At 74.1% G+C, this 56193-nt stretch carries 49 protein-coding genes and 1 pseudogene (2 of these 50 running past the window's edge); 25 read left to right on the top strand and 25 right to left on the bottom strand.

What is annotated here, in order from left to right:
* The 3 genes from ACMCNO_RS17070 to ACMCNO_RS17080 form a co-directional block, all read right to left on the bottom strand.
* Positions 1 to 689: the 5' portion of a PfkB family carbohydrate kinase gene (locus ACMCNO_RS17070; protein ID WP_412750433.1), read on the bottom strand. The gene continues 229 nt to the left of window position 1, outside the view; 689 of the gene's 918 nt are visible here — the first part of the coding sequence; its start codon is at positions 687 to 689; its stop codon lies off the left edge, out of view.
* Positions 686 to 841: a hypothetical protein gene (locus ACMCNO_RS17075; RefSeq protein WP_412750434.1), complete on the bottom strand. Its 156-nt coding sequence runs from the start codon at positions 839 to 841 to the stop codon at positions 686 to 688. The genes ACMCNO_RS17070 and ACMCNO_RS17075 overlap by 4 nt, the downstream gene beginning before the upstream one ends.
* 204 nt (positions 842 to 1045) lie before the next feature.
* On the bottom strand, positions 1046 to 1837 hold the full coding sequence (locus ACMCNO_RS17080; RefSeq protein WP_412750435.1) for an LLM class F420-dependent oxidoreductase: 792 nt from the start codon (positions 1835 to 1837) through the stop codon (positions 1046 to 1048).
* 92 nt (positions 1838 to 1929) lie between these two features.
* Here ACMCNO_RS17080 and ACMCNO_RS17085 point away from each other — a divergent pair, with 92 nt between their 5' ends.
* Entirely contained in the window at positions 1930 to 2952 is a 1023-nt protein-coding gene (locus tag ACMCNO_RS17085; RefSeq protein WP_412750436.1) for an alpha/beta hydrolase family protein, read from the top strand.
* Here ACMCNO_RS17085 and ACMCNO_RS17090 read toward each other — a convergent pair.
* Positions 2949 to 3986 carry a LacI family DNA-binding transcriptional regulator gene (locus ACMCNO_RS17090; protein ID WP_412750437.1) on the bottom strand — a complete coding sequence of 346 codons (1038 nt, stop codon included), beginning with the start codon at positions 3984 to 3986 and terminating at the stop codon, positions 2949 to 2951. The two genes, ACMCNO_RS17085 and ACMCNO_RS17090, sit on opposite strands and share 4 nt — an antisense overlap.
* A gap of 284 nt (positions 3987 to 4270) precedes the next feature.
* On the opposite strand from ACMCNO_RS17090, the gene ACMCNO_RS17095 reads away from it, so the two are divergent.
* Positions 4271 to 6034: a LamG-like jellyroll fold domain-containing protein gene (locus tag ACMCNO_RS17095; protein WP_412750438.1), complete on the top strand. Its 1764-nt coding sequence runs from the start codon at positions 4271 to 4273 to the stop codon at positions 6032 to 6034.
* Positions 6035 to 6300: 266 nt separating this feature from the next.
* On the opposite strand, the gene folP is transcribed toward ACMCNO_RS17095, so the two are convergent.
* Positions 6301 to 7101 carry a dihydropteroate synthase gene (gene folP, locus ACMCNO_RS17100; RefSeq protein WP_412753726.1) on the bottom strand — a complete coding sequence of 267 codons (801 nt, stop codon included), beginning with the start codon at positions 7099 to 7101 and terminating at the stop codon, positions 6301 to 6303.
* Positions 7102 to 7483: 382 nt separating this feature from the next.
* Here folP and ACMCNO_RS17105 point away from each other — a divergent pair, with 382 nt between their 5' ends.
* From ACMCNO_RS17105 to ACMCNO_RS17115, 3 genes are all read left to right on the top strand, one after another.
* Positions 7484 to 9082, top strand: coding sequence for an ABC transporter transmembrane domain-containing protein (locus tag ACMCNO_RS17105; protein ID WP_412753727.1), 1599 nt, complete (start codon positions 7484 to 7486; stop codon positions 9080 to 9082).
* Positions 9083 to 9243: 161 nt separating this feature from the next.
* Complete coding sequence (locus ACMCNO_RS17110; protein ID WP_412753728.1) at positions 9244 to 10941, top strand: ABC transporter ATP-binding protein; 1698 nt, start codon at positions 9244 to 9246, stop codon at positions 10939 to 10941.
* A 111-nt stretch (positions 10942 to 11052) separates the two neighbouring features.
* Positions 11053 to 12015: a glycosyltransferase family 9 protein gene (locus tag ACMCNO_RS17115; RefSeq protein ID WP_412750439.1), complete on the top strand. Its 963-nt coding sequence runs from the start codon at positions 11053 to 11055 to the stop codon at positions 12013 to 12015.
* Positions 12016 to 12038: 23 nt separating this feature from the next.
* Here ACMCNO_RS17115 and ACMCNO_RS17120 read toward each other — a convergent pair whose 3' ends face one another.
* Positions 12039 to 13259, bottom strand: coding sequence for an MFS transporter (locus ACMCNO_RS17120; RefSeq protein ID WP_412750440.1), 1221 nt, complete (start codon positions 13257 to 13259; stop codon positions 12039 to 12041).
* Positions 13260 to 13300: 41 nt separating this feature from the next.
* Between ACMCNO_RS17120 and ACMCNO_RS17125 the strand changes: the two genes are divergently transcribed.
* On the top strand, positions 13301 to 13771 hold the full coding sequence (locus ACMCNO_RS17125) for a MerR family transcriptional regulator (protein ID WP_412750441.1): 471 nt from the start codon (positions 13301 to 13303) through the stop codon (positions 13769 to 13771).
* A 61-nt stretch (positions 13772 to 13832) separates the two neighbouring features.
* Here ACMCNO_RS17125 and cydC read toward each other — a convergent pair whose 3' ends face one another.
* Genes cydC through ACMCNO_RS17140 form a run of 3 tightly spaced genes read right to left on the bottom strand, consistent with a single transcriptional unit; the run spans position 13833 to position 19810 of the window.
* Positions 13833 to 17369, bottom strand: coding sequence for a thiol reductant ABC exporter subunit CydC (cydC, locus tag ACMCNO_RS17130; RefSeq protein ID WP_412750442.1), 3537 nt, complete (start codon positions 17367 to 17369; stop codon positions 13833 to 13835).
* Positions 17366 to 18346 (bottom strand): cytochrome d ubiquinol oxidase subunit II, encoded by a 981-nt coding sequence (gene cydB, locus ACMCNO_RS17135; protein WP_412750443.1) that lies wholly within the window; start codon positions 18344 to 18346, stop codon positions 17366 to 17368. The genes cydC and cydB overlap by 4 nt, the downstream gene beginning before the upstream one ends.
* A gap of 9 nt (positions 18347 to 18355) precedes the next feature.
* Positions 18356 to 19810, bottom strand: a complete 1455-nt coding sequence (locus ACMCNO_RS17140; RefSeq protein WP_412750444.1) for a cytochrome ubiquinol oxidase subunit I — start codon at positions 19808 to 19810, stop codon at positions 18356 to 18358.
* A 79-nt stretch (positions 19811 to 19889) separates the two neighbouring features.
* On the opposite strand from ACMCNO_RS17140, the gene ACMCNO_RS17145 reads away from it, so the two are divergent.
* The 3 genes from ACMCNO_RS17145 (at position 19890) to ACMCNO_RS17155 (ending at position 22513) form a co-directional block, all read left to right on the top strand.
* On the top strand, positions 19890 to 20258 hold the full coding sequence (locus ACMCNO_RS17145; protein WP_412750445.1) for a BlaI/MecI/CopY family transcriptional regulator: 369 nt from the start codon (positions 19890 to 19892) through the stop codon (positions 20256 to 20258).
* Positions 20255 to 21211, top strand: a complete 957-nt coding sequence (locus ACMCNO_RS17150) for a M56 family metallopeptidase (RefSeq protein WP_412750446.1) — start codon at positions 20255 to 20257, stop codon at positions 21209 to 21211. The genes ACMCNO_RS17145 and ACMCNO_RS17150 overlap by 4 nt, the downstream gene beginning before the upstream one ends.
* Before the next feature lie 282 nt (positions 21212 to 21493).
* On the top strand, positions 21494 to 22513 hold the full coding sequence (locus ACMCNO_RS17155) for an NlpC/P60 family protein (protein WP_412750447.1): 1020 nt from the start codon (positions 21494 to 21496) through the stop codon (positions 22511 to 22513).
* A 63-nt stretch (positions 22514 to 22576) separates the two neighbouring features.
* Here ACMCNO_RS17155 and ACMCNO_RS17160 read toward each other — a convergent pair whose 3' ends face one another.
* From ACMCNO_RS17160 to ACMCNO_RS17180, 5 genes are all read right to left on the bottom strand, one after another.
* Positions 22577 to 24022, bottom strand: coding sequence for a M1 family metallopeptidase (locus tag ACMCNO_RS17160; RefSeq protein ID WP_412750448.1), 1446 nt, complete (start codon positions 24020 to 24022; stop codon positions 22577 to 22579).
* 64 nt (positions 24023 to 24086) lie between these two features.
* Entirely contained in the window at positions 24087 to 25358 is a 1272-nt protein-coding gene (locus ACMCNO_RS17165; protein WP_412750449.1) for a diguanylate cyclase domain-containing protein, read from the bottom strand.
* 299 nt (positions 25359 to 25657) lie between these two features.
* Positions 25658 to 26239, bottom strand: coding sequence for a hypothetical protein (locus tag ACMCNO_RS17170; protein WP_412750450.1), 582 nt, complete (start codon positions 26237 to 26239; stop codon positions 25658 to 25660).
* Between the two features lie 203 nt (positions 26240 to 26442).
* Positions 26443 to 27183 carry a GntR family transcriptional regulator gene (locus tag ACMCNO_RS17175; RefSeq protein ID WP_412753729.1) on the bottom strand — a complete coding sequence of 247 codons (741 nt, stop codon included), beginning with the start codon at positions 27181 to 27183 and terminating at the stop codon, positions 26443 to 26445.
* A 158-nt stretch (positions 27184 to 27341) separates the two neighbouring features.
* The gene (locus ACMCNO_RS17180) at positions 27342 to 28475 is read right to left on the bottom strand and encodes a LolA family protein (RefSeq protein WP_412750451.1); all 1134 of its coding nucleotides are present in this window, start codon (positions 28473 to 28475) and stop codon (positions 27342 to 27344) included.
* Between the two features lie 105 nt (positions 28476 to 28580).
* Between ACMCNO_RS17180 and ACMCNO_RS17185 the strand changes: the two genes are divergently transcribed.
* Genes ACMCNO_RS17185 through ACMCNO_RS17195 form a run of 3 tightly spaced genes read left to right on the top strand, consistent with a single transcriptional unit; the run spans position 28581 to position 31057 of the window.
* Positions 28581 to 29255 carry a response regulator transcription factor gene (locus ACMCNO_RS17185; protein WP_130512952.1) on the top strand — a complete coding sequence of 225 codons (675 nt, stop codon included), beginning with the start codon at positions 28581 to 28583 and terminating at the stop codon, positions 29253 to 29255.
* Positions 29256 to 29299: 44 nt separating this feature from the next.
* The gene (locus ACMCNO_RS17190; RefSeq protein ID WP_412753730.1) at positions 29300 to 30628 is read left to right on the top strand and encodes a sensor histidine kinase; all 1329 of its coding nucleotides are present in this window, start codon (positions 29300 to 29302) and stop codon (positions 30626 to 30628) included.
* A 39-nt stretch (positions 30629 to 30667) separates the two neighbouring features.
* Complete coding sequence (locus ACMCNO_RS17195) at positions 30668 to 31057, top strand: DUF1992 domain-containing protein (RefSeq protein ID WP_412750452.1); 390 nt, start codon at positions 30668 to 30670, stop codon at positions 31055 to 31057.
* A 59-nt stretch (positions 31058 to 31116) separates the two neighbouring features.
* On the opposite strand, the gene ACMCNO_RS17200 is transcribed toward ACMCNO_RS17195, so the two are convergent.
* Together ACMCNO_RS17200 and ACMCNO_RS17205 are read right to left on the bottom strand one after the other, a co-directional pair.
* Positions 31117 to 32784: a DUF6114 domain-containing protein gene (locus tag ACMCNO_RS17200; RefSeq protein ID WP_412750453.1), complete on the bottom strand. Its 1668-nt coding sequence runs from the start codon at positions 32782 to 32784 to the stop codon at positions 31117 to 31119.
* A gap of 78 nt (positions 32785 to 32862) precedes the next feature.
* Positions 32863 to 33504: a DUF6230 family protein gene (locus ACMCNO_RS17205; RefSeq protein WP_412750454.1), complete on the bottom strand. Its 642-nt coding sequence runs from the start codon at positions 33502 to 33504 to the stop codon at positions 32863 to 32865.
* Positions 33505 to 34179: 675 nt separating this feature from the next.
* Here ACMCNO_RS17205 and ACMCNO_RS17210 point away from each other — a divergent pair.
* The 3 genes from ACMCNO_RS17210 to ACMCNO_RS17220 all read left to right on the top strand — a co-directional run bounded on the left by ACMCNO_RS17210 (position 34180) and on the right by ACMCNO_RS17220 (position 36890).
* Entirely contained in the window at positions 34180 to 34362 is a 183-nt protein-coding gene (locus ACMCNO_RS17210) for a hypothetical protein (protein ID WP_412750455.1), read from the top strand.
* On the top strand, positions 34359 to 35081 hold the full coding sequence (locus ACMCNO_RS17215) for an SGNH/GDSL hydrolase family protein (RefSeq protein WP_412750456.1): 723 nt from the start codon (positions 34359 to 34361) through the stop codon (positions 35079 to 35081). The genes ACMCNO_RS17210 and ACMCNO_RS17215 overlap by 4 nt, the downstream gene beginning before the upstream one ends.
* 177 nt (positions 35082 to 35258) lie before the next feature.
* Positions 35259 to 36890 carry a methyl-accepting chemotaxis protein gene (locus ACMCNO_RS17220; protein WP_412750457.1) on the top strand — a complete coding sequence of 544 codons (1632 nt, stop codon included), beginning with the start codon at positions 35259 to 35261 and terminating at the stop codon, positions 36888 to 36890.
* Here ACMCNO_RS17220 and ACMCNO_RS17225 read toward each other — a convergent pair.
* Together ACMCNO_RS17225 and ACMCNO_RS17230 are read right to left on the bottom strand one after the other, a co-directional pair.
* Entirely contained in the window at positions 36792 to 37235 is a 444-nt protein-coding gene (locus tag ACMCNO_RS17225; protein WP_412753731.1) for a MarR family transcriptional regulator, read from the bottom strand. The genes ACMCNO_RS17220 and ACMCNO_RS17225 overlap by 99 nt on opposite strands.
* Before the next feature lie 124 nt (positions 37236 to 37359).
* Entirely contained in the window at positions 37360 to 37566 is a 207-nt protein-coding gene (locus tag ACMCNO_RS17230; RefSeq protein WP_412753926.1) for a hypothetical protein, read from the bottom strand.
* On the opposite strand from ACMCNO_RS17230, the gene ACMCNO_RS17235 reads away from it, so the two are divergent.
* Both ACMCNO_RS17235 and ACMCNO_RS17240 read left to right on the top strand, forming a co-directional pair.
* On the top strand, positions 37520 to 37786 hold the full coding sequence (locus ACMCNO_RS17235) for a hypothetical protein (RefSeq protein WP_412753732.1): 267 nt from the start codon (positions 37520 to 37522) through the stop codon (positions 37784 to 37786). The two genes, ACMCNO_RS17230 and ACMCNO_RS17235, sit on opposite strands and share 47 nt — an antisense overlap.
* Positions 37684 to 39048, top strand: a complete 1365-nt coding sequence (locus ACMCNO_RS17240) for a methyl-accepting chemotaxis protein (RefSeq protein ID WP_412750458.1) — start codon at positions 37684 to 37686, stop codon at positions 39046 to 39048. Before ACMCNO_RS17235 ends, ACMCNO_RS17240 begins: the two co-directional genes overlap by 103 nt.
* Before the next feature lie 94 nt (positions 39049 to 39142).
* On the opposite strand, the gene ppdK is transcribed toward ACMCNO_RS17240, so the two are convergent.
* Positions 39143 to 41818 carry a pyruvate, phosphate dikinase gene (gene ppdK, locus ACMCNO_RS17245; RefSeq protein ID WP_412750459.1) on the bottom strand — a complete coding sequence of 892 codons (2676 nt, stop codon included), beginning with the start codon at positions 41816 to 41818 and terminating at the stop codon, positions 39143 to 39145.
* Between the two features lie 201 nt (positions 41819 to 42019).
* Between ppdK and ACMCNO_RS17250 the strand changes: the two genes are divergently transcribed.
* Positions 42020 to 42682: an SRPBCC family protein gene (locus ACMCNO_RS17250; RefSeq protein WP_412750460.1), complete on the top strand. Its 663-nt coding sequence runs from the start codon at positions 42020 to 42022 to the stop codon at positions 42680 to 42682.
* 15 nt (positions 42683 to 42697) lie between these two features.
* Here ACMCNO_RS17250 and ACMCNO_RS17255 read toward each other — a convergent pair whose 3' ends face one another.
* Positions 42698 to 42955: an SHOCT domain-containing protein gene (locus tag ACMCNO_RS17255; protein ID WP_412750461.1), complete on the bottom strand. Its 258-nt coding sequence runs from the start codon at positions 42953 to 42955 to the stop codon at positions 42698 to 42700.
* A 315-nt stretch (positions 42956 to 43270) separates the two neighbouring features.
* Here ACMCNO_RS17255 and ACMCNO_RS17260 point away from each other — a divergent pair, with 315 nt between their 5' ends.
* The 3 genes and pseudogenes from ACMCNO_RS17260 (at position 43271) to ACMCNO_RS17270 (ending at position 44993) form a co-directional block, all read left to right on the top strand.
* A complete protein-coding gene (locus ACMCNO_RS17260) occupies positions 43271 to 43558 on the top strand; it encodes a hypothetical protein (protein WP_412750462.1) in 288 nt (95 codons plus the stop codon).
* A 118-nt stretch (positions 43559 to 43676) separates the two neighbouring features.
* Positions 43677 to 44297: pseudogene (locus ACMCNO_RS17265) on the top strand (phosphoribosyltransferase); the annotation flags it as partial.
* Positions 44295 to 44993, top strand: coding sequence for a dienelactone hydrolase family protein (locus ACMCNO_RS17270; protein WP_412753733.1), 699 nt, complete (start codon positions 44295 to 44297; stop codon positions 44991 to 44993). The pseudogene ACMCNO_RS17265 and the gene ACMCNO_RS17270, both read left to right, overlap by 3 nt.
* On the opposite strand, the gene ACMCNO_RS17275 is transcribed toward ACMCNO_RS17270, so the two are convergent.
* The 3 genes from ACMCNO_RS17275 to ACMCNO_RS17285 all read right to left on the bottom strand — a co-directional run bounded on the left by ACMCNO_RS17275 (position 44990) and on the right by ACMCNO_RS17285 (position 49447).
* Positions 44990 to 46141, bottom strand: coding sequence for a site-2 protease family protein (locus ACMCNO_RS17275; RefSeq protein WP_412750463.1), 1152 nt, complete (start codon positions 46139 to 46141; stop codon positions 44990 to 44992). The genes ACMCNO_RS17270 and ACMCNO_RS17275 overlap by 4 nt on opposite strands.
* A gap of 116 nt (positions 46142 to 46257) precedes the next feature.
* Positions 46258 to 47496 carry a GAF domain-containing protein gene (locus ACMCNO_RS17280; RefSeq protein ID WP_412750464.1) on the bottom strand — a complete coding sequence of 413 codons (1239 nt, stop codon included), beginning with the start codon at positions 47494 to 47496 and terminating at the stop codon, positions 46258 to 46260.
* Between the two features lie 340 nt (positions 47497 to 47836).
* Positions 47837 to 49447 carry a glycoside hydrolase domain-containing protein gene (locus ACMCNO_RS17285; protein WP_412750465.1) on the bottom strand — a complete coding sequence of 537 codons (1611 nt, stop codon included), beginning with the start codon at positions 49445 to 49447 and terminating at the stop codon, positions 47837 to 47839.
* Between the two features lie 190 nt (positions 49448 to 49637).
* Here ACMCNO_RS17285 and ACMCNO_RS17290 point away from each other — a divergent pair, with 190 nt between their 5' ends.
* From ACMCNO_RS17290 to ACMCNO_RS17305, 4 genes are all read left to right on the top strand, one after another.
* Positions 49638 to 51083 (top strand): glycosyltransferase, encoded by a 1446-nt coding sequence (locus ACMCNO_RS17290; RefSeq protein ID WP_412750466.1) that lies wholly within the window; start codon positions 49638 to 49640, stop codon positions 51081 to 51083.
* 2 nt (positions 51084 to 51085) lie between these two features.
* Complete coding sequence (locus tag ACMCNO_RS17295) at positions 51086 to 53542, top strand: glycosyl hydrolase family 65 protein (RefSeq protein WP_412750467.1); 2457 nt, start codon at positions 51086 to 51088, stop codon at positions 53540 to 53542.
* Positions 53542 to 54222: a universal stress protein gene (locus ACMCNO_RS17300; protein WP_412750468.1), complete on the top strand. Its 681-nt coding sequence runs from the start codon at positions 53542 to 53544 to the stop codon at positions 54220 to 54222. Before ACMCNO_RS17295 ends, ACMCNO_RS17300 begins: the two co-directional genes overlap by 1 nt.
* Before the next feature lie 151 nt (positions 54223 to 54373).
* Positions 54374 to 55435, top strand: a complete 1062-nt coding sequence (locus ACMCNO_RS17305; RefSeq protein WP_412750469.1) for a glycosyltransferase family 4 protein — start codon at positions 54374 to 54376, stop codon at positions 55433 to 55435.
* A 34-nt stretch (positions 55436 to 55469) separates the two neighbouring features.
* On the opposite strand, the gene ACMCNO_RS17310 is transcribed toward ACMCNO_RS17305, so the two are convergent.
* Positions 55470 to 56162: a universal stress protein gene (locus ACMCNO_RS17310; RefSeq protein WP_412750470.1), complete on the bottom strand. Its 693-nt coding sequence runs from the start codon at positions 56160 to 56162 to the stop codon at positions 55470 to 55472.
* A 25-nt stretch (positions 56163 to 56187) separates the two neighbouring features.
* Positions 56188 to 56193: the end of a DUF1918 domain-containing protein gene (locus ACMCNO_RS17315; RefSeq protein WP_412750471.1), read on the bottom strand. Its footprint extends 198 nt past the window's final position; 6 of the gene's 204 nt are visible here — the last part of the coding sequence; the start codon falls outside the window, past its right edge; it ends in the stop codon at positions 56188 to 56190.

Genomic DNA, 56193 nt, shown 5'->3' on the forward strand with positions numbered 1-56193 from the left:
TCCACCGACGTGACCGGCGGCACGGGCACCTCGCCCGCGGCGCCGGGGGAGAACCAGCGCACCGGATCGGGTCCGGCGGTGACGGCCACGTGCCGCGCCCCGAGGTCACGGATCGCGGCGGGGCCGGGCAGATCCGGGTGGCGAAACGTCGCCGAGCACGCCACCACCTCGGCGTGCGGCAGGATCTCGGCGAACACGGGACGCCAGCTGCCCGCGTCCACGACCAGCGGGCGCCCGGCGCGGGCCGCCGCGGTGGCCAGCACCGGGTGATGGCCGTCGACCAGCACCGCGTCCGCGCCCGACAGCACCCCGGTCAGCGCCGCGGGCGCGGGTGCGGCCAGCCCGCCCGCGTTGCGGCTGACGATGCTGCGCTGGCCGGTGGACGCCAGCACGGTCACCGCGGAGACCGGGGGAGCGACACGGGCGGTGGGGGTCGCGTCGAGCAGGCTCACCCCGTACATGGAGAGGTCGGCGCGGATGACCGCCGCCAGCGGATGCGCCCCTACGGCCGTGACCAGGGTGACCTCGGCGCCGAGCGCGGCCGCAGCGACCGCGGCGTTGGTGGCCGGGCCACCGGCCGCCAGCTCGGCGGACCCGGCCTCCACCTTCTCGTCGGCACTGGGTATCCGGTCAACCCGCTGAATCAGGTCGACCGTGGCCAGACCGACACAGACCAGGCGTACGGTCACGAAGCGAGGTCGGAGACAAACGTGCCGACCCCCCGCGCGAGGTCCGCGGCGGTGTTGCCGATCCCCTGCGCGATGTCCGCCGCGGGACCGGGGTGCTTCCCGATGTAGAACACCAGCAGTATGGCCAGGATCCAGCCGATGAGCTTTTTCATCGCCAAACGCTTCCTTCCGAGGTCGCGCCGGTGGTCCTCAGTTGATCGTCACACGAAAACCCGGCTGATGCGGGGTACCTCGGGAGGCTGCCGGATCGGCTACGGCGTGGATTTGGCGTCGAGGACGCCGAGCCGGTCCGGATCGATCTGAGCGGGTCTGAACCAGCGGGCCCGGAAGGCCGGGACCTTCCGGGCCCGGGACGGTCAGCCCTCGGTCCGGCCGTTCTGGGTGTCGCGCCAGGCGAGCCAGGAGCGCAGCGGGCCGAGGTCCGGGTCCGGGCCGCCGACCCCGACGGTGAACAGGGACACGCCCAGCTCACGCAGCCGCCCGCCCAGCTCGGCGGGGTTGCCGCGGACACCCGTGGACAGTTCGATCTCCGCCGGGTCCCGGCCCACTTCCGCGCAGTGCCGGTTCAGGATCTCGACCTTGCGGGCCACGGTGTCCGGGTCGCCGAAGCCGTGCCAGATGTCCGCGTGCTTGGCCACCAGCCGCAGCGTCTTGCGTTCGCCGCCGCCGCCGATCAGCACCGGGATCTTGCGGGTGGGCGGCGGGTTCAGCCTGCCCAGCCGGGACTCGATGCGCGGCAGCGCGGCGGCCAGATCGTCCAGGCGTCCGCCCGCCGTGCCGAACTCGTACCCGTACTCCTGGTAGTCCTTCTCGAACCAACCGGAGCCGATGCCGAGGATGAGCCGTCCGTCGCTGATGTGGTCGACCGTGCGGGCCATGTCGGCCAGCAGTTCCGGGTTCCGGTAACTGTTGCAGGTGACCAGCGCGCCGATCTCCACCCGGGAGGTCGCCTCGGCCCACGCGCCCAACATCGTCCAGCACTCGAAATGCAGCCCTACGGGGTCACCCGAAAGGGGGTAGAAGTGGTCCCAGTTGAAGATGACATCGACGCCGAGGTCCTCGGCCTCCGCCGCGGTGCGGCGGATCGTCTTGTAGTCCAGATGCTGCGGCTGAAGCTGCAGTGCGATCCGCACCGGTCGATCGATCATGGGGCTCAGCGTAGTGCCGGACCGCCATGATGTGATTCAACCCTCCGAGCACAGGCAGGTTCTCTTCAGGTACGGCCCGGACAATGGGCTCCATGCGACGACGGAATCTGCTGCTCGGGGTGCTGGGTGCTGCCACCGGAGCGGGCGGAATGTCCGCCTGCTCGACCGGGGGCTCGCCCGCAGGCTCCGGCACGGTCGCGCCGACCGCCACCCCCGGCAGCCCACCGCCGGTGCCGTCGTCGGCCGCGCCGATCCTGGCCTCGACCACAGCGTCGTCCCTGGCGCCGCGCGAGGTCACGCCGTACACGCCGCCGTCGGGCAGTGCGCCCGCCCAGGCGTACGCGGTGGGGCGGCGTGACATGACGTTCACCCGTGGCGACCGGCCGCTGCCGACCCGGGTGTGGTACCCGGCCACGGGCCTGCCGGGCGTCCCCGATCCGGTGGTCGACGCCGAGCCCGCCGCGGGCCGGCTGTTCCCGCTGGTGCTGTTCAGCCACGGCCTGACCGCCACCCCGGAGAGTTACGCCGACATCCTGTCCCGCTGGGCGCAGGCCGGGTTCGTGGTCGCCGCGCCCGCCTACCCGCACACCTCGTACGGGGTGCGGGACTTCCAGCCCTCCGACATCGTCAACCAGCCCGAGGACGCGTCCTACGTGCTGGACCAGCTGCTGGGCATGGGTGATCCGCTCCGCGCGATCATCGACCCGGCCCGGCTCGGCGCGGCCGGGCACTCGGGCGGGGGCATCACGACGGTGGGGCTGTTCAGCGCGGTCCGCGATGCCCGGCTGAAGGCGGGGGTCGTATTCGCGGGTACGGACTTCCGGGGCCTGCCGTTCGCCGGTCCGCCCGCCGCGATGCTGTACGTGCACGGCCGCCGCGACAAGACGGTGGCCTGGCAGGCCGGGCACACCGTGTTCGAGGCGACCCCGTGGTCGCGGGCGATGCTGTCGATCACCGAGGGCGGTCACGTCACGGAGCCGGGCGACCTGGCGCCGACCGCCGGAACGACCACGGAGTTCCTGCGCTGGGCGCTGTACGGCGACACCACCGCCCGGGACCGCATCCCCGCGGCCGCCGCCCTCCAGGGCGTCGCGACCCTGGAGAACCAGCTCTAGCGGCCGAAACCTCCGGCCGATCCGGGCCGGGTGGTGCTGTCACGGACCACCAGCTCGGTGGCCAGCTCGACCCGCGGGGTGTCGATCGGCTGGCCCTGAGCCAGCCGCAGTGCGGTACGGGCGGCCAGCGCCCCCATCTCGGGCAGCGGCTGGCGGACCGTGGTCATCGGCGGCGAGGCCCAGCGCGACTCGGGCAGGTCGTCGAAGCCGACGACGCTGAGGTCGTCGGGCACCCGCAGGCCCCGGCGGCGGGCGGCCTCATACACCCCGAGGGCCATGGTGTCGCTGGACGCGAAGATCGCGGTGGGTGGTTTCGGCAGGTCGAGCAGTGCGACGCCGCCAGCGAAGCCCGATTCGTACCGGAAGTCGCCCGGCCGCACGAGCGCGTCCTCGAGGTCGCCGCCGGCCGCCTCCACCGCTGCGCGGTAGCCGTCCAGCCGGGCCCGGCTGCACAGCAGGTGCCGTGGCCCGGCGACCAGGCCGATCCGGCGGTGCCCGAGGGAGGTCAGGTGCTCGGTGGCGCTGCGGCCCCCGGCCCAGTTGGTGGCTCCGATGGTGGGCACCTCGAGGTCCGCGCCGCCGGCCGGGTCGACGACCACCACCGGGATGTTGAGCCGGTGCAGTTCGGCGTGGACCGTGCCGGTGAGCTCGGAGGTCACGAAGATGACCCCGTCGCAGGCGCGGGCGCGCAGGTTCTGCAGCCACTGCCGGGTGGCGGCCGAGCGCCGGTGCACCGCGGAGACGACCGTGCCCACCCCGGCGGCCTGCGCCACGTCCTCGACGCCACGGATCAGTTCGAGTGCCCACGGGCTGTCCAGGTCGTTGAAGACCAGGTCGATGAGCCCGGCCTTGCCGGTCTGCTGCCGGGACGCCCGGCGCCGGTAGCCGTGCTGTTTGAGTAGCCGCTCCACCAGTTCGCGGGTGTGCGGGGCCACGTCGGTGCGTCCGTTGAGCACCCGCGACACCGTCGGCACGGAGACTCCGGCCTCGCGCGCGATCGCGGCGATGGTCACGCGCTTCCCGTCGCTGGTCACGGGTGCCTCCGGCGGAACTTCCGGGATCGAATCCCGGAAGTATTCCATACCCGGTCGGGCCATCCGTCCGGCAATACCACCTCCTGGGCCGGGATGGGCTCGGCCGTCCGGATTACCCCCGGACGGGTGGTCTGCGCGCCCGGCCCACCGTGCCGCGCGATCGCGGTACCAGCGCTCGCGTCCTCGGGAGGCGAGCGCCGTTAGTCCCCGATGTGCGCAGTAACCGAATCAGACTGAAATCATCAGCGCGCCGGATACTGGTCGGCGCGGTTTCGCTCGGCCTCATGGCGGCCGGCAGCGTGGCCATCGCGGCGGTCGTGGACAGCACCCCGTCCGCGTCGCCCAGTTTCAACGGCTCCGTCTTCGCGATCGCCTACCGCGGCGACACCGTGTACGTGGGCGGCGCGTTCACCAAGGCCGTCGTGGCCGGCAAGAGCATCCCCCGGAACCGGCTCGCCGCCTTCGACGGGCGTACCGGGGCGCTGCTGCCGTGGAACCCGGGCGCCGACAGCACCGTCCGCGCGCTCGTGACCGACGGCACGATCATGTACGCCGCCGGGGACTTCGGTGTCATCGGCGGCCAGAACCGCGACTCGCTGGCCGGGCTGGACCCGACGACCGGCGTCCCCACCGCCCTCAAACACGGCATCCTCGGCCAGCCCAACGCGTTGGCGGTCGCCGGTGGACGGCTCTACCTGGGCGGCCGGATCACCGGGGTGGACGGCGTGGCCCGGACCAACCTGGCCGCGTTCAACACCACCACGGGTGCCCTGGACACCGGGTGGGTGCCGACCACGGACGACACCGTCAACGCGCTCGTGGTCGCGAACAACAAGGTCTACGTCGGCGGGCGTTTCCACCGCGCCAGCAACGTCCCCTCCACCCTGCGGCTGGCCGCCGTGGACCCGGTGACCGGCGTGGTGGACGCGACGTTCAAGCCCAAGCCCATCTCGCAGGTGTTCGCGCTCGCCACCGACGCCACCGGCCTGTACGCGGCGCTCGGCGGCAAGGGCGGGCGCGCCCTCGCGTACACGTTCGCGGGCGCGACGCGATGGACCCGGGTCTTCGACGGCGACATCCAGGCGATCACCGTGTTCGGTGACACGGCGTACGTGGGCGGGCACTTCGACAACGCCTGCACCACCGGGAACAACGGCGCCCAGGGCATCTGCACCGACGGTTCGATTCCGCGGGTCAAGCTGGCCGCGATCGACGCCCAGGGCAATCTGCTGCCGTGGGCACCACAGGCCAACGGCGTCGTCGGTGTCCGGGTCATGACCAGCTCCGCGGGGCTGGGCGTCATCTCGGTCGGCGGCGACTTCACGCTGGTCAACGGCATCACCCAGAAGCGGTACGCCGCGTTCACCGATCCCACGTCGCGCTCGGCGGGGCCGCCCCCGCCGGCGTCGCCGTTCGTCGCGTCGTACAACTTCGACTCGACGATCACCGATGGCACGTTCGACGACGGGTCCGGCCACGGTCACCTGCTCAAGGCGTTCGCGGCCAACGGGGCTCAGGCCACCCTGGTCCCGCACGGCACCGGCCAGGCCGTGCTGTTCCCGCCGAAGTGCGCTGTCGCGGCGACCTGCCCGCGGCTGAACCTGCAGGCCGCGGACACCGCGGACCTGAATCCGGGTACGCGGGACCTGCGCTTCGGGGCGGCCGTGCGGCTGTCCGCCGCCGAGACCTCCGCCGGGGAGAACATCGTGCAGAAGGGCTACTCGACCTCGGGCGGGCAGTACAAGCTGCAGGTCGACGGCGCCTCCGGCCGGCCCAGCTGCGTCATGAGCGACCAGGCCTCGCCCACTCTGTTCGTGGCCAAGAGCGCGACGTCCATCTCGGACGGTGGCTGGCACACCCTGGAATGCCGTCGCGCCGGCACCTCGCTGACCATCCGGGTCGACGACGTGCAGCGCGGGGCCGCCACCATCCCGATCACCCTGTCGGTGGTCTCCACCCAGCCGCTGCGGATGGGTGGCAAGGGACTGGCGGTCAACAACGACCAGTACCACGGGTATCTCGACGACGTCTGGCTCAGCATCGGCTGAGTGACGCGCAGGGCCCCGGCGGCCGTGGGGGACGGTCGCCGGCCGCCGGGGCGGAGAGACGCGCGCCGCGTCGATGGTCGCGGCGCGCGCCGGTCTACCTACCCGGCGTACGCCGCGGTCGCGGGGGAGTGGACACGGGGGACTCCTTCGGCACCGCCGCGAGGGGGATGGCGGATCGACGACAATCGTTCAGCGAATGTCATTAAAACGCAACACCAGGACGTCCATGTGAAACAACATGAGCGGCGCTCGGGTCGGCGGCCGGTTCAGTCCAGGTTGTGCCGGGCCGTCGCGGGTGGCCGCAGGCCCAGCATCGCCTCGGTCATCCGGACCGCGTGCACCGCTGCGGGCACGTCGTGCACCCGGACGATCCGGGCCCCTTGGGTCACGCAGAACACCACCGCCGCGACCGTGCCGACCAGCCGGTCGTGCTGCGCCGCGTCCAGCGTCTCGCCGATGAAGTCCTTGTTGCTCACCGCCGCCAGCACGGGCAAGCCGAGCGCCGTCAGCTCGCCCAGCCGCCGGGTCAGCTCCAGCGAGTGGTAGGTGTTCTTGTTCAGGTCATGACCCGGGTCGACGATGATCTGCTCCGGGCGCACCCCGCGATCCAGTGCCACCTGGACCCGGCGGCGCAGGAAATCGATCACCTCGGCGGTCACGTCGTCATATGACGGGCGCGGATACCGGGTCCGTGGCGCCGCCAGGCTGTGCGTGATCACCAGGGTCGCGTCCGTGCCCACGACCGCGTCCGCCATCGCGGGATCGCGCAGCCCCGAAGTGTCGTTGACGACCCCCGCCCCGGCCGCCACGACCGCGCGGGCCACCTCCGGGCGGAACGTGTCCACCGAGACCACCGCCAGCTCGCGGGCCGCCTCCACCACCGGCAGCACCCGTTCCAGCTCCTGCTCCGCGGTGACCTCCGGGCCCGGAGCGAAGGGCACCCCGCCCACGTCGATCCAGTCGGCCCCCGCGGCCGCCGCCACGCGCACCGCCTCGATCGCCCGGTCGAGGGCGAACGTGGCCCCCCGGTCGTGGAACGAGTCCGGGGTCCGGTTCACGATCGCCATCACGGCGACCCGGCGGGAGAAGTCGAAGTCGCGGCCGCCGATCACCCGCTGCGGGTGCGTCAGGTTCGGCCGCACGATGCCGCCAGAGGTCACGTCGGTCACGGCACGGCTCCCTGGCTGCGGTTCTGCGGCATCGCGAGACTAACAGCCGGTCCGTGCGCCCGGGGCCGGGACCGCAGGGCCGAGACCGGGCTGAGCGCCACGGCCACCCCGGCTGCGCGCCGCGGCTTCCGGGATCGATAGACACTGATTTAGTGTCCAACGGGTGATTGAGGGTGGTCTGGGGCCGGGGGACGTGCGCGGACCGGTCCGCTATCTGTGGTGGCTCGTGCGCCGCCAGCGCGCCCGGGTCGCGGCCGGGGTGGCGGTCGGCACCGCGTGGATGGTGGGGCTGACGCTGCCGCCGTACCTGTTGTCGCTGGCCGTGGACCGCGGCCTGCAGCCGCGCCGCCCGGCCGTGCTGGCCGGCTGGGCCGCGGCCCTGCTCGCGGCCGGAGTCGCCAACGCCGTCCTGGCCATCGTGCGGCACCGCACCGCGACGAAGATCCGGCTGGACGCGGGCCTGCGGACCGTACGCGAGGTGCTGGCGCACGCCACCCGGCTCGGCGCGGCCCTGCCCCGCCGGCTGCCGCCCGGCGAAGTCGTCACGCTGGGCATCGGCGACGTGTGGGTGCTCGGCCAGGCCCTGACGGTCACCGGCCCCGCAGTCGGAGCGCTGGTCGCGTACGTCGTGGTGGCGGTCCTGCTGGCCGGCATCTCGCCGCTGCTGGCCGTGGTCGTGCTGGCCGGAGCGCCGGCGCTGGCCGCGGCGGTCGGGCCGCTGCTCGGGCGGCTGCACCACGCCGACACGCGCTACCGCGACCGGCAGGGCGACCTCGCCGCCCGGCTCGTCGACGTCCTCGGGGGCCTGCGGATCCTCGGCGGACTCGGCGGCCAGCGGGCGACGGCGCGGCGGTACGGGCGCGACTCGCGGCTGCTGCGCGACGAGGGCTACCGCGTCGGCGCGATCACCAGCTGGATCCACGCCCTCGGCGCGGGCCTGCCCGCCCTGTTCCTCGCGGTGGTGACGTGGCTGGGTGCCCGCCTGGCCGCCCGCGGCGACATCACCCTCGGCGACCTGGTCGCCGTGTACGGGTACACCGCCGTGCTCGTCATCCCGGTGGCGTTCCTCATCGAGGGCGGCTCCGACATCAGCCGGGCCCTGGTCGCGGGCCGCCGTGTCGCGGACTTCCTGGCGCTGCGCCCCGAACGCGACGCGGCACCGGCCGTCCCCGCCCCCCGCGGCCCGGTCACCCTGCTCGACCCGGCCTCCGGCGTCACCGTCGCCGCCGGACGGATCACCGCGCTGGCCAGTGCGCGCCCCGCCGAGGCGGCCGCCGTGGTCGACCGCCTCGGCCGGTACGGGCCCACCGCGGCGTGCTGGTCCGGAGTGCGGCTGGACCGGATCGCCACCGCCGGGCTGCGCGAGCGCATCCTCGTTGCGGACAACGAGGCCGACCTGTTCGCCGGGTCGCTGACCGACGTCGTCGCCGGCCGCTTCGAGCCGGACCAGACCGCGCTGATGCGCGCCCTGGACGCCGCGCTCGCCCGCGACATCGCCGACGGACCCGCGGCGCGCGTGGAGGACCGCGGCCGCAACCTCTCCGGCGGCCAGCGGCAGCGGATCCGGCTCGCCCGGGCCCTGTACGCCGACCCCGAGGTGCTGCTGGCGGTCGAGCCGACGTCCGCGGTCGACGCGCACACCGAGGCGGCCATCGCCCGGCGGCTGGCCGCCGCCCGCGCGGGGCGTACCACGGTGCTGGCCACCACGTCGGCGGTGCTGCTGGACTCCGCGGACCTCGTGCACTTCCTGGTGGACGGCCGGGTGCTGGCCTCCGGTACCCACCGGGAACTGCTGGTGGCCGTGCCGGGCTACCGGGCCCTGGTCGCCCGCGACGCGGCCGGGCCGGTCCCCGCGCGACCCGGTCCGGCCAGCCGGTGAGCGCCCCGGCGGCGGTGGACGGCGGCGCGACGCGTCGTCGCCGTGCCACAGGCGGTGGCGCGGCCGACCAGGGTGCGGCGGGCGGCGGCACACCGGCGGGCGGCGGCACACCGGCGGGCGGCGGCCTGCCGGTGGCGGACGGCCGTCGGGCGGGACGCGCCATGGCGCGGCTGCTGTCCGTGGAGGCGCGAGCGGTCACCGGCATGGCCGGTCTCGCCGCCCTGGCCGCCGTCGCGGGGCTGGCCCCACCACGGCTGCTCGGGCACATCGTCGACGCGGTCGCCGCGGGCGGCGCCGCCGCGGTGCCCGAGGTGGACCGGCTGGCCCTGGCCATCGTGGCCGCCACCGCGGCACAGATCCTGCTGACCCGGTGGGCGCTGCTGGTCGCGTACCGCTTCGGCGAGCGGACCGCGGCCCGGGTCCGGGAGCGGTTTCTCGACCGGGCGCTGGCGCTGCCCGCCGCCACGATCGACCGGGTCCCCGCGGGCGACCTCGCCGCCCGCGGCACCGGCGACGTCGGCGCCGTCGCGGGCACCCTGCGCGACGCCGTACCCGAGGTGTTCGTCGCCGCCACCCAGGCGGTGTTCCTGTTCGGGGCGGTCCTGCTGGTCGCTCCGGTGCTGGGCGCGGCCGGGCTGCTCGCCCTCGGCGGGGCGGCGTGCGCGGCCCGCTGGTACCTGCGCCGGGCCCGGGCCGCCTACCTGGAGGAGGGCGCCGCCGCGTCCGCCCTCGCGGACGAACTGACGGCGACCGTCGCGGGCGCCCGGACCGTCGAGGCCCTCGGCCTGCAAGGCCGGCGGCTCGCCGCCGGTCGCGCCGCCGTCGAGCGGGTCCGGCGGGCCCGGCTGCACACGTTGTTCCTCCGCAGCGTGCTGTTCCCGGTCGTGGACGTGTCCTATGTGCTGCCCGTGGTGGCGGTGCTGCTGATCGGCGGCGCCCTGCACCGGCACGCCGCGCTCAGCCTGGGCGCGGTCACGGCGTGCGCGCTGTACCTGCGCCAGCTTGCCGCCCCGCTGGACACCATCCTGGTCTGGCTGGAGCGCCTGCAGGCCAGCGGGGCGTCGTTCGCCCGGGTCGAAGGGCTGGCGGCCGTGCCGTCCACCCCGGCACGCGGCACCGCGGCACCGTGCGGGGACCGGATCGAGATGACCGGCGTGTGCTACGCGTACGACGGGGGGCCGGACGTGCTGCGCGGCGTCGACCTCACCGTCCGGCCCGGGGAACGGCTCGCGGTCGTCGGCGTCTCCGGCGCCGGAAAGTCCACCCTCGTCCGGCTGCTGGCCGGGATGGACCGGCCGCGCACCGGCACGGTCACGGTCGGCGGCGTGCCCGTCGCCGACCTGCCCCCGCAGGTGCTGCGCCGTCAGGTCGTGCTCGTCACGCAGGAGCATCACGTGTTCCGCGACTCCCTGCGCGACAATCTCAGGCTGGCGGCACCCGGCGCCACGGACGCGGACCTGCACGCGGCGCTGGCCACGGTGGGAGTGGACTGGCTCGCCGAGCTCCCGGCCGGGCTGGGCACCGACCTCGGCCGGCACCCCCTGGACGGAGCGCGGGCCCAGCAGCTGGCGCTGGCCCGCGTAGTGTTGGCGGACCCGCACACCGTGCTGCTGGACGAGGCCACCGCACTGCTGGACCCCGGCACCGCGCGCAGCGCCGAACGGGCGCTGGGCGCCGTGCTGCGGGAACGCACCGTCGTCGCGGTCGCCCACCGGCTGCAGAGCGCCCACGACGCCGACCGGGTCGCCGTGCTCGACGCGGGACGGGTCGTGGAACTCGGCAGCCACGACGAACTGGTCGCGGCGGGCGGCAGGTACGCGGCCCTGTGGCACTCCTGGCACGGCGACGGCCAGCGCTGACCGCGGGCAACTTGGCGAATCCGCCCCGCCCGGTGGCCGTGTCGCCGATCTTTGAGGGTGACCCGCCTCTTTGAGGGTGACCCGCCGACCACCGGCGGAGACGGAGACCTCGTGATCCTCGCCCTGTGCGCACCCGGCGTCGGCGACCTCGCCACCGCCGTGCCCGCGCTGCGTGCCGTCCGGGCCGCGTTCGTGGCCCGGACCCTGGCGCTGGCCGCGCCCGCGTGGCTGGTCCCGCTCGCCGAGCTCGTCGGCGGCATCGACCGGGTGCTGCCCGCGGCGGGCCTGGCACCGAACCGGTGGACCACCCCAGGGCCCGAGGTCGCGGTCAACCTGCACGGCTGCGGGCCCGAGTCGCACCGGCTGCTGAGCGCGGTGCGGCCCGCGAAGCTGTGGGCGTTCGCCAACGCCGAGGCCGCCCACCTGGACGGTCCGGACTGGGACGAGGACGAGCACGAGACGCAGCGCTGGTGCCGGCTGCTGGGCTACTACGGGGTTGCGGCCGACGCGGCCGACCTCGCGCTGGCGGTACCGCAGACGCCCGCCCCGCACGGCGTCACGATCGTCCACCCCGGGGCGAAGGCGCCCGGGCGCCGGTGGCCGCCGGACCGCTTCGCGGCCGTGGCCCGGGTCCTGGCCACGTCCGGGCACCACGTGGTGGTCACCGGCTCGGCCGACGAGACCGACCTGTCGGTACGGGTGGCCCGCGGCGCCGGACTGCCCGCCGCGGCCGTACTCGCCGGGCGTACCGGGCTGGCGACGCTCGCCGCGCTGGTCGCGCATGCCCGCCTGGTGATCAGCGGGGACACCGGGATCGCGCACCTGGCCACGGCGTACCGCGTGCCGTCGGTGGTGCTGTTCGGCCCGGTGCCGCCGCGACGGTGGGGGCCACCGCCCGGACGGGCGTACCACCGGGCGATCTGGCACGGCGGCCTCGGGCAGCGTGGCGCCACCGGGCCCGCCGCGCACCCCGCGCTGCTGGCTGTGCGGCCGGAGGAGGTGCTGGCCGCGGCAGCCGAGGCCGAACATGCCCGGCACCCCTCGCGGCGCCGTGACGTCCACACCCCCGTCTGATGTGGACGTCGCGCGTCTGCGCCTCACCCGTCGGCGGGGCACGGCTCCGGCACGCCGGCGTCGGCCGAGGTGGTGGCGGGATTGTCGCTTCGCCGCTGAGGTGCCGAGGGCGACTCCCGGCGGCGCAGGTCGACCGCGACGGCCGCCGCGGCCAGCACCGGCACCGCCGCGACCGCGGGAATCCAGGCCAGGCCGAAACCACCGGCCAGCACCGCGCCGCCGAGGGCCGCGCCCAACGCCCCGGCCACCCCGGCGACCGAGATGTTCGCCGCCGCCGCGAGGCCCGCCGCCTGCGGCGCGACCCGCCCCATGAGCCACGTCTGCACCAGCGGCACGACCATGAACGCGGCCCCGCCCAGCACGATCAGCCCGGCCAGGGCCAGCGGGCGCACGCGCAGCAGCGCACCCTGGGCCAGCAGGATCACGGCCAGTGCCGCCACCGGAGCCGGCAGCACGCGGGCGATGCGCGCGGGTGGGACCCGCCCGGCCAGCAGGTTCCCGGCGACCGTGCCGAGGCCGTACCCGACCAGGGCCGCGCTGACCCAGCCGGGGCTGAACCCGGACACCGTGCGCAGCATCGGCGCCACGTAGGTGAACACCGCGACGAAGCCGGTCAACGCCAGCAACGTGATCGACAGGCCGCGCAGGACGGACGGGCGCAGCATGCTCCGTACGCTGTTGGCGACACTGCCGGTCCGCTCCACCGGGATCCGCGGGCAGACGATGAGGACGCCCAGCAGTCCCAGCCCGGCCAGGGCAGCGACCACCACGAAGGTCGCCTGCCATCCGTACGCCTGGCCGACCAGCGCACCCAGCGGCAGCCCGATCACGGTGGCCAGTGCGAATCCGCCGAACACCCGCGCCACCGCGGCGGTCTGCCGCGCTGCGGGCACCGCGGCCATGGCCACCTGGGAGGCGACGGCGAGGAACAGCGCCTGCGCCAGCGCCGAACCCAGCCGGGCGGCCAGCAGCACACCGTACGAGTGGGCGAGGGCGGACAGCGCCGCGGACCCGGCGGCGACCGCCATGGTGGCGGCCAGCAGCCCGCGCCGCGGCAGCCGTCGGGTCAGGACCGTCGCGACCGGTCCGCCGACCGTGACGACCAGCATGTACAGGGTCACCAGCTGGCCCGCTGCGGCGACCGACACGTGCAGGTCGGTGGCGATCTGTGGCAGCAGGCCGACCAGCACGAACTCCGCGGTGGCGACCGCGAACGAGCAGAGCACCAGGATATAGATGATCACGGCTCGACGCTAAAGTCTCACATCGGCGTTAGGGTCAAGCCATGCAGATCGGCGAGTTGAGCGCGCGGACCGGCGCCAGTGTGCGCATGCTGCGCTACTACGAGGAACAGGGCCTGCTGGAGCCCAGCCGTACGGCGGCCGGATACCGGGTCTACGCGGAGGCGGACGTGGACCGGGTCGCCCGGATCCGGTGCATGCTCTCCGCCGCGCTGCCCGCCGGTGTGGTCGGCACGGCACTGCGGTTCCTGCTCGACGGGCTGCCGGTCGTCCCGGGACCGCCCGCGGAGCGTCGCCGTCTGGCCGACACGCTGCAAGGCGAGCTGGACGCACTCACCGAGAAGATCACGGCGCTGGAGCAGAGCCGTGACCTGCTGGCCCGGATCGTCACCGACGTGCGCACCGCGGCGGTCGGGCCGCACGACCCGGGTGATCCCGGCGGCGCCGACGTGCGCCCCGCGGTGCGCAAGGCCGGACCGGCGGTCGGTGCCTCCGCGCGGCGGCGGGCCGGATGACCCGTCCGACCGCGCCCACGATCAGCGGCGGGGATCGGGCGTGCGTCACCGCCCGGGTGCGTTATCGCAGCGCCATGTCGGCCAGCCTGCCCGCGCTCAGCACGTGCACGGCGTCGACCGCATCCAGGCCCTCGCGGCGGTGGGTGAACACCAGCACGGACAGGCCCGTACCGGCCGCCAGCAGGTCCGCCATCAGCGCACCGGCCTCGTCCTCGGCCAGGCCCTCGGTCGGCTCGTCGAGGATGAGCACGCGCGGGCCGGTCAGCAGCGCGCGGGCGGTCGCCAGTCGCCGCCGCTGACCACCGGAGACGGTGGTGCCCCCGGTGCCGAGCCAGGTGTCGAGGCCGTCCGGGAGCCGGGCCGGCCAGTCGCCGAGGCCGACCCGGGCGAGGGCGGTCAGTAGTTGGGCGTCGGTCGCGGTGGGGCGGGCCAGGCGCAGGTTCTCCCGTACGGTGGAGGCGAAGACGTGTCCGGTGTCGTCGCCGACCAGGGCGATGGTGCCGCGGACGGCCTCGTCCGGCAGGGCGCGCAGGTCCGTGCCGTCGATCGATACCGCGCCAGCGCGCGGGTCGAGCAGCCGGGCCAGCACGGCGGCCAGGGTGGACTTGCCGCTGCCGGACGCGCCCAGCACCGCGATCCGCCCGCCGGCAGGCAGGTCCAGGTCGAGTCCGCGCAGCGTCGCCGGAGCGTCGGCACGCCAGCCCGCCACGAGCCCGCGGACCCTGACCTCCGCCCCGGCCGTGGCTCCCGCCGTGACCGGCAGGGCCGGACGAGCGGCTGTCCCAGCCACCGGCCCGCCCACCGCCGCCCGCGTCGATGTGGACGCCCGCGAGCTGGACGCCCGCGAGGTGGACGCCCGTGAGGCGGGCGGCGCGGTGGCGAGCGCCGCCAGGCGGGTCTGCGCTCCCGCGGCCCGGCGGCGGGCGACCGCCGCGTCCGGCAGACCGGCGACGGGCTCGTTCAGGGCGACCACCCCGAGCAGCAGCACCGCGGCCCACTCCGGGGCGACACCGGGCACCGCGCTCAGCGCGAGGGCGGTGCCCACCACGGCCACCCCCCAGCCGAGGTGCGCCACCGCGGCGGCCCCGCCCGCGCCCCACGCCGCGCGGGCCTCCACCGTGGACAGCGCACGACTGCGCCGGTCCGGTACGGCCAGCGCCGCCCGCGGGTCGCGGGCGGCCAGTTCCTCCAGCGCGTCGACGGACTCCACCAGGGCGTCGCGCAGTTCGGCGCGGGCCCGTCCGGTGTCCGCGTCCAGCCGGGCCGCCCGGCGCCCGGCCAGGGCCGGCGCCGCGACGGCGGACAGGCCCAGCCCGGCGGCGAGGGGCAGCAGGACGGCGGGCTGCACCGCCACCGCGGCGGCCCCGGCCACACCCACGGCCAGCGTGGCGGCGGCCCGGGGTAGGCGCCCGCGCAGCAGCCCGTCCACCCGGGCGTCGACGTCGTCGACCACGCGGGTCAGCAGGTCGCCGCGGCGGTGCAGGTCCGGACCGGGTACGCGGGGGATCAGGCCGGCGTACACGCGGGCACGCCAGGCACCCAGGCGGGCGAAGGCGACCTCGTGCGACGCCAGCCGTTCCAGATAGCGCAGCAGCGGCCGGGCCAGCGCCGTGGCCCGCACCATCACGACCGCGGCCGACAGCGTCAGCACCGGCGGCAGCGCGGACGCCCGGACGAGCAGCCACGCGGCGGCGCCGGTCAACGCGATCCCGGCCAGCCACGACGCCGCACCCAGCACGACCGCCGTTCCGGGCCGACGCACGACCGCGTCGACGCGGCCGGGGCGTGCGCGGCGGCTGGGGCGTGCGCGGCCCCGACCGGCCGGTGCGGGCGCGGCCGGGCCCGGGTGGCCGACGCCGACCGCGGTGCCGCCGTGACCCGTGGGGGGTGAGGCCGCACCGGGCCGGGCGTCGAGGGCGGCGGGGAGTCCGGTGTGGACGGACACGGCGCCGCCGGGGTGGGCGCTGGAGGCGGCCCACGGTCCGGTGTGGATGGAGGCGGCATCGGGACGGGCGGTGTGGATGGTGACCGTGCGGTCGGCCGCGGCCAGCAGTGCGGGCCGGTGCGCCACCGCCAGCACCGCGCACCCGCGCCGGGCGGCCGCCCGCAGCTCTGCCACGACCAGCCGCTCCGCGGCCGGGTCGAGGTGCGCGGTCGGCTCGTCCAGCAGCAGGGTCACCGGCTCCCGGCGCGCCTGGTGCAGGAGCACGGCCAGGGCGAGCCGCTGCCGCTGTCCGGCGGACACGCCCGCGCCGTGCTCGCCCAGCGGGGTGGCGGGTGCCAGCTCGCCGTCCAGGCCCACCGTCCGCAGTGCCGCGTCGATCAGTGCCGGGCCGGGGGGCGGCTCCGGCGCGGTGGCGAGCGCGAAGACGTCGGCGACCGTACGCGCGTGGGCCAGCATCGGCCGCTGCGGCAGATACAGCGGGCGCGGCCCGGTGCCGATCACGGTGCCCGAGCCGGGCGGTTGCAGCCCGGCCAGTACCCGAAGTGCGGTGGTCTTGCCCGCCCCGGACGTGCCGCGCAGCGCCACGAACTCGCCCGCCGCCACCACGAGTCCCGGCAGGACCAGGGCGTCCACCGTGGTGCCGGGGTGGCGTACTCGCAGGTCGGCGGCCGCGACCCCGGGGCCGGTCCCCGCCGCGTCCTCGACGACCGCGGCCGGGACGCCGTCGAGCACCTCGTCCACCTCCGCGATGACCGCGGCCGCGTCGGTGCTGGCGTGGTAGCGGGCCGCCATCTCCCGCAGCGGCCGGTACGCCTCCGGCGCCAGCAGGATCACCAGCAGGGCGGGTGCCAGCGCCAGGTGCCCGGCCGCCACCCGCAGCCCGACGGTCACCGCGATCAGCCCCACCGACAGCGTGCCCACCAGGTCCAGCGCGGTCGAGGACAGGAACGCGACCCGCAGCACCCGCATCGTGGCCGCGCGGTGCCGCTCGGTCATCGCCGCGACGACCGGGACCTGCCGTTCTGCCCGCCCGTACGCGCGCAGCGTCGCGAGGCCGCGCACCACGTCCAGGAAGTGGCCCGCGAGCCGGGCGTCGGCGGCCCATCGTTGCCGGGCGCGTGCCTGGGTGGCCCACCCGATCAGGGCGCCGAGGAGGGGGAGCAGTGGCAGGGTGGCGAGCGCGACCAGTGCCGACGGTGGGTCCACGACGGCGATGGCGGCGACCACCAGCGGGGGCAGGGCGACGCCGAGGACGAGCGCGGGCAGGTATCCGCTGAACCATGGCCGCAGGGCGTCCAGCCCGGTGGTGAGCACGGCGGTGAGCCGTCCCGCGCCGTACCGGGCGGCCCAGGCGGGGCCCCGGCGCAGCGCCGCGGCCAGCACGGCCCGGCGCAACTCGTCGCCGACCCGGACCGCGGCGCGCTGGGCGACCACCTGTTCGGACCAGGCGAATCCGGCCCGGGCGAGGTACGCGGCGGCCAGCAGCGCCACCGCCACGAAGTCGAGGTGCCCCGCGACGGTCCGGGCCAGCGCCACGGCCAGCAGCAGCGTCGCCCCGGCCTGCCCCGCCCCGAGCGCGGCGAGCACGGCGATCGGGGTCCGGCTGGCCCGGGCGTGCCGCACCAGCCGCCGGTCCAGCGGGCCGCGGGTCACGACGGGACCCGTTCACTGGCGACGCGCCGCCGGAAGACCCAGTAGGAGAAACCCTGGTACACCAGCACCCCCGGCAGGATGATCGCCCCGGCCACGGTGAGCAGCCGCAACGTGGATGCGGTCGCCGCGGCGTCGGTGAGGGTGAGCGACCAGGCGGGGTCCAGCGTGCTGGGTAGCACGACGTTGCCGTGGGCGGTGAACACCGCGGTCACCGCACCCGCCACCCCGAATGCCGCGACGGCGAACGCCGCCGCCTCGCGCCGGTCGCGGGCCAGCAGCGCCACCGCGGCGCACGGCAGCGCCGCGGCCAGCGGGGTCGCCGTCCCACTGGTGGCCGCCGCCGCGACCAGGCCCGCGCCGAGCAGCGCCGACGCGGCGATGCAGACGCGCCGGGCGCGGCGCCGGACGGGCCCGGTGGTGCGCAGTGCGAGGAATGCCGCCCCGAGCAGCACCGCCACGACGAGCCCGGCCGCCGCCCCGGCCGCCGCGGCGGGGGTCAGCAGCGGGTCGAGTGTGCGGGACAGCCCGGAGCCGGTGACCTCGCGGTCGGGTCCGAGGGCGAGCCCGTGCGTCAGCACCGCCAGCACGGCACCCCACAGCAGGGCGATCCCGCCGGAGCTGGCCGCGAGGGCGGTGTCGCAGCCGCGTCGCCAGCGCGCCCCGTCGGACTTGCCGCGGAACTCCAGCGCCACCCCCCGGATCGCCAGCAGCAGCAACAGCGCGACCAGCGGCAGATACAGGCCGGAGAGCAGGGCCGCATACCAGTCGGGGAACGCCGCGAACGTCACCCCGATCGCGGCGACCAGCCAGACCTCGTTGCCGTCCCAGAACGGCCCGATCGTGCGGATCGCCGCGGCCCGCTCGTGCTCGTCGCAGCCGAGGAACGCCGCCAGCAGGCCGACGCCGAAGTCGAAGCCCTCCAGGACGAAGAACAACACCCAGCAGAGTACGACCAGCGCAAACCAGAACGTGACCATGTCGGCTCCTCAGTAGACCGGGGCGGGTTCGGAGACGACCTGGCCGGCGTCGGCGACAGCGGGGTCCAGGGGCCGCCGTGCGAGGCGACGGACGAGGCGCAGCCAGACGACCGCGAGCACGCCGTACACGGCGGTGAAGCCGAGCAGGGAGGCGAGCACCTCGGCGCTGGTCAGACCGGGCGACAGGCCGTCGGCGACCGTGGTGAGCCCGAACGCCAGCCAGGGCTGGCGGGCCGTCTCCGTGAAGATCCAGCCGAACGTGTTGGCCGCGGCGGGCAGCAGCGGCAGCACCGGCAGGGCTCGCACCAGCAGCCGGTGCGGGGTGCGCCCGCGCCGCCCGGTCCACAGGTACGCGGCGGCGAGCGCGGCGGCCACCATCCCGACCCCGATCATGAGCCGGAAGCTCCAGAACGCCACGGGGACCATCGGGACGTAGCTGCCGGGGCCGTACTGGGCGGCGTACTGGGCCTGCAGGTCGTCGATGCCGGAGACGGTGGCGCCGGGAGCGCCCTTGGCGAGGATGGACAGCAGGTAGGGCACCTCGATACTGAAGAACGGCCGCCCGTCGCCACCGCCGCCGAGCGCGAACACGGAGAACGGCGCGCCCGTGGCGGTGGCGTACAGGGCTTCGGCGGCGGCCATCTTCATCGGCTGCACCCCGGTGATGACCTTGCCGAGGTGGTCGCCGGTGAGCGCGGTGAGCGCGCCGCCGACGGCGGTGAGCCAGCCGCCGAGCCGGGCCAGGGTGCCGAACGCGGCCTTTTCGCTGGACGCGGCCTTTTCGCTGGACGCGGCCTTTTCGCTGGACGCTGCGTCCACAGCGGATGCGGCCGCCGCGGCGGATCGGACCCGCCACGCGCCGATGGCCAGCAGCAGTGCCCCGCCGGCCATCGCGGCCCCGGCCAGGGTGTGCGGGAACGCGGCCAGGTTGACCTCGTTGCCCATCAGCGCGGTGAGGCTGGTGAGCCGGGCGCGCCCGGTGGCGGGGTCGAGGGCGTACGCGACCGGGTTCTGCATGAACGAGTTGGCGGCCAGGATGATGAACGCGGACAGCACCGTGCCGACGGCCACGATGACGATGGTGGCGGCGTGCACCGCCCGCGGCAGCCGGTCCCAGCCGAAGTACCACAGCGCGAGGAACGTGGCCTCCAGGAAGAACGCGAGCATGCCCTCGACGGCCAGGGTGGGTCCGAAGACGTCGCCGTAGAAGCGGGCGAAGTTGCTCCAGCCCAGTCCGAACTGGAATTCCTGCACCAGCCCGGTGACCACCCCGACCGCGAACGTGACGATCAGCAGCGCGCCGACGAAGCGGGTGAGTTGCCGGTACTTGTCGGCGCCGGTGCGCAGCCAGGCCAGTTCGAGGCCGGCGGCGGTGGCGGCGAGGCTGATCGACAGCGGCACGAACAGGTAGTGGTAGATCGTCACGACCGCGAACTGCAGCCGGGTCAGGTCGAGCACGTCCATGCCGGGGGCCCCTCCCTCTACGACGAAACGTAGTAGATACTACGACCCGTAGTACGACGCGGCGAGTAGAGTGGCTCACATGGCCGGGCTGGGCGACCTCGAGCGCGAGGTCATGACGCAGTTGTGGGACGCGGGCGAGCCGCTGACCGTACGGCAGGTGCATGAGCGGCTCAGCCGCGAGCGCGACCTGGCGTACACGACCGTGATGACCGTGCTGGACCGGCTCGCCAAGAAGGGCGTGGTACGTCAGCAGCGTGCCGACCGCGCCTACCGGTACCTGCCGGCGCAGAGTCGCGAGGAGATGACCGCGGCCCTGATGATGGACGCACTCAGCGCCACCCCGGACGGTGAACCCCGCGACGCCGCCCTGGCCCACTTCCTCGGCCGGCTCGCCCCGGCGAAGCTCACCGCCGCGCTGGAGGCGGCCCGGCGGGCGGCGGGCGGTTGACCGCCCTGCTGCTCGGCGCGCTGGGCCTGACCCTGTCGCTGGTGATCCCCGGCCCACTCGCAGCGGCCCGCTGGCCCGAACGGGCCCCCGCCGCCGCCGTCGCGCTGTGGCAGGCGATCACGCTGGCAGCGGTGCTCTCCGCGCTCGGCGTGGTCCTCGCCGCTCCCGAGGAACTGGTCCGCGCGTACGGGTCCGGACGCCGGATGGCCGCCGTCGCCCTCGTCGGGGCGCTCGCGGTCGCCGCGCTCATCGTGCTGCGGCTGGTCGGCTCGCTGGCCGGGGTGATGTACCGCTCCCGGGCCCGCCGGGCCCGCCACCGGCTGCTCGTGGACCTGCTCGACCGCGTGGAACAACACGGCGACCTCGGGGTACGCGGGCTGCGGGTGCTCGACGGCGAGGTGCCGTTCGCCTACTGCGTGCCCGGCCGCTCGCCGCGGGTGGTGCTCAGCGGCGGCGCGTTGAAGCTGCTGCGCGCGCCGGAGGTGGCCGCGGTGCTGGCGCACGAGCAGGCGCACCTGCGGCACCGGCACGACCTGGTGCTGGAGTCGTTCACCGCGTTCTACCGGGCGGTGCCCGGGCCGCTGCGCAGCCGGGCGCCGCTGGACGCCGTACACATGCTGCTGGAAATGGTCGCCGACGACGCCGCCCGCCGCCGCTGCGGCGTCGCCCCGCTGCGCGTGGCCCTGGCCCGGCTGAGCGAGGCGACCCCGCTGCGGGCGGACACGGCCCCGGCGGACGTGACGCCGCTGCCGAAGGATGCGGCACCGGCCGGGCAGCCGGGGATGCCCGCGGTGGAGAGTCGCCGCCGGTGGGATCGGCTGGCCGCACCGCTGCCACGGCCGGTGCCGCTGGCCGCGTTGGTGCTGGTCGCCGCGTGCGGCCTGCTGGTGCTGCCCACGGTCATCCTGGTGCTGCCCTGGCTCGGGCGGGCCCTCGCGGCCTGGCCGCTTTAGATCTTCCTTAATTAACTCAGCGTCAGCACCGTTATGCGGTGGGTTTTACCGGTACCACCCACTTCAATGCGGGGGATCTTCCGGAGTACGGTGGTCCCCGGCTCGGCAGCCCCCCATCGTCCACACCGGGCGATCTGGCGAGCCACCGCCTGATCGTGCACACGAGCCGGGACCCACCGCAGGTGGGTGACGCCACGGACACCCTCCGTGGCGGGCGTTCTTTCGCCCTTCCCGGTCCGCTGGCCGGTCGGCGGGTGCGGCAAGAAAGGACGGCCGACCGCCGTGTACCGGGTTGAGGCGCCTCGCGCCGCACTGCGCCGCCTGCTCTGCGCACTCGTCGCGGTGGGCCTCGTGCTCACCGGCGCGTCCGCCGCCATCGCCGCGCCGTCGCCCGCCAGCGTCCTGGCCGCCCCCTCGCCCGCCGGCATCGAGGCCCAGATCGACAAGCAGTGGAACGAGCTCGAACCCGTCATCGAGCAGTACAACCACGTGCACTCCCAGCTGCTGGGCAACCGCAAGCGGCTCAAGGCCATCTCCGACCGGCTCGCCCCCCTGCAACTCCAGGTCGACCTCGCGATGTCGGAGGTCGGCGGGATGGCGTCGGACGCGTACATGCAGGGGGCGCCCAACGCGCTCAACGCGATGATCGTGAGCGGCTCCCCGACGGGGCTGACCGACAAGCTCACCTACATCGACCAGCTGGCCCGTCATCAGCGGGAGTCCATCGCCGACGTCGCGGTCCTGCGCGACCGGTACGCCAAGGACAAGCAGGACCTCGACGTGCTCACGCAGACGGTGGCGGCCCGCGACGCCGACCTCGCGGGCAAGCGCAAGGCGATCGAGCAGAAGATCGCCGGGCTGCAGAAGCTGCGCACCCAGGCGTACGGCGCCGCGGGCGGGGACGACGGTCTGCTGCGCACCGGGCCGTGCCCGGTCACGTACACCAACGACAAGGGTGGCCGGGCCGCGCAGCGCGCTTGCGACCTCATCGGCAAGCCGTACGTGTTCGGTTCCGAGGGGCCGGGGACCTACGACTGCTCCGGGCTGACCAAGGCGGCGTGGGCCGCCGTCGGCGTGCACCTGGAGCACTACACCAGGGACCAGTGGGGCTCGGGCAAGCCGGTCACCCGCGGCGAGCTGCAACCCGGTGACCTGGTGTTCTTCTACGGCGACGTCCACCACGTGGGCGTTTACATCGGCGGCGGCAAGATGGTGCACGCCCCGCACAGCGGCGACCGCGTCAGAATGGCGCCGATCGACCGCGGTGGTATCCCGATCGCGGGCTACCGCCGACCGGGCTGAGCCTGGCGGATCGAAGTCGAGGGTGGCCCGGGCCGCCGGGTCACCCGGCGGCCCGTCCCGGTTTCAGCCCTCGACGCGGTGCGCGGCCCAGAACGACGTCAGGTCGGTCGAACCCGCGGCCGCCTGCGCGGCGGCCTTGAAGTCGGCCACCGTGGACACGCCGTACCAGTGCGCGGCGGCGTACGACCGGAGCAGGTCCTCCATCGCCGGGGTGCCGATGAGCCGGCGCAGGTCGTGCAGCGTGCACTTGCCGTAGCCGTACACCACGGTGGAGTACCGGCCGGAGTGCTGATCCCAGTACGCCATCGGGTTGGTCAGCTTCTCCGCGGCCGACTGCCAGGTGATGCCGCAGCCCGCGCCGGTCTTGTTGAAGTACAGGTCGGTGGCGTAGTCGGTGAAGCCCTCGTCGAGCCACGGCGTCGCGTACTCGTCGTCGCCGACGATGCCGTAGAACCACTGGTGCGCCAGCTCGTGCGCGAGCGCGGTGGTGCTGACCAGGTCCAGCACGAAGCCCGGGTACTCCATGCCGCCGAACCAGAACCCGTTGTCCAGCACCACGTCCGCCTCCGCGTACGGGTAGGCGCCGAACCGGGCGGCGTGAGCGTCCAGCGCCCCCTTCGCGGTGTTGAGCATCGAGGTGGCGTTGCGGTTGCTGATCGCGTTCACGGAGTACACGTTGACCCGGACGCCGCCCGCGGTGGTGCCGGAGATCTTCTTGAACGGCCCGGACGCCCAGGCGAACTCGCGGACCTTGGCGGCGACCGCGCGGGTGACCGTGCGCCCGGACGACCCCGCGGTGTCGGTAGAGGTGCCGGTCGCCGGCACCGCCAGCCCGTTCGGGTGGTCGAGGGTCACGTCGAAGTCGCTGGCCAGGGCGTAGAACGACTCGCCGTTGTTGGTGTACGGGTCGAGGTGCCACCCGGCCGCGTCGCGCACCGCCAGCACCGGCAGGGCATTGCCGATGAAGGTGTAGTTGCCGTCGTAGCCGAACCGGTCGACGCCGGAGGTCACCGCGATCCGCACGTCGAAGCCGATGGTGCCGGTCCCGCCCTGCGGCACCGGGGCGGGCAGGGTGATCTTCACGGCGGTGCAGGCGACCTCGAGCGCCCCGGCGGTGCCCCCGGTGACGTTGCTGACCGTGATCGGCGGGCTGGCGCAGCTGCCGTGGGCGTTGTCCCAGAGCCGCAGGTACACCTCGGTCAACGCGACCGGCGACGGGTTGCTGAACGTCACGCTCTCGTGGCCGGTCCAGGTGCGTCCGGTGGTGTCGCTGGTCAGGGAAATCGTGTACGCCGGGGTCCCCGGTGTCCGGGTGGCGTCGGCCACGGCGGCGGTGGTCAAGGCGCCGGTGGTCAAGGCGCCGGTGGTCATGGCGCCGGTGGTCGAGGCCCGGGCGGGCGCGGCACCGGCGGGTGCGGCCGGCACGGCGAGACCCGCGGCCAGCAGCAGTACGCCGGGCAGGAATCCGAATCGCATCTGGGCGTCCTCAAGATCGATGGGGTGCGTCATCGACCAGCATGATTGCGTGGTCCGCACCCCGGCAACCGGGGAAGCCCTTGCGCTGCCACCACGCTCAGTTCCAGGGAGCGATGGTCTCCTGCTCGATGTAAACCTCGCAGCGGTTGCGGCCGCGCCGCCGGGCCCGGTGCATCGCCGTGTCGGCGTGCTGCAGCAGGGTCTCCGCGTCGGATCCGCCCGGGTGCGCCAGTGCCAGGCCGACACTGCAGGCTACCTCCAGCCGCGCGCCCGCCACCGCCTGTGCGGTGATCCCGCGCAGGATCCGGGCGGCCACCCGGCGGGCCTTCTCGGCGCCGGCCACGCGGCCCAGCAGCACGCCGAACCGGTCGTCGTCGAGCCGCGCGGCCACGTCGGTGTCGCGCACGGCCCGGCGCAACACCTCGGCGACATCGGTGAGCAGCTTGTCACCCGCGTCCTTGCCGTACGTGTCGACCAGGCCGGTGAAGCCGTCGACCTTCACCACGAGCACACCCACCGGGTGCTGGTAACGCAGGCCGTGGCGCAGCGCCCGGTCCACGTCGCGCTCCAGCGTCGTGGCGGTGGCCAGCCCGGTCAGCGGGTCCCGGCCCGCGGCCCGGGACAGCTGCATGCGCAGGGCGCGCTGCTCGGTGACGTCGCGTACCCGGATCAGCAGCGCGGCGACGGCCGGCTCGGCCAGCAGGTTGTATCCGGCCAGCTCGTACCAGCGCCAGTCGCCGTCGCCGTGCTTGACGCGCAGCTCGGCCGAGTGTTCGGCCTCCCCGGTGCGCAGCCGGGCGCGCAGCTGGGCGGCGACCGTCCGGTCCTCGGGGTGGATGCGTTCGCGCAGCCCCATGCCGAGCAGGCGGGTCGCCTCGAGCCCCAGCACCCGAGGGGCGGACGGGCTGGCGTAGGCCACCTCGCCCCGGCTGTCGGTGAGCACCACGAGATCGGCGCCGTCGCGCAGCAGGGCCTCGTACCGGCGGCCCGTGACCCGCACGGTCTGCTCGGCGTGCTCGCGGCCGGAAGCGGAGGTGCCGAGGATCCATCCGGTCGTCACCATCGCGAGGCCCACCAGGGCCCCCAGGACGTGTCCGTGCGGCTGCGGCAGGTGGCCGGGGAGCATTCCCGCCGCGACGCCCGCCTCGCCCAGGGCCAGTGCGGCGGCTCCGGCCACGGCCGCGGGCAGCCAGGCCCGGCCACCGGTACGGTGTACCACCAGCGCCAGCAACGGCAGCTGGAGGATGGCCAGAGCCGCACCCCAGCCAGTGAGATACAGCGCTGCCGTGACCGCGACGACGGGCAGCGCGGCCTGCGCCCAGTACCCGACCCGTCCGGCGCACGTGCGGCCGTACCGCAGAGCGTTCACCCCGTACCGATGCATCCTGTCGTGCTCCCTGGCCCCGTTCCTCGGGCCGCGTGGCTACCACGCGGTCTCCTCTGATCGGCCGGGCGGTTCCCGGTCTGCAGCCTTCCGGCCGGAAAGTGAGCAGGAGGATGCCGGGCCCGTCGCCCTCGACCGCTACCAGGGCCAAGAAGACGATCTCGGCGGCCGGATCGGGCCGGACCGACCCGGCGGCGCTCCGGGCTTCAGCCGTGATCTACCTACGGGCTGCGCACGCGGGCGGCCGACGGGGGAGCCGCCGGCCGCGCCGCCGTGGTGCCGTCCTACAGGCCGAGGATGGCGAGGACCTGGTTGAGCAGCTCCGCGATCAGGCTCAGCGACGGGTTCGGCCCGTTGAGCAGGTTGGCGATCGCGCAGAGCAGGTTGCCGAGCAGGTCGCCCGGGCCGGGGTGTGCGGTGATGTCGAGCACGACCCGGTTGAGGTGAACGACGAGACCCAGCAGGTTCAGGTCCAGCGGGCCGAGTTCCAGGTGCAGGATCGGGCAGGGTGCGAGGGCCTGCGCCTGGGTGCCGGACGGGATTTGGACCGGGATCGTCACCACCGATTCCGTGCTGCGGGCGGCGCCCGTGGCGTCGGTGAGGACAGCGTGCAGGGTGCCGGTGGCGGTCAGCTGTCCGTCCTGGACGGCGAACCGGGTCGGGTCGAACGTGCCCGCCACCGTGCCGGGCTGGCCCGCGGCGTCGGTGAACGTGCCGTCCACGGTGGAGGTCAGGGTGCCGGCGTCCGAGCTGGCCAGGGCCGAGGCGGGTGCGGGGACGGCCGCGGCGGGAGCCGCGGTGAGGGTCACGCCGGCCACCATGACAGCGGCGGAGAGCAGGGCGGCGCGGACGGTTCCGATGCGCATGAGAGCGCTCCTTTCGATCGACGAACGTCGTCACGCGCCCCAATCCCCGGTGCTGCCGGGAAAAAACAAACAATCCTCCCTGAATCATTCAGATAGCGCGAAGCGGTCGGTTCAGTCCGGTTGCCACCTGCGGTGCGACGCCGCGCCATGCCGAGCAACAGGCTTGTTCGTCAAGCGGCGTTCGGGTGGGTGAGCTGCCGATCTCAGTTCTGCCGGGTCCAGCGCATGGACAGGCCGGTTGCGGCACGCTCGGTGCGGATCTCCATCACGGTGCCCAGGATGGTGGCCCGGTCCAGCACCAGCGGCGCGCCGTCGAGCCCGGAGGTGACCCGTTCGGACACGAAGACGGGCGTCGCGGCCGGGCAGTCCAGCAGGGCCGCGGTGGGCGCGTCGAGCAGTCCGGGGCGGATCACCTCGGCCGCCCGGTGCACCACCACACCCTGCTCCGCGACCGCGGCGTACAGGCTGGTCAGGTCAGCGTCGCGCAGCGCCGCGCCGAGCGGTTCCGGCACCCAGGACACCTGGTGTACCGCCGGGCGCCCGGCGAGCCGGCGCAGCCGTTCCAGCCGCAGCGCGCGCCGCCCCGGGCCGAGGGCCAGCTGTTCGGCCACCGCGGCATCCGGGCGGCGCAGCGTACGGCCGAGCACCTCGGTCGTCACGACCTGCCCCTGCGCCCGCAGATCCTCGGCGAGCCCGCGCAGCGAGTCGAGCCGGTACGCCGCCCGAGGCTCCGCGACGAACGTGCCGCGCCCCGCCTGCTGGGTCAGCAGGCCGTCGTCCTCCAGCCGTTGCAGGGCCTGGCGCAGAGTGGCCAGCGTGACGCCGTACGTGGCGCTCAGCTCCTTCTGCGGCGGCAGGGCCGAGCCGGGCGGCAGCGCGCCGCCGCGGATCCGGGCCGCCAGGTCGGCCGCGATGGCCTGGTACTTCGGCGTGCGCCGCTCCAGTGGACACCCCTCTCATCCCGCGCGGTGCGCAGCGCCGCGACGTGGGGGCCGGATCGTCCGCTGTGGCCCCGACGAGCACCCTACGCAGCCGGGGGAGCCTGGGCGCACCGTGGCCCCGGGGGGTGCACCCCCCGGGGCCACGTGTGATCGCTGGCGGGTCAGCCCGCGGCGACCTGGTACAGCCGGTCCGGCGCGACCGCGCCGACCAGGACCCGGCCGTCGTCGGTCAGCAGCGCACTGAACAGCGTGCTGGACAGCAGCCGCCCGCTGCCCCAGGTGCCGCTCACCTTCGGCAGGCTGTCGAGCACGGCGCCCACCATCGCCGTCTCGCCCTGCTTCGCGCCCGCCTGCTTCTGCCACCCGTCGGGCAGCTTCGCCACCAGCACCGAGGTCCAGCCCTTACCGATCACGGTCGGCTCGGCCCCGGCGGCCGTTGCCTTCGGCGCACCGGCGGGCGGCTTCGCACCCAGGGGCGCCTTGCCGTGCTCCGCGTCCGCGTGCGGTTTCGCGTTGCTCACCTTCGCCCCGGCGGGCGGGTTGAACACGAACTGCTCCGGATCCGGTGCGGTGAAGCTGATCTGCTGGAACGCCACCCGGACCGCGGGGGCGGTGGCGTCCTTGGCGTACACGTCGACGCGCAGCGGGATGTGCGTCTTCGCGTCGATGGCCAGGCGGACCTGCCCGAGCAGCGAGGCGGTGTCGCGCGGAGCCAGCACCAGCTCGTACGCGTCGCGCCCGGCGACCTTGGCGGCGCCGGTCGTGCTGACCTGGGTGGTCGGGTCGATCGCGGCGAGGGCGGCGTCCGCCGCCTCCTGCGGGGTCGAGGGAATCCCGGACGGCAGGGCCTTCGGCGTGTCGGCGCCGTCGCGGGGCAGCGTCACGTGGGTGGCGGTGTTGTCCTTGCTGCGCCACAGCCATACGTCCTGGCCGTTGCGGATGACGTCGGTCTCGCCGAGCATGGTCTGGGCGGCGACCCGCATCCTGTCCTTACCGGCATACCAGACCCGGGCGCTGTTGTTGCCGGTCACCATCTTGGTCAGATCGGTGTTGCCGGCGGTGAGCCCCGGCAGGGCCGGCAGGCCCAGGTCGGCGGTCTGCACGATCGTGCCGGACAGCCCGTCGACGTGCGCGTTGTGTACGTCCACCAGCAGCTGCGCCGCGCTGCGTTCCGGCAGCGACGGGTCGGCGCTGGCCACGATCGTCCCCGCGGCCGCCCCACCGCCGATCACCACCACGGCTGCTGCCGTCGGTACGAGCCAGCGCATCGCCGGCCTTGATCCGAACAGGGACACGTCCCACACCTCCTGAGATCTCGTGCGTCCCATGGTGCGCTCAGGCGCCTGTGACCACGCTGAGAAAAACCCGTAGGGGTGGGGCGGGCGTGCCATCGTGGTCTGGTGCGGGTGCTGGTGGTGGAGGACGAGGCGCGCCTGGCCGCGGCGCTGCAACGCGGCCTGCAGGCCGAGGGCTTCGCGGTGGACGTGACCGGCGACGGCCAGGACGGGCTGGAACTCGCCCGGCACGGCGGCTACGACGCGATGATCCTCGACGTGATGCTGCCCCGGCTGTCCGGCTACCGGGTCGTGCGCCAGCTGCGCACGGAACGCAACTGGCTGCCCGTCCTCATGCTCAGCGCCAAGGACGGCGAGTACGACCAGGCCGACGGGCTCGATTGCGGCGCCGACGACTACCTCACCAAACCGTTTTCGTACGTGGTGCTGTTGGCCCGGCTGCGGGCCCTGCTGCGCCGCGGGGTGCCGGAGCGGCCGACGGTTCTGAGCTTCGGCGACATCGAGCTGGATCCGGCCGTTCGCCGGGTCACCGTGGCCGGCGACGAGGTCACCCTGACCGCCCGCGAGTACGCCCTCCTGCAGTACCTGCTGCGCCGCCCCGGCGAGGTGCTGTCCAAGACCGAGCTGCTCGACCACGTGTGGGACGCCGCGCTCGACACCGCCCCGAACGCGGTCGAGGTGTACGTCGGCTACCTGCGCCGAAAGATCGGCCGGGAGCGGCTGGAGACGGTCCGCGGCGCGGGCTACCGCCTCGCGGCCGTCCCGTCCGCCGGGGCCTGACGCGGGTGCGCCGGCTGCGCGGGCTCAGCCTGCGGGTCCGCCTGCTGCTGGTCACCGTCCTGGTGCTGGTCGTGGGCCTCGGCATCGGCGGGGTGGCGCTGGTGGCAGCGCTGAACGTGGCGCTGCTGCGGGCGGCCAACACGGAGGCGCTGGACACCGCGAACGCGGTCGCGCGCCTGGTCGACGAGGGATCACTGTCCGACCCCATCCCGGCGCCGCCGGGCGTGCAGGTGCAGGTGGTGGACGCGCAGGACCGGGTCACGGCCGTCTCGGTCGGCACCGACCGGCTGGTGCCGATCCTGTACCCCACGGAGCTGCACACGATGCCCGACCGGGCCGGGCGCTACCTGCCCGGGGACCGGATCGGCCTGCCGGGCCGGGTGCGGGTCGTCGTGGTCGGGGCCGGCCCGGCACACGACCGGGTCAAGGTGCTGGTGGCCCGCTCGACGGCGGATCTGTCGCAGGGCGTGCACGTGCTGCGGGGCCTGCTGCTGGTGGCGTTCCCGCTGCTGGTCGGGCTGCTGGCGCTGGTGGCGTGGCGGCTGGCCGGTGCCACCCTGCGCCCGGTGGAGGCGCTGCGTGCGGGCGCGGAGCGGATCACCGGCGCGACCCCCGGGCGGGGGACGGGCCCGCCGCAGCGGCTGCCCGTACCGGACACGGGCGACGAGATCCACCGGCTGGCGGTCACGCTCAACGACATGCTGGACCGGCTGGGGGCGGCCCGGGCGCGGCAGCGTGCGTTCGTCGCGGACGCCGCTCACGAGCTGCGCAGCCCGCTCACCAACATGCGTACGGAGTTGGAGGTGGCGCAGCGCCTGCCGGACGGTACGGACTGGCCGGCGCTCGCCGACGACCTGCTCACGGACCTGGTGCGGCTCAGCCGCCTGGTCGACGACCTGCTGCTGCTGGCCCGCTCCGACGAGACGACCCGGACGGCGCCGGCGCCCACGGCCGAGGTGGACGTGGGGGAGCTGCTGGCACAGGTGGCCGCCCGCTACGCGGCGGTGCGCTTCGTGCCGCCCGCGGAGCCGCTGCACGTCACGGGCGACCCGGACGCCCTGGCCCGCGTGGTGGCCAACCTGCTCGACAACGCGGTACGGCACGCCGCCACGACGGTGGAGCTGGCGGTGGCTGCCGACGGTGCGTACCGGAGCATCACGGTGACCGACGACGGCCCGGGCATCCCCGCCGCGGACCGGGAGCGGGTCTTCGACCGGTTCACCCGGCTCGACGACGCGCGGGCCCGTGACGCGGGCGGCACCGGGCTCGGCCTGGCCATCGTGCGCGAGCTGGTCCGCCGCCACGGCGGCACGGTCACCCTCGCGGACGCGGATCACGGCCTGCGGGTCACCGTGCGCCTGCCCGGCGACTGACCGTCGCGGCACCCGGGCGGCGCTTCGTAGACTGGCGGCATGGCGCACGGGTACGAGTCCGCCGTCGACCGCCTGATCCGGCAGGCGCAGGAGCAGGGCGAGTTCGACAACCTGCGGGGCACCGGCAAGCCGCTGTCCGATCACGGCCGCGAGTACGACGAGGACTGGTGGATCAAGGACTGGCTGGCGCGTGAGGGCGCCGGGTCCGGGGTGCTGCCGTCGACGCTGGCGCTGCGCCGCGAGGTCGAGGATCTGCCGGCCGCGGTGGACCGGCTGCACACCGAGGAGGCGGTGCGGGGGCTGGTCGCCGACGTGAACGAGCGGATCCGCAAGGCCCGGGCGGGGCTGCTCGACGGTCCGGCCGTACTGCTGCCGCCGTGCGATCCGGATGAGGCCGTCCGCGGCTGGCGCGAGCGCAGGTCGGCCTGAGTGCCGACGGAACGGCGCCATGTCCCGGCGCCGTCTCCGTCCCGGAAGAAACGCCGGCGTCAGGCCTTCTCGATGAGCTTCAGCGGGTCGGCGGTGAGGGTGTCGCATCGGACGAACGCGAGGTGGATCTTCACGTCGGTGAACCACAGCACCGGCAGGGTCAGCGGGGGCGGGGAGTCCGGGGTGAAGGTCACCGGGATGAGCCCGAACAGCTTGCCGGTGAACTTCGGGGTGTAGAACCGTACGTTGCCCTCGGTGGTGAGGTTGCCGCTGCTGATCTGGGTGGTGTGCCCACCCGCCTCGCCGACCGTCAGCTGGAACGGCTTGGTGACGGATTTGGTCATGCTGAACTTGAGCACCTTGAGCGGTCCGCTCGGGGTGGTCACCGTCGTGACGCCGTCGTAGCTCGAGTTGTACATGGTCAGCGAGTCGCCCTCGAGGGTGCCGCCGTTCAGCGACACGTCGGGCAGGTCGTCCGGGCTGGCCTGCTTGAAGACGCGCGGGCCCAGGCACGGGATGTCCGACGTCGACGGCTTGGGGGTGTTCGTCGGCGTCGGGTCGGCGGTGGGCGTCTTCGCGGTCGACGGGTCACCGGCCGGGGGGTCCGCCGCGGGCTTGTTGTCGGCCGGGGCGCTGGTGGTCTCCGCCGGGGCCGGGTCCTTCGGGGCGGGTTCTTTCGGGGCGGGTTCTTTCGGGGCCGGGTCCTTGGCGGTGGCGGTCGGGGTGGGCGCGGGTGCACTCGACTCGCTGGTGCTGGGCGCGGGGTCGGCGGCCTTCTCGTCACCCCCGAGACCCAGCAGGTCGCCGACGCCGTCGACGACCGCGCCGGCCGCGTCCTTGATGCCGTCGAGGACCGGGTGGTCACTCTCCTCGTCGTCGGCGCTCGCGGAAGCGCTCGACGACTGGGTGGTGCTCTCCTTGGCGGTGGCCCCGGTCTTGCCCGTGGCCGAGGCGGCCTTCGCGGCGGTGCTGGCGTTCGTGCTCTTGGTGGTGCCGCGCGGGACCGCCTTGGTGGCCGCGGACCGCGACGAGGAGGCGGCGGCACGCGCCGGTGCGGACGAGGCCGCGGCGGAGGTGGAGCGCGACGGCAGGCCGTCCGGGCACTCGTCGGCCGAGGCGGGCAGGTGGCTGCCGGCCACCATCATCGCGGTCATCGCGGTCGGCACGAGGGCGATGACGAACATCTTGCGGTGCGAGCCGCGCGGTGACGGCGGCTGCTGCTGGTCGTCGGGCTCGGTGAACCCCGGGAGGATGGCGGTGGTGATGTTGTCGGACGCCTGCTGCGGCGTGCGCGCCGTGTCGTCGTACGCGGGGTCCGCCGGGTGGCCCGGCTCATCCGGCGCGGTGCCGTCGGTGACCGCCGGGGCGGGGCGTCGCGGCGCCCACGCCAGGGTCAGCGCGCCACCGAGGATGCCGAGGATCATGCCGATGAAGAAGCCGCCCAGGTTGAGGCCGATCAGTGAGTACAGGGAGGTGAGCAGCCCGATGATGCCGTAGAACAGGCGCTGTCCGGGGGTGATCCAGACCAGTACGCCGCACAGCAGCAGGAGCGCGGGGAGCAGGTAGGACAGGAAGCCGGTCGGTCCGACGTGAACCTGCATATCGCCGATCGTCTGGTTGGCGCTGACGAACAGCTCCAGCCCGGCGAGCAGGAGCAGCAGACCACCCCAGAACGGCCGGCGCCGACGCCACGCGCGGAACCTCTGCCATTTGCTCGCAGTTGCCACGTACTCCTCCAAAAGAACCTCAGCCGGTACGGCATGGATGAGGCCCGCGGAGGTTTTCCGCGGGCCTCGGGTGTTACCTCAGAAGCACTCCGCCGGCTTGCCACTCACCGGGTCGAAGTTGAGATTCAGGCTCAGGCCCTTGAGCGAGAACTGGGCCGCGGTGGCCGAGTACCCGATCTGGTGCAGGTTGGTGATGACGACGCTGTCGGCCTCCTGGCCGAAGCCGGCCGCACCGTTCTTGGTCTCGTCGTGCGCGTCGGGACCGCCCTTGGTGAGGGTGGACGCCGCCGCGCCGATGTTGATGTTCTTGAAGTCGGCGTCGCCGGACAGCTCCGTCAGGCCGATCAGCAGCTGGCTCGCCTCGGCGGGCCTGCCGGCCTCGCGGCCGGCCCGGATGGTGAGGCTCACCGGAAGACCCGGGGTCTTCACCGACTGGCAGAGGTTGGTGAGCTTCGCCTTGTTGATGCCGGAGAGCGCGACCGGCAGGTCCTTGCCGCCCTCTGTATGCACGCTGCCGCCGTACTGGGCGAAGCCGTCGCCCTCCAGCTTGTCGGCCGAAATCTTGAAGCTCTGGCCCGACACGTTGAAGGTCGCGGCCAGCGCGCCGTTGGCGATGCCCAGCACGATGCCACCGGCAACGAGTGTGGGCACGCCCACGGCTACGGCGAAACGGCGCCAGTTCGTACCGCCGTACGCCGGCTCGCCTTGTTCATCCTTCACGGATCCTCCTCGTGGAACATGGGGGACGGGTGCGGGCACACCGCCATGCGGCTCGCATCGACGGAGGACTCCTTCGTCTACCGCCAGTAGTGAGGCCAGTCGATGCGACCGTCGTAATGTGCGGGAAATGTTGCCGCTCACGGCACTGCGAGACAAGAGGCTCGGCTACCCGCGAGTAACCCAGGTCACGGGATCCTGATTACTCAGCGTGATGGAAATAGACGGATGTGACGTGGATCATTGGTTGGAAGTGGACACTTCGACCCGCTGAGGACGTTGTGACCGTCACCACACGTGTATGTAAGCGCCAAATTACGGATCGGTAACAATGCCTCGAGATCGCTGAACCTGCATGGCCTGCCGGACGATAAGTGGGGATTTGGTCCGTGATGGGCGCCACAGGTTAGGGGTCGTTCAGTCACCAGTTCGAGTGATCCGCCCAACAACGGTCTCGCCTTGGGTGCCCATCGGATCGCTCAGAGTCACAACGCCGGCGCGCCATCCGGTAGCTGCCCGCCGAGATCCGATCGACGGCGGATGGTCACTTTGTGAACCGCATACCCCTGCATGGCACCGCCGGAGCCGCAGGCCGGTCAGGACGCAAGGTCGACAGCCGAACCACAAAGAGCCCTGCGTCGCCGCTGCGGTGCTGCTGGGCCGGATGTGGGACCGCCCATGTCCGGTTCCCACGCGCTGGCCGTCGCGGCTAGCGTGGTGAGCGTGCTGGCCGCCGCGGGACTGGAGCTGAACCGGCTCACCGAGACCTACCCGACATGGGGAGCCCTGGCCGGCTCGCCGCCCGCCGCGTCCGAAGGACTCGGCGCCCGGCTCGCCCGGCGGACGGGCATGGCGGCGTGATCCGCCGGGCCGTGGCGCTGCTCGGCGTCGCTGTGCTCGGTGGCTGCGCCGCCGCGGCCCCAATGCCCACCACGGCGCCGCTGACCGTGGTCACCTTCGGTGACTCCGTCGCCGCCGGCACGGACTGTGACTGCACCCCGTTCCCCGACCTGTACGCCGGCCGGATCGGCGCCCATTCGATAAACCTGGCGGAGGCCGGGTCCACCGCCGCGGACGTCGCCGCCGAACTGGACACCGACGAGGGCACCGAAGCGGTACGCGGGGCGAATGTGGTGCTGCTGATGGCGGGCGCGAACGACGTGGCCGACGCGTTCGACGCGAACACCGGCGAGCAGGGGTACGCCCAGGCCGCCGACTCCGTGCAGCGCGAGGTCACCGCAGCGCTCACCCGGGTCCGCGAACTGCGCGGCCCCGGCGTGGAGGTGCTCGTGGTCGGCTACTGGAACGTCGTGGAGGACGGTGACGTGGCGCGGGTGGACTACGGCGACGACGGGGTGGCCGAGGCGGCTTCCGCGACCAGGTACACCGACGACGCGCTGCGCCGGGCGGCGGCCGCGGGCGGAGCGGCGTACCTGGACACGTCCGCGGCGTTCAAGGGAGCCGACGGCCGGGCGAACCCGACCGCCCTGCTGGCGGAGGACGGCGACCACCCGAACGCCCGCGGCCAGGCGGCGATCGCCGCGGCCGTGTACGAGGCACTGCCCGACCCACCACTGTGACCGGTCGCGGCCGTTTCCAGATATGTCTGAGGTTTTGCCGCGTCCAGACTCGACGCGGTGACGCTGCGCACGATGTGCCCGGCTGCCCTCACTCCAGCGCCGCCACCGGCCGATCGGAGAGCTGCAGCGAGTATGCGCGGATTCGTCCGCGGCCCCCGACTACCCGGGAGTGCGTCGATGAAGACGTCCTTGATCACGGTCAGGTCCGGCGCCGGCCGGTTGGTGCGGCTGGTGACCGACCGGCGGGTGAATACCAAGATCTGGCTGGCCGTCGCCCTGATGGCGCTGGCCGCCGTCGGGGTGTCCGCCGCCGCGTTGATCGGAATGCGGCAGATGCAGGCAGGCTCCGACTACCTGTACCGGCAGGCGCTGGTCCCGATCACCGACCTCACCCGGATGCAGCACGCCGCCGAGTTGACCCAGGTCGGGTTGCTCAACGCGGCCGCGTCCGCGGAGCCCGCCCAGATCACCGAGTACCTGAAGGACAGCCGGGCCCAGGACAAGATCTTCGACCAGGCGCTCGCGGCGTACAAGCGCTCCGACATGACCGGGCGGGAGCAGGCACTGGCCAAGGTCACCGGCTCGATGTCGCGGTACCGCACGTTGCGCGACGACTGGATGGCGCCCGCGATCCAGCGCGGCAACCTGGTCGGGTTCCGTGGAGTCCGGGACGGCCAGGGCACGGTGGTGCTGTCCGAACTCAACGCTGGACTGGACCAGCTCGTCGAGATCGAGACCGCGGCCGCCCACGCGCAGAACACGGACTCGCGTGCCACGTACGTCAGCTCCCGCACCATGGTGATCGCGTTCGTGGTGCTGGGCGTGCTGCTCGCGGGCGTGGTGAGCTGGCTGATCGCCCGGGCGATCACCCGCCCGCTGGCCCGCTGCGTCGCGGCGCTGCGCCGGGTGCGCGACGGCGACCTGACCGTACGGGTCCGGATGTCCGGCCGCGACGAGGTGGCGCAGCTGGCCGTGGCGCTGGATGCCTCGACGGAGTCGACCGCGGTGATGGTGGGCGAGGTCGTGCAGAGCGCGGCGCGGGTGGCGCACGCGGCGGAGGAGTTGTCGGCGGTGTCGACGCAGTTGTCGGCCGCGTCGGAGGAGACGTCGGCGCAGGCGGGGACGGTGTCGGCGGCTGCGGAGCAGGTGTCGGGGAATGTGCAGACGGTGGCTGCGGGTGCGGAGCAGATGTCGGCGTCGATCGGTGAGATCGCGGGCAACGCCGGTGAGGCGGCGAAGGTGTCGCATCAGGCCGCGGAGGCTGCGGCACGCACGAACGAGATCGTGGCGCAGTTGGGGCAGTCGTCGGCGCAGATCTCCGGGGTGGTGCAGTTGATCACGTCGATTGCGGAGCAGACGAACCTGCTGGCCCTGAACGCGACCATCGAGGCGGCCCGGGCCGGCGAGCACGGAAAGGGATTCGCGGTGGTGGCCACCGAGGTGAAGGACCTGGCGCAGGAGACCGCGCGGGCGACCGGCGACATCGCGGCACGGATCACGGCGATCCAGGACGAGACGGCCCAGGCGATCACGGCGATCGGGGAGATCGCGGTGGTGACGGGCCAGATCAACGCATACGCGTCGACGATCGCTGCGGCGGTGGAGGAGCAGACCGCGACCACCAGCGAGATGGTGCGCAACGTGGCGGAGGCCGCCTCAGGGACCGGAGAGATCGCGGGCAACATCGCGGGGGTGGCGGCGGCGGCGGACTCAGCGGCCTCGGGCGCCTCGGAGACCCAGGCGACCGCGAACAACCTGGCCGCGATGGCCACCGAACTGCAGCAGCTGGTCTCGATCTACCAGACCTGAGCCCCACGGTCGGCAAGCCACCAACCGGCACGGCGTCCCGTGCCGGTTGGCGGCGCTCCGGCCCTGGCCAGTCAGTAGACGCGGGGTCGCCCGCGGAGAGTGCGCGTCCGCCTCGGTGAGGTGGACGCGCACCGTGCGCTGATCGTCGTCCGGCCGCTGCCGGGTCACGAGCTTGCGCCGGCTGAGCCGGGCCAGCGCGGTGGACACAGTGGACGCCCGGATTCCCGCACCCGCGGCCAATTCGGCCGGCCGAGAGCGTGCCGGGGCAGGCGAAGCGGCGGCCCAGCAACATCCAGTCGCTGAGCTGCAGGTCGAACCGGCGTAATGCCTCCGACAGCTGGGCAGTGATCAGCGATCCGGCCAGTGCCAGCAGGTAGGCCCTGTCAGCGCTCCGCCGGCGCACTCAAATTGTCGAACCTTTCGGCGCCGAAATCCTTCAGCACCCTGGCCTTCCTGACCGATCGGTGGGTCACAGCGTGGGATTGACCACTTCCGGCCGCCGGTCGGCAACCAGCGCAAGGGGAGCGATGAGCACGTCGATCAAGGTCCGCGGACTCCGTGGCCGCCACTGGGCAAAGCTGGTGACCGACCGAAAGGTCGGCACCAAGATCGGAATGGCGGTCGCCACGATGGCCCTGGCCGGGCTCGGGGTGGCCAATGTCGCACTGGCGAACATGAGTGCGATGCAGGATCGCTCGGACTACATGTTCAGCCAGACTCTCGTGCCCATCACCCAGCTCGCCAAGATGCGATACGCGGCGCAGCTCATGCGCGGCAACCTGCTCAACGCGCGGTGTCCACCGATCCCGCCCAGGTGCGCAAGTTCCTGCAGGACAGCAAGGCCCAGGACGCGACCTTCGACAAGGCCTTCGCCGCGTACACGGGCACGGACATGAGCGGCCGTGAACAGGCGGTCGCCAAGGTCAGGCAGGCGACGGCCGCCGTTCGGCAGTTGCGCGACGGCAAGCTGGCCCCGGCGATCGAGGGCGGTGACCGGGCGGCGTTCCTGCACGTGCGCGACACCGAGGCCGGGCCCCTCCTCAACGACCTCAACACCGGGCTGGACCAGCTGATCGAGATCGAGACCGCGGCCGCCCACACGCAGAACACGGACTCGCGTGCCACGTACGTCCGCTCCCGCACCATGGTGATCGTGTTCCTGGTGCTCGGCGTGCTGCTCGCGGGCGCGGTCAGCTGGCTGATCGCCCGGGCGATCACCCGCCCGCTGGCCCGCTGCGTCGACGTGCTCCGGCGGGTCCAGGGCGGCGACCTGACCCAGCGGACCGGGCTGACCGGGCGCGACGAGGTGGCGCAGTTGGCCGTGGCGCTGGACGCCTCGACGGAGTCGACCGCGGTGATGGTGCATCAGGTGACCGAGAATGCCACCCAGGTCTCCGCCGCGGCGGAGGAGTTGTCGGCGGTGTCGACGCAGTTGTCGGCCGCGTCGGAGGAGACGTCGGCGCAGGCGGGGACGGTGTCGGCGGCTGCGGAGCAGGTGTCGGCCAATGTGCAGACGGTGGCTGCGGGTGCGGAGCAGATGTCGGCGTCGATCGGTGAGATCGCGGGCAACGCCGGTGAGGCGGCGAAGGTGTCGCATCAGGCCGCGGAGGCTGCGGCACGCACGAACGAGATCGTGGCGCAGTTGGGGCAGTCGTCGGCGCAGATCTCCGGGGTGGTGCAGTTGATCACGTCGATTGCGGAGCAGACGAACCTGCTGGCCCTGAACGCGACCATCGAGGCGGCCCGGGCCGGCGAGCACGGAAAGGGATTCGCGGTGGTGGCCACCGAGGTGAAGGACCTGGCGCAGGAGACCGCGCGGGCGACCGGCGACATCGCGGCACGGATCACGGCGATCCAGGACGAGACGGCGCAGGCGATCACGGCGATCGGGGAGATCGCGGTGGTGACGGGTCAGATCAATGACTACGCGTCGACGATCGCTGCGGCGGTGGAGGAGCAGACCGCGACGACCAGTGAGATGGTGCGCAACGTGGCGGAGGCGGCGGCCGGGACCGGAGAGATCGCGGGCAATATCTCGGGAGTGGCGTCGGCGGCGGACTCAGCGGCCTCGGGCGCCTCGGAGACCCAGGCGACCGCGAACAGCCTGGCCGCGCTGGCGACCGAGTTGCAGCAACTGGTGTCGACCTACCAGACATAAGCACCGCGCAGACTTCCGACCCACCCTGCCGTGGCCGTGGCCGGTCCGGGCATCACCCGGACCGGCCACGGCCATGTCCGACGCCGCCTTCCGCTCAGCGGCTGTCCGAGGTTGCCGTGCCCGGCGCGGTCGCGGCGCGGCCCGCCTCCAGCCGGGCCACCGGCACCCGGAACGGCGAGCACGACACGTAGTCGAGCCCCGCGTCGTGGAAGAACCGCACCGATTCGGGATCGCCGCCGTGCTCACCGCACACCCCGACGGTCAGGCCGGGCCGGGCCGCCCGGCCCCGCTCGACCGCGATCCGCACCAGCTCGCCCACGCCGTCGCGGTCGATCGTCTCGAACGGCGACGCTGCGAAGACACCCAGCGACAGGTACCGGCTGAAGAACGCCCCCTCCACGTCGTCGCGGGAGAATCCCCACGTCATCTGCGTCAGGTCGTTGGTGCCGAAGGAGAAGAACTCCGCGCTGCGGGCGATCTCCCCGGCGGTCAGCGCCGCCCGCGGCACCTCGATCATCGTGCCGATCCGGATCGGCGGGGCACCCTCCACCTCGGACAGCACGCGCAGCGCTTCCGCCCGTACCGTCTCGAGCTCGCGGACCGAGCCGACCAGCGGCACCATGATCTCCGGGCGCGGATCGCCGCCCGCGGCGATCCGCGCCGCGGCCGCCTCGGCGATCGCCCGGACCTGCATCGCGAACAGGCCCGGCACGACCAGGCCGAGACGCACCCCGCGCAACCCCAGCATCGGGTTGGCCTCGTGCATGCGGCGCACCGCGGCCAGCAGCACCGCGTCCCGGCCGGGATCCTCGCCGAGCGCCTCCGCGCGGGCCACCCGCGCCGTCAGCTCCTCCAGCGGGGGCAGGAACTCGTGCAACGGCGGGTCCAGCAGCCGCACCGTGACCGGCAGACCGTCCATTTCGTGCAGGATCTCGGTGAAGTCGGCGCGCTGTAGCGGCAGCAACTGCGCCAGGACGGCCTCGCGGGCGGTGTCGTCGGCGGCCAGGATCAGCCGTTCGACCAGCACCCTCCGCTCACCCAGGAACATGTGCTCCGTGCGGCACAGCCCGATCCCGGTGGCACCGAACCGGCGGGCCCGGGCGGCGTCCGGCCCCGTGTCGGCGTTGGTGTGCACGCCGAGGCGGCGGGTGGCGTCCGCGTGTGCCAGCAGCCGGTGCACGGCGGCCAGCAGCGGATCACCGCCCGGGGCCAGCTCGCCCTCGAAGTAACGGACCACCGGCGACGGATGCACGGGTACGTCGCCCGCGTACACCCGGCCGGTGGAGCCGTCGATCGAGACGAGATCCCCGGCGTGCAGCACGGTCCCGTTGACCCGCAGCTCCTCCCGTTCCGGGTCGATGCGCAGCTGCTCGGCGCCGCACACGCACGTCTTGCCCATGCCGCGGGCCACCACCGCCGCGTGGGAGGTCTTGCCGCCGCGGCTGGTGAGGATGCCGCGGGCGGCGATCATGCCGGGCAGGTCGTCCGGGTTGGTCTCGCGGCGCACCAGGATGACGGGGTGCTCCGCCGCCGCGGCGTGGCCCGAGTCGAAGACGATCGCCCCCACCGCGGCGCCCGGAGACGCTGGTACGCCGGTGGTCAGCGGCGTGGGCGCGGCGGCCGGGTCGAAGCTGGGGAACATCAGCTGTGCCAGCTGGCGGCCGGTGACCCGCTGCAGCGCCTCGTCGAGACTGATCACCCCCTCCTCGACCAGCTGGGCGGCGATCACGAACGCGGCCGCCGGGGTGCGCTTGCCCACCCGGGTCTGCAACATCCACAGCTTGCCGCGCTCGATGGTGAACTCGATGTCGCACAGGTCGCGGTAGCGCTCCTCCAGACGGTGCATGATCGAGCGCAGCTCGCGGAACGCGGCCGGGTCGATGCGTTCCAGCTCCTGCAGGCCGACGGTGTTGCGGATGCCCGCCACGACGTCCTCGCCCTGGGCGTTCTCCAGGTAGTCGCCGTACACGCCGGGGTGGCCGGTCGCCGGGTCGCGGGTGAACGCCACCCCGGTACCCGAGCCCGCGCCGCGGTTGCCGAAGACCATCGCCATCACGGTGACCGCGGTGCCCAGATCCTGTCCGATGCCCTCCTGGCGGCGGTACAGCACCGCACGCTCCGCGTTCCACGAGGCGAACACGCTGGCCACGGCCAGGGCAAGCTGCTCGCGCGGCGACTGCGGGAAGTCCCGGCCGGTGTGCGCGTGAAACACCTTCCGGTACGCGTCCACCACCTGTTGCAGGTGGCCGGTGTCCAGGGCTGCGTCGGTGTCCGTGGCCACGCCCGCATCGCGGCGGGCGGCGTCCAGCTCGGCCTCGAACCGCTCACCCGGCACCCCGCACACGGTCCTGCCGAACATCTGGATCAGCCGCCGGTAGGAGTCCCAGGCGAAGCGCTCGTCGCCGCTCTGCGCGGCCAGCCCGGCCACGCTCGCGTCGGTGAGCCCGACGTCCAGGATGGTCTCCATCATGCCGGGCATGGAGAACCGGCCGCCGGAGCGGACGGACAGCAACAGCGGGTCGGCCGGGTCGTCGAGGCGCCGCCCGACTTGCCGTTCCACCCGGTGCAGGTGCGCGTCGACCTCGTCGAGCAGCCCGGCGGGCAGCTCACCCGTGGCCAGGTAGGCGCGGCACGCCTCGGTGGTGATCGTGAAGCCGGGCGGCACCGGCAGGCCCATCCGGGTCATCTCGGCAAGGTTCGCGCCCTTGCCGCCGAGCAGATCCGCGAGTTCCTTGTTCCCGTCGGCGAAGTCGTACACGTACGTGGGCATGGCCCGCCCCGCTTCCGTCGTCGAATGTCCTCTCTTCGGTGGTATCGCGGTGCTGGTCCCGCCCTGTAGGGCCGGACGTCCCCGCCCCGGTGCCCCGGGGACCTTCGGTCCTGGTGGCGGGGGACCGTCCGGCACTGTCGGGCGGGCCGGAAGTCGGCGAGGGTCGGTCGGTACCCATCGGAGAACACGGAGGAGGTAGACGTGTCCAGACTCATGGATCGGCGCGCCGTGGTGGCGTGGACTCTGCTCGGCGCCGCGGCCGTGGCCGCGCTGGCCGCCTATCGCCCGGCTGCCCGCCGCTGGTATCTCACCTGGGGCGCCACCGCCGACGAACCCGCCCTGGCGATGCCCGGCGACGAGCTGGTGGCCGAGCCGGACCTGGTGTCCACGCGCGCGGTGACGATCGCCGCGCCACCGTCGGCGGTGTGGCCGTGGCTGGTGCAGATGGGCAGTGGGCGCGGCGGCGCCTACACGTACGACTGGATCGAGAACCTGTTCGGCCTCGACATGCACAGCGCCGCGCAGATTCTGCCGCAGTTTCAGGACCTGCGGGTCGGCGATCTGCTGCCGCTCGGGCCGGACGGCCCACGCATGCGCGTGGAGCGGTGCGAACCGGACCGGATGCTGGCGTTCCGTTCGACCGACGGCCGGTGGGCATGGATCTTCCACCTCGTCGAGTACCGGGGCGCTACCCGGCTGATCAGCCGCAACCGGATCGCGGCTCCGGACACCACCTGGTCGCGGCGGTTCGTCAACCGGATCGTCATGGAGCCCGGCAGCCTGATCATGGAGCGGAAGATGCTGCTGGGCATCCGGGACCGGGCCACGGCGTACGTCGACCAGCCGCAACTCGTCCCCGCGTGAGGCGTGGGCGCCTGCTCAGCGCGCGCCGCGGTGCAGCACCCGCAGGCGGTGCTCGTACTCATCGGCGTCGATGTCACCGACCGCGAGCCGGTCGGCCAGCGCGCGCTCGGCGGCGGAGGTGGCCGACCCGCCGCCCGGCGGCTGGGCCGCTGAGCGGTCGAAGGCGCGCACCGCCAGCAGGATCGCCGCGCCGATCAGGGTGAGAAACGCCAGTGTCGAGACGACCATCAGCAGCCAGCCCCAGGGACCCATGCCGCCGCCGTAGACCATCATGACGGCCTCCTTCCCGCACCCTCATCGTCGCGCCGCCCGCGCGGCGGCGCACGGGCCGACCGGCCCTTGGCGGTCGGCCCCCAGACCTGCGCCCCATCTGTGCGGGCCGGACCCGCGCCCCGGCCCGGATCGGCCACGTTCGACAGGACCTTCGGCACTGCTGCGCCGGGCCGCGCGGGTGTGTGCTGGCCGCAGTCCGGCGTGACCCGGGACGCTCCCGACTGGACCGCCGCCGGGCCGGTCCCGGGCGGCCGGGGCATTCGCTGGCCTTGACCGCCCCGGGATGAGCATGATGGCGGAGAGGGGGTGATACCGGTGGTGTTCCTGTTCGTCATGACGGCCGTCCTGCTGGCGGCGTGCGTGGCCGCCGTCTGGCCGTGGTCGGAGCCCACGCCGGGCACCGAGGACGCAGGCGATCATCGCGCCGCGGCCACCGAGCCGTCGCCCGAAAGCCTGGAGGGTGTGCTGGTGGCGCAGCTGCGCGCCGGGGAGATCACCCGTCGGCAGTACCTGCGGGCGATGGCGTTGCTGGCGGCCCGCGACGACGAGCGCCATCCGCTCGCTCCGCCCCCCGACACCCGGTGGCCGCCGTCGGAGGCCTGACCACCGGACAACCGCTCGTGCGGCCGGAGGAGGCGGAACGGGCCGTACGGCCCTGTTCGCTGGTGCGCGCCGGGTATGCGATGGACCTTGCCGTGGTGTTGAGGCAGGGGGTCCGTATATGTCCTTCCGTGATCGCATCGACGCCGGTCGCCGGCTCGCCGCGGAACTGCGCCCGCTGCGTGGCCGCGACGACATCGTCGTTCTCGGCCTGCCCCGTGGCGGCGTGCCCGTGGCCGCCGAGGTGGCGCGCGGGCTGGGCGCTCCGCTCGACGTCATCGTCGTGCGCAAGGTCGGTGCGCCCGGACAGCCGGAACTGGCCCTCGGCGCGGTCGGGGAGGACGGTGAGGGCGTCGTCAACGTGGGACTCGTACGGGCCCTCGGGGTGAGCCAGGCCGAGCTGCGGGCCGCCCAGGACCAGGCCCGAGACGAGGTACGCGACCGGGTGCAGGCGCTGCGCGGGCACCGGGCCCGGGTGCCGCTGGCCGGGCGTACCGCGATCGTGGTGGACGACGGCGTGGCGACCGGGGCCACCGCCCGCGCCGCATGCCGCATCGCCCGGGCGGCGGGTGCCGCGCGGGTGATGGTGGCCGTGCCGGTGGCTCCCGCGGAGGCGGTCGAATCCCTCGGCGGTGCGGCCGACGAGGTGGTGAGCCTGCTGCACCCCACGCTGTTCGGCGCGGTCGGGCAGTTCTACGACGACTTCGCCCAGACCCCCGACGCCGAGGTCACCGCGTTGCTGGCGGAGTCGCGCCACGCCGCCGCGCCGCGCCCGGCGTACGACGCCGACGTGGTCGTGGACGCCGGGGGGATCCCGCTGCCGGGCCGCCTGACCGTCCCGGCCGGTGCCCGGGGAGTCGTGGTGTTCGCGCACGGCTCCGGCAGCGGCCACACCAGCCCCCGCAACCGGCACGTGGCCGAGGTGCTGCACGGCGCCGCCCTGGGCACCCTGCTGTTCGACCTGCTCACCGAGCCCGAGGCGGGCCAGCGCAGCAACGTCTTCGACATCGGCCTGCTGGCCGGGCGGTTGCTGGACGCGGTCACCTGGCTGCGCGGGCACTCGCCGGCCGGCGCCCTTCCGGTGGGGTTGTTCGGCGCCAGCACCGGCGGCGCCGCGGCGCTGGCCGCGGCGGCCACCCTGGGTACGGACATCGCCGCGGTGGTGTCCCGCGGTGGACGGCCGGACCTGGCCGGGGACCGGCTGGCCGAGGTGCACGCGCCCACCCTGCTGATCGTGGGCGGGGACGACCACGTCGTGCTGGAACTCAACCGGGATGCGCGGCGCCGGCTGCACTGCCCGAACCGCCTGGCCGTGGTCCCGGGCGCCGGGCACCTGTTCGAGGAGCCGGGCGCGCTCGACGTGGTCGCGGCGGCCGCCGCGGAATGGTTCACCGACCATCTCGCGGCGGACACCGTGCCCGCGGCCGCCACTCCCTAGAGGATCTCGGCGCCGCGTCCCCGGTCCGGCACCCCGCCCAGCTCGGCCACGTCCAGCGCGCGGCGTACGTCGCCCGGGCTGAGCACGCCGCACGGGCGGCCGCCGTCCGTGACCACGGCCAGCCGGTACGGGTCGCCGAGCACGCCCAGCGCGCCCACCAGCGGGGTGTCCGGCGCGATCACCCGGACCCGGGCCAGCGGCACGCGTACGTCCGCGAGCCGGGTGGTGGCCCGCTGCGGCCCGGGCACCGCGGCCAGCCGGGGCAGGGTGACCAGACCGGTCAGCGCCCCGTCCAGGCCGACCACCGGGTACGCCCGGTGCGGGTGTCCCGCCGCCACCGCGGCGATGAACGCGGCGACCGGCTGACCGGCGTACCCGCACACCGGGGGAGCGGTCATCACCCGCGCCACGTCGATGCCCTCCAGCGCGGTGGTGAGCCGCACGTCCGCGGCCTCGGCTCCCGCGGTGGTGGCCAGGAACCAGCCCAGCAGCATCAGCCACAACCCGCCGAGCGAGCCCGACACGAGCACCGCCGCCAGCCCGCCACCGGCCACCAGGCCGCCGGTGACCTGCCCGGCCCGGGCTGCTGCCCGCCGGGCCGCCGCCCGGTCGCCGCGCCGCCACCACACCAGCGCCGTGACCACCCGTCCGCCGTCCAGCGGGGCGCCGGGCAGCAGGTTGAACACCGCCGTGAGCGCGTTGAGCGCGGCCAGCCAGACCAGGCCGACATGCAGCGGTGCGAGACCGGCCAGCGCGGCCAGCCAGGCGGCGCCCGCGAAGAGCCCCGAGGCGGCCAGGCTGGCCAGCGGGCCGGCCAGGGCGATCAGCAGGTCGGCGCGGGGATGCGGGGGGTTGCCGTCCAGTTCGGACACCCCGCCGAGCAGCCACAGGGTGATCGCCTTGACCCGGACGCCGAAGTGCCGCGCGGTGAGGGCGTGGGCGAGTTCGTGCCCGAGCAGCGCGGCCAGGAACAGCCCGGCCAGCGCCACGGCCACCAGCCAGTACGCGGCGGCGGCGTACCCGGCGGCGGCCACCGGCAGCAACGCGCTCGCGACCCCCTGGGTCAGCAGCAGCAGAATGAGCAGCACCGACCAGTGCATGCCCACCGGGATTCCGGCGATCTGGCCCAGCCGCAGGTTCTGGCGCATGGGATTCGCCTCCGTTCCCCCCGCACGGTCCGTCGGGGGCGGGTCGCGCCCGGAGGTCCCGGGTGCCGCGTCGTTGCCTCGGGGGAGTCGGCGCCGCCGCGGGCCGCGTCGGCGCGTCAGGGAGCCGGAGAGCCCGGAAGTCCCTCCAGCGACAGGACGGTGTCCCGGATGTCGCGGATGATGCCGTCGACCTCCTCGATCTGGTCCTGCAGCTTGTCCCGGTAGGCCGGCGGGGAGAGCCGGGTGGCCAGGCACTGCAGCGCCAGGCCGTGCCGGAACAACCGGTGGATCGCCCGGCTGCGCAGCTCCTCACCGATCTGCTGGCGGTCCTCCAGCAGCCGCAGCACCTCGGTGTCCTCGCGCGCGCGGGCCAGGCGTAACACCAGCCCGGCCTGCGCGGCCAGCGCCGCCATGATCTCCCGGTCGAGCGCGTCGAACACCTCGGCGCCGGCCCGGCGCGAGACCAGCAGCACCCCGGTGAGATCCCGGTCGGCGACCAGCGGTACGGCCATCGACTGGCCCACCGCGCTCGGCAGGGGCGGCCCGGTGGGCAGCCGGTCGGCGTCCGCCACGGCGAGACCGCCCCGGGTGACCGCGTCGCCGAGCACGGAGTCCGGCAGAGTCACGCGGGCACCCCGCCAGGGCCGGAAGATGCCGTCGGCGACCGCCACCAGCATCGTGTCCGGGTCGTCGTCGGCCGGGATGGCCGCGACCGCGCCCGCGGCCCGCAGGGTCTCCTGGGCGACGTGGCCGAAGCGGCACAGCGCCGTGTCGGCCTCCGCCCCGGCCAGCAGCTCCGTCGCCGCCTGCGCCATGGCCGCGTGGAAGGCCTGCCGGCGCCGGCCCTCCACCAGCAGGGTGGCGTTCTCGATCGCCACCCCGGCCGCGGCGGCCAGGGCCACCACGAGCTGCTCGTCGTCGCTGGTGAACTCCGCGGCGCCCTGCTTCTCGGTCAGGTACAGGTGGCCGAAGATCCGCGGGCCGACCCGTACGGGCACGCCGAGGAAGGACCGCATCGGCGGGTGGTGCTCCGGGAAGCCGACCGACCGGACGTGCTCGGCGATGTCGGCCAGGCGCAGCGGCTCCGGACGTTCCATGAGCAGGCCGAGCAGCCCTTTGCCCTCGGGCAGGCAGCCGATCCGTTCGCGCGCCCCCTCGTCGATGCCGGCGTGGATGAAACGGACAAGCGTTCCCTGGGCGACCACACCCAGCGCGGCGTAGCGGGCGCCCGCCAGGCACTTGGCGGACTCGACGAGGTGCCGGAGCACATCGTCGAGGTCGTCGGCCCGGGCGACCTCGAGGTAGCCGTGCAGCAGCGTGCCCAGCCGCCCCGGGCCGGCCTCGTCTGACGTCATCGTGCGCTCCTCGTCCGTGCACGAGGTTTGCCTGATTCGACCAGTCTGGCACCCTTGGCCGCCTGTGGGGAACATCCGGCCCACGCCAAGTTACCGCGCGGTCCGGGCCCGGTGGCCCTGGCGCGGTCCCGGCCTGCGGCCGGACACTGCGGTCGGAGGCTGCCATGAACCCGTGCCTCGGTCCGCTCATCGATCCACCAGGCCCGCCCGCCGGCTCGCCGAGACCGCCCGCCGGCCCGCCGAGACCGCCCGCCGGCCCGCCGAGACCGCCCGCTCTGCCCGTCAGCCCGCCTGGAGGCGGGTCGGAGGTGTCACGCAGCGCCCGCGCGCACCGGCCGGTTCACAACAGCGGCGCTCGCCCGGAGAAGCCGGTGGCGACCCGGATGCGGGCCTGCAGGGTGCTGCCGTTGCCCGGGTACAGGAAGACGTAGTTGGTCGACTTCTGCACCGCGGCGAGGTCCAGGTAGCCGTCGCGGTTGAAGTCACCCACGCCGACCAGGTCGCGCATGGTGTCCCAGCTGGTGCCGAGCTGCCGCCGCGCGGCGAAGCCACCGGAGCGTCCCGAGTAGAACTGCAGCGTCCCGTTGGCGGTCACCCGGGCGATCAGATCCGGTACGCCGTTGCGGTCGAAGTCACCGACTCCGGTCAACTCGCTCATGGTGTCCCAGCCGCCGGTGCCGACCCGTACCCGGGGGCCCAGCGTGGTCCCGGCCCGGCCGGGGTAAAGGTAGAGATTCCTGTTGCTGGTCTGCACGGCCAGCAGGTCGGGGTAGCCGTCGCGGTTGAAGTCGCCGATCGCGGTGATCTCGCGCAGGGCGTTCCACCCGGTGCCGATCCGCTTGCGGGTGCCGAAGCCCGCGCCGGTGCCGGGGTAGAACCACAGGTCGCCGGTGGAACTCTGCCGCGCCACGACGTCTTCGCGGCCGTCGCGGTTCAGATCGCCGATCCGGACGATCGCGTTCATCGCACCCCAGCCGCTGCCCAGCGTACGGGCGGCGGTGGTGTCCAGGTAGGTGCCGTTGCCCGGGTACAGCACCAGGGTGCCGGTGGACGTGGTGCGGGCCAGCAGATCGGACCAGCCGTTGCGGTTGAAGTCGGCGAACCTGGCCGACGGCAGGGGAGCGAAGTCCACATAGTCGTTGTCGATGTCGATGGTGACTCCGCCGTACGTCTCCGGGTGGCCGCCGCGGTACTGCTTCATCCGGCGGTGCGGTGACCAGTAGGCGCTCGGGATGGCCGCGTCGGTGACCGTGGCGACGCCGTCCCACCGGGCGAAGTCCAGGTAGTCGGGGCGCACGTACCCGGCGGCCCGGTAGTTGGCCACCTGGTCGGCGACCCCGGAACCCATGCTGGAGTAGAAGCCGGACAGGTAGCCCCGATCGTGCAGCCGGGCCGTCCACGCGCTGATGAAGGCCAGCACCCCCGTCCGGCAGGCGGCGTCGTCCGTGCGGTACGCCTCCATGTCGTAGATCAGCACGCTCGCCGCGCTCAGCCCGAGCGCGGCGGCCTGGGTGGCCGCGTCGTCCGCGGCGGCCCGTCCCTGCGCCGCCGCCTGACTGTTGTCGATCTTGTTCCGCTTGTTCGAGGTGGTGCACGACGCCTGCGGGCCGAGGTAGATCGGCAGCAGATGCCAGCCCGCGGCCTGCTGGTGGGCCACCCAGTCGGGGGTCAGCTCGGGCTGGGCGCAGGCGCGGTTGTTGCCGCCGAAGTAGATCCCGACCGCCCGGTACGGCGACGCCAGCCAGGCGTCCATCGTCGCGCTCGGCGGGGCGGTGCAGGCGTCGAAGCCGTAGCCGGTGAATGTGCCCGGGGCGGGAGCCGCGGCAGCGGGAGGCGCGACCGCGACGGCCGTCGCGAGCACGATGGCGGTGATCGTGGCGCGCAACGGTCGCCTCGGTTGGTGGCGGCGCGGCGTGCCGCACGGGGCGGCCGCGCCACTCGGGGCAGGCATGGGAACCTCACACGAGAATCGACCCTTTTACCAGACAACCATCGGTGGCCTCCGGCGGACAGGGGCCGAACGTCCCTGATGGCAGGTACCGCGGGACCAAAGTCCCGGCGCACGCACGGCCGTTCAGCCCTGTGAGCGGCGCCTCGCCGCGCGCGAGCCTGGAGGCAGGCCACTGCCCGGGGGTGTCCCCATGACCACGACGATCAGCCCCACCGGCCGCCTCAGCGCGGTGCACGCGACCGCACGCCCGGTGGCGATGCTGGCCTCCGTGGTGGGCGAGCAACGCCACGCCCGGCTGATGAGCGCGGCGCGCGACTTCCGGGCCCGGTTCGCGGGCCACACGATCTGGACCGTCAGCTCCACCGCGTCCGGCGGCGGCGTCGCGGAGATGTTGCACGCCCTGGTCGGGTACGTGCGCGACCTCGACCTGGACATCCGGTGGCTGGTGATCAGCGGCGATCCCGAGTTCTACACGGTCACCAAGCATCTGCATCACCTGCTGCACGGCTTCCCCGGCCGGTTGACGCTCGGCCCGGACTCCGTGGCCCACTACGAGGACGTGCTGGCCGCCAACGCCCAGGACCTGCTCGGCCGCGTCCATCCCGGCGACATCGTGCTGCTGCACGACCCGCAGACCGCGGGGCTGGCGCCGTGGCTCACCCATGCCGGGGTGCACGTGGTGTGGCGCAGCCACATCGGCACGGACCTGCAGAACGCGGCCACCTGGGAGGGCTGGGACTTTCTGCGGCCGTACCTGCAGCATGCGGACGCGTACGTGTTCTCCCGGCGCGCGTTCGTCCCGGCCTGGCTGCCCGCCGAGCGGACCCGGATCATCACCCCGTCGATCGACCCGTTCGCGCCCAAGAACCAGGAGCTGGCCCCGGCCACGGTGCGCGCGCTGCTGGCCGGCGCCGGGTTGATCGACGCGCCGGTGACGGGCCCGCCGGTGTACGCCCGCCCCGACGGCAGCACGGGCTTGATCGCGCGCCGGGCCACGGTGGTCGCCGAGAGCCTGCCTGGCCCGGACGAGCCGCTGGTCGTGCAGGTGTCGCGGTGGGATCCGCTCAAGGACATGGCCGGGGTGATGCGCGCCTTCGCCGAGCACGTCGTCCCGTACGTCCCGGGACGGCTCGTGCTGGCGGGCCCGGCGCTGGTCAGCGACGACCCCGAGGGCGCCCTGATACGCGCCGCATGCGTGCAGCAGTGGCGGGAGCTGCCCCGGCCCGTACGGGAGCGGATCGTGCTGGCCTCGCTGCCGGTCGACGACGTCACCGAGAACGCCGTACTGGTCAACGCGTTGCAGCGGCACGCCGCGGTGGTGACCCAGAAGAGTCTCGCCGAGGGGTTCGGGCTCACGGTCGCCGAGGCGATGTGGAAGGGACGCCCGGTGGTGGCGTCCGCGGTCGGCGGCATTCCCGACCAGATCACCGACGGCACCGGCGTGCTGGTGCCCGACCCGTCCGACCTGGCCGCGTTCGGAACGGCACTGTGCGGGCTGCTGTCCGATCCGGTCACCCGGGAGGCGCTCGGCATGGCCGCCCACGAGCGGGTGCGGGCCGCATTCGTCGGCGACCTGCACCTGCTGCGCTACGCCGAGCTGCTCACGGCGCTGCGGAGCGCCGTGCCCGGCGGCTGACGGTGCTCGACCGCACCGCCGAGGCGGTGATCGTGGTGACCGACGATCCGGACCGGCTGGCCGCTCGTGTCGAGGCCGTCGGGCTGCGGCGGCGCATCGCCGAGCTGGCCGCGGTCCAGGTCGAGGTGCGGGTGCTGCCCGCGGCGGACGGGCCGGTCGCGCACGTGCTGAAGCGGCTGGCGCGGCGCGGGATCGGTCCGGGACTGGTGTTGTTGCTGCGCGGCGACACCGGGGCGGCCGACGCGGACGCGGCGCCGCTCGGGCCCGCGGCGGCGCGTACCGTGGCCGTCGCCGTGGGGCCGCTGACCACCGGTCCGGCCGAGCCGAGCGGCTGGGCCGCCCTGCTGGCCGCCCTGGACGAGCAGCTCATCCGGCGCCGCGACCGGCGGGTGCCCGCGGTGGACGAGGATCCGGCGTGGACGCTGCGGGAGACCGGCGCCGACCCGCGCCGCCGCCGGGTCACGGAGGCGCTGTTCACCCTGGGCGCCGCCGGGTTCGGCACCCGGGGCGCGGTCGAGGAGGACGGACCGGGCGCGGTGCCGCTGACGCTCGCCGACGGCGTGTACACCGGCGACGGGCCGTCGGCCCATCTGCTGCCCGGACCGTGCTGGACGGCGCTGGAGCTGCACCCGCCGCCCACCGAGGATGTCCGCATTCTGGACCTGCGCACCGGGGTGGTGTACCGGCGCGAGTCCGGTCCGGACGCGACCGTGCGTACCCTGCGGCTGGTCGACGTCACCCGCCCCGGGTTGGCCGCCGCGCGGATGGAGGGCCCGCCGGGCCGGCTGGCCGCGGGACCGGCGCTGTGCCTGCCCGCAGCCGCCGACGCGGTGGAGGCCGGCTGCGGCGTCGCGGACGGATACCACTGGGCCCGGGTCGCCGCGCCGGCCGGGCAGGGCATCACCGCGGTCGCCGCCCAGCAGTGCCACACCGGAGGAACCCGGCACGTCGTGGACCGGTTCGCGGTCTTCGGCCGTGATCCGTACGGCCCGTCCCCGGCCGTGGTCGCGGCGTTGCGGGCGGCCCAGGCGGACGGCTTCGAGCACCTGCTGGCGGAGCACCGGGCCGCGTGGGCGCGCCGGTGGCGGCGCGTCGACGTACGGATCCCGGACGACCCGGAAGTCCAGCGGGGGGTGCGCTTCGCGCTGTTCCAGCTGTGGTGCGCCGCCGGGCGCCACGACGAGTCCGCGGTGGGCGCCCGGGGGATCTCCGGGTCCGGCTATGCCGGGCACGTCTTCTGGGACGCCGACGTGTTCGTGCTGCCCGCGCTGGTCAGCATGGATCCCGAGGCCGCCGCCGCGATGGTGCGCTACCGGCTGCACCGGCTCGACGCCGCCCGGGCCGCCGCCGCGGAGTGCGGCCGCCGGGGGGCCCGGTTCCCGTGGGAGTCGGCCGCCTCCGGGCGCGACGTGACACCGCGCAGCGGCTACGTCGGCGGCGAGCCGGTGGTGATCCGCACCGGGGAGCTGGAGGAGCACATCACCGCGGACGTGGCGTGGGGGGCCGTGCACGCGGCGACCTGGTCGGGCCGCACGGACCTGCTCACCGGCGCGTGGCGTCCGCTGCTGGTCGAGACCGCCCGGTACTGGGCGTCGCGGGTGCGCACCGACGCGGCCGGGCGGGCGCACATCGACAGGGTCATCGGGCCGGACGAGTACCACGAGGAGGTCGACGACAACGCGTACACCAATGTGATGGCGCGGTGGAACCTGCGCGCGGCCGCGGCGCTCGGCCCGGCCGCCGCCGCCGACGGTGAGCGCGGGGTCTGGTCCGACCTGGCCGACCGGCTGGTCGACGGCTACGACCCGGCCACCGGCCGGTACGAGCAGTTCGCCGGGTACGACGGGCTGGAGCCGCTGCTCGCGACCGATCTGGCGTCGCCGCCACTGGCCGCCGACGTGCTGCTGGGCCGTGACCGGGTGGCCCGCTCCCAGCTGATCAAGCAGCCGGACGTGCTGATGCTGCACCACCTCGTGCCGCAGGAGACCCGGCCGGGTTCGCTCGGGGCGAACCTGGACTTCTACGGTCCGCGCACCTCGCACGGCTCATCGCTGTCCCCGGCGCTCAGCGCCGCCCTGCTGGCCCGTGACCGGCGCCCGGATGCCGCCCTCGCGCTGCTGCGGCTGGCGCTGCGGCTCGACGTCGAGGACGCCACCGGCACGACCGCCGCCGGGTTGCACATGGCCACGCTGGGCGGAGTGTGGCAGGCGGTCCTGCTGGGTTTCGCCGGGGTGAGGGTGGAATCGGGGGCGTTGCGGGTCGACCCGTGCCTGCCGGACGCGTGGAATGCCCTGGAGGTGCGCTTCCGGTGCCTGCGCCGCCGCGTGCGGCTGCGCCTGTCCCGGGACGCCATCGAGATCCGGACGGACGCGCCGCTGCGGGTACGGGTGCCCGGGCGCCCGCCGATGTTGGTCCGGGGAACTGCGCGGCTGGCCGCCGCGCGGGAGGGAGCGCCGTGATGTCGCATGTGCTGGCCGCGGTCCGGCCGGGGGTCGACGGCGCGTCGGTGGATCCGGTCGCCGACGCGATGGCCGCGCTGCTGCGTGCCGAGGTCCGCCGGCTCGATCTGGCGGGCCGGAACACCGCCGACGCCGCGCAGATCCTCGCCGCGTTGCGGGCCCCCGACGCGGTCGCGGCGGTGGTGGCCCGCGATGCGGTGGACGACGCGGGCTGGGATGCCCTGCTGCAGGGTGCCCCTCAGCCACTGGTCCTGGTGCCGGAGAAGGGCCGGGTGCCGGAACGCATCGACCGCATCCTCATCCCGCTCGACGGCAGCGCCGTGGCGGCGGAGGCGGTCGCCGAGATGGTGCAGGTGTGCGCCGGTGCGGGTCTCGAACTGATCGTGCTGCACGTCTTCGACGCGGGCACCGTGCCGGCGTACTGGGATCAGGCCGCGCACGCCCGGCAGTGCTGGGAGCAGGAGTTCCTGGCCCGGCATTGCGGGATCCCCGGAGTGCGGCTGCACCTGCGCAGCGGGGTCGCGGGCGAGCATGTCATCGACGTGGCGGACGCCGAACGGGTCGACCTCATCGCGCTGGCGTGGTCGCAGCGGCTCGGCCCGGGCCGCGCGGGGACGGTCCGCCGCACGGTCGCGGAGGCCACCATGCCGGTCGCCCTGATACCCGTTTTCAGCCGATAGGTGAACTCTGCTCCTTCCTGTGTCTCGCGACCCGCGTATCGGAGCCGGACCAGGGGTATCGGTACCTCTGCCGGGCTGCGCGCCGCGTGTCCGGGCCGGGCCCGGGGCCGTGGGGCGCCCGTGGTCCGGCGGTCGTGACGAGGAGGCTGCGATGAGGATCGGACTGATCGCCCCGCCGTGGGTCCCCGTGCCGCCGGTCGGCTACGGCGGCACCGAGGCGGTCGTGGACAACCTGGCCCGCGGGCTGAGCGAGCTCGGGCACGAGGTGCGGCTGTTCACCGTCGGCGAGTCCACCTGTCCGGTGCCCCGGGGGTCGCTCTTCCCGCAGGCGGTGCTCCCCATCGGGGACACCATGGCGGAGGCGGCGCACGTGCTGGCCGCGTACCGGGAGCTGGCACGGATGGACCTCATCCACGACCACACCGTGCTCGGACCCCTGCTGGCCGGGCGGCGCGCGGGCGAGTTGCCCCCGGTCGTGGTCACCAGCCACGGGCCGTTCACCGCCATGCCACGCCGGATCTTCGCCGAGATCGCCCGCACGGCCCACATCGTCGCGATCTCCCGGGCCCAGGCCCGGCAGGGTGCGGGGCTTCGGGTCGCCGCGGTCATCCACCACGGCATCGACCTCGACCGATACCGCTGCGGCGCGGGCGCCGGTGGCTACCTGCTGTTCCTCGGGCGCATGTGCCCCGACAAAGGGGTGCACCGGGCGGTCCGGATCGCCCGGCGCGCCGGGCTGCCGCTGCGGATCGTCACCAAGATCTGGGAGCCCGCCGAACGCGCGTACTACGAGCGGGAGGTCCGGCCCCTGATGGCGCCCGGCGACCCCGAGCCCGCCGAACAGAGCCCGCAGGGCTGTCTCGGCCTGCTGCGGGAGGCGACCGCCCTGCTGAACCCGATCGCCTGGCCCGAGCCGTTCGGGCTGGTCATGGCGGAGGCACTGGCGTGCGGCACTCCCGTGATCACCACCGCGTGCGGGGCCGCGCCGGAGATCGTCGAGCACGGCCGGACCGGCTTCGTGTGCCACAGCGACGAGGAGATGACCGCCGCGGTCGCGCGGCTGCCCGGCATCGACCGGCGGGCGTGCCGGGACGCAGCCGTTCGCCGCTTCTCCCGCGAACGCATGGCCCGCGACCACGAACGCCTCTACGCCGGCATCCTCGCCGGCACGCGGGATGTCCCGCCGCCGCGGGCCTGCCCCGTCCCCGCGTGACTCCTGCCCCGGGCCCGTCACGCGCCGCGGTCCGTCACCCGACGTCCGGGTACGGCGCCTGCGGGTTGCCGGTGGGCAGCACCGCCAGCGGGCAGGCCGTGCGGCCCAGCAGTGCGCGCGGAATGTGGCCGAGGACCTCGCCCGCGTGGTGGCTGCCCGCCGCCACCACCAGCAGCGACGCCTCCTGGCTGAGCGAGACGAGCGCGTGCGCCGGGTCGGTGTCGTGCAGGATCTGCCGTTCCACGGCGTCGGCCGCGTCCGCGGGCAGGTGGTCGTAGAGGATCGAGGTCAGCAGCCGGTCCGCGTCCGACATGCGGTCGTGGCGGCTCAGCCGGTAACCGCCGGTCACCGCGGACCCGGCCTCCGTCCACGCGTAGACCGCGCGCAGCGGTACACCCAGCCGTCGCGCCTCGGCGTCGGCGTAGGCGATCACGCAGCCCGGGCAGCTGTCGTCGTCGACCGCCGCCACGACCGCCCGGCCTGCGCTCGGCGGCTCAGGGCCGTAGACGAGCACCGGGCACCGCTCGTGGGTGGTGGACCCACTCCGGCGGACTCCGACGACGTGCCATCCGGCCCGTGCCGTCGCGGCGGGCGCCGGGCCGGCCCCCTCCGGCATGGCTTCGTACGACACCGGTACCTCGGCGAAGCGGCGGCGCAACTCGGCGAGGATCTCCGCCGCGGTCCTGTTGGGCTGCGCCTGGACGGTCGGTGCGGCGGTGGCGTTCATGGGGGGCCTCCCGTGCGGCGGTACCTCAGTG

Origin of the sequence: Krasilnikovia sp. M28-CT-15 (assembly GCF_047159595.1) — a bacterium.
Classification (GTDB): Bacteria; Actinomycetota; Actinomycetes; order Mycobacteriales; family Micromonosporaceae; genus Actinoplanes.

What these genes read in the sequence shown, in the direction of transcription:
- ACMCNO_RS17075 (WP_412750434.1), bottom strand. Translation starts at nt 841, where the DNA reads ATGAAAAAGCTCATCGGCTGGATCCTGGCCATACTGCTGGTGTTCTAC.
- ACMCNO_RS17080 (WP_412750435.1), bottom strand. Translation starts at nt 1,837, where the DNA reads ATGATCGATCGACCGGTGCGGATCGCACTGCAGCTTCAGCCGCAGCAT.
- ACMCNO_RS17085 (WP_412750436.1), top strand. Translation starts at nt 1,930, where the DNA reads ATGCGACGACGGAATCTGCTGCTCGGGGTGCTGGGTGCTGCCACCGGA.
- ACMCNO_RS17095 (WP_412750438.1), top strand. Translation starts at nt 4,271, where the DNA reads ATGGCGGCCGGCAGCGTGGCCATCGCGGCGGTCGTGGACAGCACCCCG.
- folP (WP_412753726.1), bottom strand. Translation starts at nt 7,101, where the DNA reads ATGGCGATCGTGAACCGGACCCCGGACTCGTTCCACGACCGGGGGGCC.
- ACMCNO_RS17105 (WP_412753727.1), top strand. Translation starts at nt 7,484, where the DNA reads ATGGTGGGGCTGACGCTGCCGCCGTACCTGTTGTCGCTGGCCGTGGAC.
- ACMCNO_RS17110 (WP_412753728.1), top strand. Translation starts at nt 9,244, where the DNA reads ATGGCGCGGCTGCTGTCCGTGGAGGCGCGAGCGGTCACCGGCATGGCC.
- ACMCNO_RS17125 (WP_412750441.1), top strand. Translation starts at nt 13,301, where the DNA reads ATGCAGATCGGCGAGTTGAGCGCGCGGACCGGCGCCAGTGTGCGCATG.
- cydB (WP_412750443.1), bottom strand. Translation starts at nt 18,346, where the DNA reads ATGGTCACGTTCTGGTTTGCGCTGGTCGTACTCTGCTGGGTGTTGTTC.
- ACMCNO_RS17140 (WP_412750444.1), bottom strand. Translation starts at nt 19,810, where the DNA reads ATGGACGTGCTCGACCTGACCCGGCTGCAGTTCGCGGTCGTGACGATC.
- ACMCNO_RS17145 (WP_412750445.1), top strand. Translation starts at nt 19,890, where the DNA reads ATGGCCGGGCTGGGCGACCTCGAGCGCGAGGTCATGACGCAGTTGTGG.
- ACMCNO_RS17160 (WP_412750448.1), bottom strand. Translation starts at nt 24,022, where the DNA reads ATGACGCACCCCATCGATCTTGAGGACGCCCAGATGCGATTCGGATTC.
- ACMCNO_RS17170 (WP_412750450.1), bottom strand. Translation starts at nt 26,239, where the DNA reads ATGCGCATCGGAACCGTCCGCGCCGCCCTGCTCTCCGCCGCTGTCATG.
- ACMCNO_RS17195 (WP_412750452.1), top strand. Translation starts at nt 30,668, where the DNA reads ATGGCGCACGGGTACGAGTCCGCCGTCGACCGCCTGATCCGGCAGGCG.
- ACMCNO_RS17210 (WP_412750455.1), top strand. Translation starts at nt 34,180, where the DNA reads ATGTCCGGTTCCCACGCGCTGGCCGTCGCGGCTAGCGTGGTGAGCGTG.
- ACMCNO_RS17220 (WP_412750457.1), top strand. Translation starts at nt 35,259, where the DNA reads ATGAAGACGTCCTTGATCACGGTCAGGTCCGGCGCCGGCCGGTTGGTG.
- ACMCNO_RS17235 (WP_412753732.1), top strand. Translation starts at nt 37,520, where the DNA reads ATGGCCCTGGCCGGGCTCGGGGTGGCCAATGTCGCACTGGCGAACATG.
- ACMCNO_RS17230 (WP_412753926.1), bottom strand. Translation starts at nt 37,566, where the DNA reads ATGTTCGCCAGTGCGACATTGGCCACCCCGAGCCCGGCCAGGGCCATC.
- ppdK (WP_412750459.1), bottom strand. Translation starts at nt 41,818, where the DNA reads ATGCCCACGTACGTGTACGACTTCGCCGACGGGAACAAGGAACTCGCG.
- ACMCNO_RS17255 (WP_412750461.1), bottom strand. Translation starts at nt 42,955, where the DNA reads ATGATGGTCTACGGCGGCGGCATGGGTCCCTGGGGCTGGCTGCTGATG.
- ACMCNO_RS17275 (WP_412750463.1), bottom strand. Translation starts at nt 46,141, where the DNA reads ATGCGCCAGAACCTGCGGCTGGGCCAGATCGCCGGAATCCCGGTGGGC.
- ACMCNO_RS17280 (WP_412750464.1), bottom strand. Translation starts at nt 47,496, where the DNA reads ATGACGTCAGACGAGGCCGGCCCGGGGCGGCTGGGCACGCTGCTGCAC.
- ACMCNO_RS17285 (WP_412750465.1), bottom strand. Translation starts at nt 49,447, where the DNA reads ATGCCTGCCCCGAGTGGCGCGGCCGCCCCGTGCGGCACGCCGCGCCGC.
- ACMCNO_RS17290 (WP_412750466.1), top strand. Translation starts at nt 49,638, where the DNA reads ATGACCACGACGATCAGCCCCACCGGCCGCCTCAGCGCGGTGCACGCG.
- ACMCNO_RS17300 (WP_412750468.1), top strand. Translation starts at nt 53,542, where the DNA reads ATGTCGCATGTGCTGGCCGCGGTCCGGCCGGGGGTCGACGGCGCGTCG.
- ACMCNO_RS17305 (WP_412750469.1), top strand. Translation starts at nt 54,374, where the DNA reads ATGAGGATCGGACTGATCGCCCCGCCGTGGGTCCCCGTGCCGCCGGTC.
- ACMCNO_RS17310 (WP_412750470.1), bottom strand. Translation starts at nt 56,162, where the DNA reads ATGAACGCCACCGCCGCACCGACCGTCCAGGCGCAGCCCAACAGGACC.